General features: G+C 65.0%; 55 protein-coding genes (2 of these 55 running past the window's edge). 24 read left to right on the top strand and 31 right to left on the bottom strand.

Features of this window, described 5'->3' with window-relative positions; all coding sequences use genetic code 11:
- The 7 genes from C7402_RS26645 to C7402_RS47800 all read right to left on the bottom strand — a co-directional run.
- Positions 1 to 806, bottom strand: partial view of an ABC transporter permease subunit gene (locus C7402_RS26645; protein WP_112170829.1) — the 5' portion only. The gene continues 166 nt to the left of window position 1, outside the view; the window shows 806 of its 972 coding nt (coding positions 1–806); it begins with the start codon at positions 804 to 806; its stop codon lies beyond the left edge, outside the window.
- 12 nt (positions 807 to 818) lie between these two features.
- Positions 819 to 1,970, bottom strand: coding sequence for an ABC transporter ATP-binding protein (locus C7402_RS26640; RefSeq protein ID WP_112170830.1), 1,152 nt, complete (start codon positions 1,968 to 1,970; stop codon positions 819 to 821).
- A 262-nt stretch (positions 1,971 to 2,232) separates the two neighbouring features.
- A complete protein-coding gene (locus C7402_RS26635; protein WP_116612773.1) occupies positions 2,233 to 3,354 on the bottom strand; it encodes a polyamine ABC transporter substrate-binding protein in 1,122 nt (373 codons plus the stop codon).
- A gap of 77 nt (positions 3,355 to 3,431) precedes the next feature.
- Positions 3,432 to 4,865: an aspartate aminotransferase family protein gene (locus tag C7402_RS26630; protein ID WP_112170832.1), complete on the bottom strand. Its 1,434-nt coding sequence runs from the start codon at positions 4,863 to 4,865 to the stop codon at positions 3,432 to 3,434.
- 20 nt (positions 4,866 to 4,885) lie between these two features.
- The gene (locus C7402_RS26625; RefSeq protein WP_112170833.1) at positions 4,886 to 6,220 is read right to left on the bottom strand and encodes a glutamine synthetase family protein; all 1,335 of its coding nucleotides are present in this window, start codon (positions 6,218 to 6,220) and stop codon (positions 4,886 to 4,888) included.
- Between the two features lie 31 nt (positions 6,221 to 6,251).
- Positions 6,252 to 7,061 carry a gamma-glutamyl-gamma-aminobutyrate hydrolase family protein gene (locus tag C7402_RS26620; protein ID WP_116612772.1) on the bottom strand — a complete coding sequence of 270 codons (810 nt, stop codon included), beginning with the start codon at positions 7,059 to 7,061 and terminating at the stop codon, positions 6,252 to 6,254.
- Between the two features lie 277 nt (positions 7,062 to 7,338).
- A complete protein-coding gene (locus tag C7402_RS47800; protein ID WP_112171111.1) occupies positions 7,339 to 7,563 on the bottom strand; it encodes a hypothetical protein in 225 nt (74 codons plus the stop codon).
- Positions 7,564 to 8,006: 443 nt separating this feature from the next.
- Between C7402_RS47800 and C7402_RS26610 the strand changes: the two genes are divergently transcribed.
- The 3 genes from C7402_RS26610 (at position 8,007) to speB (ending at position 11,196) form a co-directional block, all read left to right on the top strand.
- Positions 8,007 to 8,558 carry a cupin domain-containing protein gene (locus tag C7402_RS26610; RefSeq protein ID WP_112170835.1) on the top strand — a complete coding sequence of 184 codons (552 nt, stop codon included), beginning with the start codon at positions 8,007 to 8,009 and terminating at the stop codon, positions 8,556 to 8,558.
- Positions 8,559 to 8,651: 93 nt separating this feature from the next.
- Positions 8,652 to 10,142 (top strand): aldehyde dehydrogenase, encoded by a 1,491-nt coding sequence (locus C7402_RS26605; protein WP_116612771.1) that lies wholly within the window; start codon positions 8,652 to 8,654, stop codon positions 10,140 to 10,142.
- Positions 10,143 to 10,233: 91 nt separating this feature from the next.
- The gene (speB, locus tag C7402_RS26600; protein WP_116612770.1) at positions 10,234 to 11,196 is read left to right on the top strand and encodes an agmatinase; all 963 of its coding nucleotides are present in this window, start codon (positions 10,234 to 10,236) and stop codon (positions 11,194 to 11,196) included.
- Positions 11,197 to 11,202: 6 nt separating this feature from the next.
- Here speB and C7402_RS26595 read toward each other — a convergent pair whose 3' ends face one another.
- Positions 11,203 to 11,646, bottom strand: a complete 444-nt coding sequence (locus C7402_RS26595; RefSeq protein ID WP_112170838.1) for a MarR family winged helix-turn-helix transcriptional regulator — start codon at positions 11,644 to 11,646, stop codon at positions 11,203 to 11,205.
- A 263-nt stretch (positions 11,647 to 11,909) separates the two neighbouring features.
- On the opposite strand from C7402_RS26595, the gene C7402_RS26590 reads away from it, so the two are divergent.
- From C7402_RS26590 to C7402_RS26575, 4 genes are all read left to right on the top strand, one after another.
- The gene (locus C7402_RS26590) at positions 11,910 to 13,397 is read left to right on the top strand and encodes an MDR family MFS transporter (RefSeq protein ID WP_181565535.1); all 1,488 of its coding nucleotides are present in this window, start codon (positions 11,910 to 11,912) and stop codon (positions 13,395 to 13,397) included.
- A 91-nt stretch (positions 13,398 to 13,488) separates the two neighbouring features.
- Positions 13,489 to 14,430, top strand: a complete 942-nt coding sequence (locus C7402_RS26585; RefSeq protein ID WP_116612769.1) for an AEC family transporter — start codon at positions 13,489 to 13,491, stop codon at positions 14,428 to 14,430.
- Positions 14,431 to 14,494: 64 nt separating this feature from the next.
- Positions 14,495 to 14,698: a glycine zipper 2TM domain-containing protein gene (locus C7402_RS26580; protein WP_116612768.1), complete on the top strand. Its 204-nt coding sequence runs from the start codon at positions 14,495 to 14,497 to the stop codon at positions 14,696 to 14,698.
- A 385-nt stretch (positions 14,699 to 15,083) separates the two neighbouring features.
- Positions 15,084 to 15,818 carry an acetoacetate decarboxylase gene (locus tag C7402_RS26575; protein ID WP_116612767.1) on the top strand — a complete coding sequence of 245 codons (735 nt, stop codon included), beginning with the start codon at positions 15,084 to 15,086 and terminating at the stop codon, positions 15,816 to 15,818.
- Positions 15,819 to 15,909: 91 nt separating this feature from the next.
- Here C7402_RS26575 and C7402_RS26570 read toward each other — a convergent pair whose 3' ends face one another.
- The 3 genes from C7402_RS26570 to C7402_RS26560 form a co-directional block, all read right to left on the bottom strand.
- Positions 15,910 to 16,755, bottom strand: coding sequence for a carbohydrate ABC transporter permease (locus tag C7402_RS26570; protein ID WP_112170843.1), 846 nt, complete (start codon positions 16,753 to 16,755; stop codon positions 15,910 to 15,912).
- Positions 16,752 to 17,657 carry a carbohydrate ABC transporter permease gene (locus C7402_RS26565; protein ID WP_116612766.1) on the bottom strand — a complete coding sequence of 302 codons (906 nt, stop codon included), beginning with the start codon at positions 17,655 to 17,657 and terminating at the stop codon, positions 16,752 to 16,754. Before C7402_RS26565 ends, C7402_RS26570 begins: the two co-directional genes overlap by 4 nt.
- Before the next feature lie 174 nt (positions 17,658 to 17,831).
- Positions 17,832 to 19,064 (bottom strand): ABC transporter substrate-binding protein, encoded by a 1,233-nt coding sequence (locus tag C7402_RS26560; protein ID WP_112170845.1) that lies wholly within the window; start codon positions 19,062 to 19,064, stop codon positions 17,832 to 17,834.
- A 308-nt stretch (positions 19,065 to 19,372) separates the two neighbouring features.
- On the opposite strand from C7402_RS26560, the gene C7402_RS26555 reads away from it, so the two are divergent.
- The 3 genes from C7402_RS26555 to C7402_RS26545 all read left to right on the top strand — a co-directional run bounded on the left by C7402_RS26555 (position 19,373) and on the right by C7402_RS26545 (position 22,279).
- Positions 19,373 to 20,146 carry an SDR family oxidoreductase gene (locus C7402_RS26555; RefSeq protein WP_116612765.1) on the top strand — a complete coding sequence of 258 codons (774 nt, stop codon included), beginning with the start codon at positions 19,373 to 19,375 and terminating at the stop codon, positions 20,144 to 20,146.
- A gap of 82 nt (positions 20,147 to 20,228) precedes the next feature.
- On the top strand, positions 20,229 to 21,299 hold the full coding sequence (locus C7402_RS26550) for an ABC transporter ATP-binding protein (RefSeq protein WP_116612764.1): 1,071 nt from the start codon (positions 20,229 to 20,231) through the stop codon (positions 21,297 to 21,299).
- A gap of 62 nt (positions 21,300 to 21,361) precedes the next feature.
- A complete protein-coding gene (locus C7402_RS26545) occupies positions 21,362 to 22,279 on the top strand; it encodes a MurR/RpiR family transcriptional regulator (protein WP_116612763.1) in 918 nt (305 codons plus the stop codon).
- 6 nt (positions 22,280 to 22,285) lie between these two features.
- On the opposite strand, the gene C7402_RS26540 is transcribed toward C7402_RS26545, so the two are convergent.
- Genes C7402_RS26540 through C7402_RS26530 form a run of 3 tightly spaced genes read right to left on the bottom strand, consistent with a single transcriptional unit; the run spans position 22,286 to position 25,539 of the window.
- Entirely contained in the window at positions 22,286 to 23,746 is a 1,461-nt protein-coding gene (locus C7402_RS26540) for a cytochrome P450 (protein WP_116612762.1), read from the bottom strand.
- Between the two features lie 54 nt (positions 23,747 to 23,800).
- Positions 23,801 to 24,667, bottom strand: coding sequence for an IclR family transcriptional regulator (locus C7402_RS26535; RefSeq protein WP_116612761.1), 867 nt, complete (start codon positions 24,665 to 24,667; stop codon positions 23,801 to 23,803).
- The gene (locus C7402_RS26530; protein ID WP_116612760.1) at positions 24,655 to 25,539 is read right to left on the bottom strand and encodes an IclR family transcriptional regulator; all 885 of its coding nucleotides are present in this window, start codon (positions 25,537 to 25,539) and stop codon (positions 24,655 to 24,657) included. The genes C7402_RS26535 and C7402_RS26530 overlap by 13 nt, the downstream gene beginning before the upstream one ends.
- Positions 25,540 to 25,857: 318 nt before the next feature.
- Between C7402_RS26530 and C7402_RS26525 the strand changes: the two genes are divergently transcribed.
- From C7402_RS26525 to C7402_RS26500, 6 genes are all read left to right on the top strand, one after another.
- Entirely contained in the window at positions 25,858 to 26,817 is a 960-nt protein-coding gene (locus C7402_RS26525) for an MBL fold metallo-hydrolase (protein ID WP_112170852.1), read from the top strand.
- Positions 26,818 to 26,952: 135 nt separating this feature from the next.
- The gene (locus C7402_RS26520; protein ID WP_116612759.1) at positions 26,953 to 28,665 is read left to right on the top strand and encodes an FAD-dependent oxidoreductase; all 1,713 of its coding nucleotides are present in this window, start codon (positions 26,953 to 26,955) and stop codon (positions 28,663 to 28,665) included.
- 28 nt (positions 28,666 to 28,693) lie between these two features.
- A complete protein-coding gene (locus C7402_RS26515; RefSeq protein ID WP_112170854.1) occupies positions 28,694 to 28,924 on the top strand; it encodes a DUF2783 domain-containing protein in 231 nt (76 codons plus the stop codon).
- 307 nt (positions 28,925 to 29,231) lie between these two features.
- Positions 29,232 to 30,449 carry a Crp/Fnr family transcriptional regulator gene (locus C7402_RS26510; RefSeq protein WP_112170855.1) on the top strand — a complete coding sequence of 406 codons (1,218 nt, stop codon included), beginning with the start codon at positions 29,232 to 29,234 and terminating at the stop codon, positions 30,447 to 30,449.
- Positions 30,450 to 30,478: 29 nt separating this feature from the next.
- Entirely contained in the window at positions 30,479 to 31,294 is an 816-nt protein-coding gene (locus C7402_RS26505) for a flagellar motor protein (protein ID WP_116612758.1), read from the top strand.
- Positions 31,295 to 31,321: 27 nt separating this feature from the next.
- Positions 31,322 to 31,978, top strand: a complete 657-nt coding sequence (locus tag C7402_RS26500; RefSeq protein WP_112171112.1) for an OmpA/MotB family protein — start codon at positions 31,322 to 31,324, stop codon at positions 31,976 to 31,978.
- Positions 31,979 to 32,019: 41 nt separating this feature from the next.
- Here C7402_RS26500 and C7402_RS26495 read toward each other — a convergent pair whose 3' ends face one another.
- The gene (locus C7402_RS26495) at positions 32,020 to 32,502 is read right to left on the bottom strand and encodes an Lrp/AsnC family transcriptional regulator (RefSeq protein ID WP_112170857.1); all 483 of its coding nucleotides are present in this window, start codon (positions 32,500 to 32,502) and stop codon (positions 32,020 to 32,022) included.
- 383 nt (positions 32,503 to 32,885) lie between these two features.
- Here C7402_RS26495 and C7402_RS26490 point away from each other — a divergent pair, with 383 nt between their 5' ends.
- Complete coding sequence (locus C7402_RS26490) at positions 32,886 to 33,512, top strand: LysE family translocator (RefSeq protein ID WP_112170858.1); 627 nt, start codon at positions 32,886 to 32,888, stop codon at positions 33,510 to 33,512.
- A 16-nt stretch (positions 33,513 to 33,528) separates the two neighbouring features.
- On the opposite strand, the gene C7402_RS26485 is transcribed toward C7402_RS26490, so the two are convergent.
- Positions 33,529 to 34,638 carry a DUF2242 domain-containing protein gene (locus C7402_RS26485; protein ID WP_244314946.1) on the bottom strand — a complete coding sequence of 370 codons (1,110 nt, stop codon included), beginning with the start codon at positions 34,636 to 34,638 and terminating at the stop codon, positions 33,529 to 33,531.
- Between the two features lie 373 nt (positions 34,639 to 35,011).
- Positions 35,012 to 36,169, bottom strand: a complete 1,158-nt coding sequence (locus C7402_RS26480; RefSeq protein ID WP_116612757.1) for a branched-chain amino acid ABC transporter substrate-binding protein — start codon at positions 36,167 to 36,169, stop codon at positions 35,012 to 35,014.
- Positions 36,170 to 36,555: 386 nt separating this feature from the next.
- Between C7402_RS26480 and C7402_RS26475 the strand changes: the two genes are divergently transcribed.
- Positions 36,556 to 37,227 (top strand): GntR family transcriptional regulator, encoded by a 672-nt coding sequence (locus tag C7402_RS26475; protein ID WP_112171114.1) that lies wholly within the window; start codon positions 36,556 to 36,558, stop codon positions 37,225 to 37,227.
- 112 nt (positions 37,228 to 37,339) lie between these two features.
- Here C7402_RS26475 and C7402_RS26470 read toward each other — a convergent pair whose 3' ends face one another.
- Both C7402_RS26470 and C7402_RS26465 read right to left on the bottom strand, forming a co-directional pair.
- Positions 37,340 to 38,695, bottom strand: coding sequence for an APC family permease (locus tag C7402_RS26470; RefSeq protein WP_116612756.1), 1,356 nt, complete (start codon positions 38,693 to 38,695; stop codon positions 37,340 to 37,342).
- Positions 38,696 to 38,843: 148 nt separating this feature from the next.
- A complete protein-coding gene (locus tag C7402_RS26465; RefSeq protein WP_112170861.1) occupies positions 38,844 to 39,674 on the bottom strand; it encodes a carbon-nitrogen hydrolase family protein in 831 nt (276 codons plus the stop codon).
- A 187-nt stretch (positions 39,675 to 39,861) separates the two neighbouring features.
- Between C7402_RS26465 and C7402_RS26460 the strand changes: the two genes are divergently transcribed.
- Positions 39,862 to 40,716, top strand: coding sequence for a helix-turn-helix transcriptional regulator (locus C7402_RS26460; protein ID WP_116612755.1), 855 nt, complete (start codon positions 39,862 to 39,864; stop codon positions 40,714 to 40,716).
- A gap of 47 nt (positions 40,717 to 40,763) precedes the next feature.
- Here C7402_RS26460 and C7402_RS26455 read toward each other — a convergent pair whose 3' ends face one another.
- The 5 genes from C7402_RS26455 to C7402_RS26440 all read right to left on the bottom strand — a co-directional run bounded on the left by C7402_RS26455 (position 40,764) and on the right by C7402_RS26440 (position 44,379).
- Positions 40,764 to 41,180: a rubredoxin gene (locus C7402_RS26455; protein ID WP_116612754.1), complete on the bottom strand. Its 417-nt coding sequence runs from the start codon at positions 41,178 to 41,180 to the stop codon at positions 40,764 to 40,766.
- A gap of 67 nt (positions 41,181 to 41,247) precedes the next feature.
- Complete coding sequence (locus tag C7402_RS48045) at positions 41,248 to 41,376, bottom strand: hypothetical protein (RefSeq protein WP_258396931.1); 129 nt, start codon at positions 41,374 to 41,376, stop codon at positions 41,248 to 41,250.
- A 330-nt stretch (positions 41,377 to 41,706) separates the two neighbouring features.
- Complete coding sequence (locus C7402_RS26450; RefSeq protein ID WP_112170864.1) at positions 41,707 to 42,264, bottom strand: FUSC family protein; 558 nt, start codon at positions 42,262 to 42,264, stop codon at positions 41,707 to 41,709.
- Between the two features lie 67 nt (positions 42,265 to 42,331).
- Positions 42,332 to 43,009, bottom strand: a complete 678-nt coding sequence (locus C7402_RS26445) for a GntR family transcriptional regulator (protein ID WP_116612753.1) — start codon at positions 43,007 to 43,009, stop codon at positions 42,332 to 42,334.
- On the bottom strand, positions 43,006 to 44,379 hold the full coding sequence (locus C7402_RS26440) for an aspartate aminotransferase family protein (RefSeq protein WP_116612752.1): 1,374 nt from the start codon (positions 44,377 to 44,379) through the stop codon (positions 43,006 to 43,008). Before C7402_RS26440 ends, C7402_RS26445 begins: the two co-directional genes overlap by 4 nt.
- Before the next feature lie 176 nt (positions 44,380 to 44,555).
- Between C7402_RS26440 and C7402_RS26435 the strand changes: the two genes are divergently transcribed.
- Positions 44,556 to 44,897 (top strand): hypothetical protein, encoded by a 342-nt coding sequence (locus C7402_RS26435; RefSeq protein ID WP_133254560.1) that lies wholly within the window; start codon positions 44,556 to 44,558, stop codon positions 44,895 to 44,897.
- Positions 44,898 to 44,984: 87 nt separating this feature from the next.
- On the opposite strand, the gene C7402_RS26430 is transcribed toward C7402_RS26435, so the two are convergent.
- Entirely contained in the window at positions 44,985 to 45,398 is a 414-nt protein-coding gene (locus tag C7402_RS26430; RefSeq protein ID WP_116612750.1) for a DoxX family protein, read from the bottom strand.
- A 120-nt stretch (positions 45,399 to 45,518) separates the two neighbouring features.
- Positions 45,519 to 46,244 carry a pirin family protein gene (locus tag C7402_RS26425; RefSeq protein ID WP_112170869.1) on the bottom strand — a complete coding sequence of 242 codons (726 nt, stop codon included), beginning with the start codon at positions 46,242 to 46,244 and terminating at the stop codon, positions 45,519 to 45,521.
- Between the two features lie 126 nt (positions 46,245 to 46,370).
- Between C7402_RS26425 and C7402_RS26420 the strand changes: the two genes are divergently transcribed.
- The 3 genes from C7402_RS26420 to ahpF all read left to right on the top strand — a co-directional run bounded on the left by C7402_RS26420 (position 46,371) and on the right by ahpF (position 49,991).
- Entirely contained in the window at positions 46,371 to 47,279 is a 909-nt protein-coding gene (locus C7402_RS26420; protein WP_116612749.1) for a LysR family transcriptional regulator, read from the top strand.
- A 358-nt stretch (positions 47,280 to 47,637) separates the two neighbouring features.
- Positions 47,638 to 48,201 carry an alkyl hydroperoxide reductase subunit C gene (ahpC, locus tag C7402_RS26415; protein WP_112170871.1) on the top strand — a complete coding sequence of 188 codons (564 nt, stop codon included), beginning with the start codon at positions 47,638 to 47,640 and terminating at the stop codon, positions 48,199 to 48,201.
- Between the two features lie 188 nt (positions 48,202 to 48,389).
- On the top strand, positions 48,390 to 49,991 hold the full coding sequence (gene ahpF / locus C7402_RS26410) for an alkyl hydroperoxide reductase subunit F (RefSeq protein ID WP_112170872.1): 1,602 nt from the start codon (positions 48,390 to 48,392) through the stop codon (positions 49,989 to 49,991).
- 69 nt (positions 49,992 to 50,060) lie between these two features.
- On the opposite strand, the gene oxlT is transcribed toward ahpF, so the two are convergent.
- On the bottom strand, positions 50,061 to 51,404 hold the full coding sequence (gene oxlT / locus C7402_RS26405) for an oxalate/formate MFS antiporter (protein WP_116612748.1): 1,344 nt from the start codon (positions 51,402 to 51,404) through the stop codon (positions 50,061 to 50,063).
- 504 nt (positions 51,405 to 51,908) lie between these two features.
- Between oxlT and C7402_RS26400 the strand changes: the two genes are divergently transcribed.
- Positions 51,909 to 52,172: a cupin domain-containing protein gene (locus C7402_RS26400; RefSeq protein ID WP_112170874.1), complete on the top strand. Its 264-nt coding sequence runs from the start codon at positions 51,909 to 51,911 to the stop codon at positions 52,170 to 52,172.
- 13 nt (positions 52,173 to 52,185) lie between these two features.
- Here the strand turns inward: C7402_RS26400 and C7402_RS26395 are convergent, their stop codons facing one another.
- The 4 genes from C7402_RS26395 to mprF all read right to left on the bottom strand — a co-directional run.
- A complete protein-coding gene (locus C7402_RS26395) occupies positions 52,186 to 52,470 on the bottom strand; it encodes a HigA family addiction module antitoxin (RefSeq protein WP_112170875.1) in 285 nt (94 codons plus the stop codon).
- 10 nt (positions 52,471 to 52,480) lie between these two features.
- Entirely contained in the window at positions 52,481 to 52,765 is a 285-nt protein-coding gene (locus C7402_RS26390; RefSeq protein WP_116612823.1) for a type II toxin-antitoxin system RelE/ParE family toxin, read from the bottom strand.
- 96 nt (positions 52,766 to 52,861) lie between these two features.
- A complete protein-coding gene (locus C7402_RS26385) occupies positions 52,862 to 54,163 on the bottom strand; it encodes a virulence factor family protein (protein ID WP_116612822.1) in 1,302 nt (433 codons plus the stop codon).
- Between the two features lie 92 nt (positions 54,164 to 54,255).
- Positions 54,256 to 54,853, bottom strand: the 3' end of a protein-coding gene (gene mprF / locus C7402_RS26380; protein WP_112170877.1) for a bifunctional lysylphosphatidylglycerol flippase/synthetase MprF. It continues 2,012 nt past the right edge of the window; the window shows 598 of its 2,610 coding nt (coding positions 2,013–2,610); its start codon lies off the right edge, out of view — the gene reads right to left on this strand; it ends in the stop codon at positions 54,256 to 54,258.

Raw genomic sequence — 54,853 nt, 5'->3', positions numbered from 1 at the left:
CCGAGCAGTTCGGGGATCACGTACTCGCCAACCGCGGGAATGAACACGAGCAGACTGCCCGCGATGATTCCGTTCTTCGCGAGCGGCAGCGTGATGCGCGTGAACGCCACCCAGGGCTTTGCGCCCAGGTCGTAGGCGGCTTCGAGCAGCGTGAGGTCCATCTTCACGAGGTGCGCGTAGAGCGGCATCACCATGAAGGGCAGGTACGAATAGACCATGCCGATATAGACGCCCGCGTCGCTGTGATAGAGGCGCAGCGGCGAATGAATCAGTCCGATGGCGATGAGCGTGTGATTGAGCAGGCCGTCGTCCTTGAGAATGCCGATCCACGCATAGACGCGGATCAGGAACGACGTCCAGAACGGCAACATGACGCCCATCATGAGCAGGTTGCGCGTGGCCGGGTTCGAGCGCGCGATGTAGTAGGCAATGGGAAAGCCGATCAGCAGGCAGAAGAATGTGGACACGGCCGCCATCTTCAGCGAGCTGATATAGGTGGCGATGTAGAGGCTGTCCTGGAGCAAGAACGCGTAGTGGCTCAGTTGCAGCGCGAAGTGCACCATGCCGTCCTTCATCTCGACCAGGTTCGAGTAGGGCGGAATGCCCATCACCTGGTCGGCGAAGCTGATCTTGAGCACGAGCACGAAGGGCAGCGCGAAGAAGAGCGTGAGCCACACGAACGGCACGCCGATCACGGCGGAGCGGCCCGAGGGCACGAAACGCGAGAGCAAACGCACGATTGCCGGGCGGCGCGCATGGCCGCTTGCGGACGTTGCCCCCGACGAAGCGGGAAGAGAGGTACTCATGTTCCGTTCTCCTTACTGCGTGAGCACGACGCCACTGGCGGGCGACCACGAGACATAGACGTCGTCGTTCCAGGCGGGCGCGCCGTCGTTCATGAGGTGCGAGCTGGAGAGGTTCGAGACGACCACCTTGCCGCCGGGCAGGCGCACGTGATAAAGCGAGTAGCTGCCCATGTAGGCGACATCGGTCACGACGCCGCGCGCCCAGTTGTGCGGCGTGCCCGGCCTTTCGCGCGTCACGCGCACGCGTTCGGGGCGCACCGAAATGCCCACGGGCATGCCGAGCGGGCCGGTCACGCCGTGGCTCACATACATGCGCGCTTCGAGGTCCTCGCTTTCCACGTAGATGTGGTCGGGCTCGTCCTCGACGACCTTGCCTTCGAACAGGTTGGTCGAGCCGATGAACTCGGCGGAGAAGCGGCTGTTGGGGAATTCGTAGACTTCGCTCGGCGAGCCGATCTGCACGATACGGCCTTCGCTCATCACGGCGAGCCGGTTGGCCATGGTCATCGCTTCTTCCTGGTCGTGCGTGACCATCACACAGGTGACATCAACTTTCTCGATGATGTTCACGAGTTCGAGCTGCGTTTTCTGGCGGATCTTTTTGTCGAGCGCGGACATGGGCTCGTCGAGCAACAGGAGCTTGGGGCGCTTGACGAGCGAGCGCGCGAGCGCCACGCGCTGCTGCTGGCCGCCGGAAAGCTGGTGCGGTTTGCGCTTGGCATAGCGGCCCATCTGCACGAGGTTCAGCGCGTCGGCCACGCGCTCGCGAATCTCGTTCTTGGGCACGCCTTCCTGCTTGAGGCCGAACGCGACGTTCGACTCCACGCTCATGTGCGGAAAGAGCGCGTACGACTGGAACATCATGTTGACGGGGCGGCGGTACGGGGGCAGCGTCGCGAGGTCTTCGCCGTCGACGAAGATGCGGCCCGACGTGGCCGTTTCGAGGCCTGCGAGCATGCGCAGCAGGGTGGACTTGCCGCAGCCCGAGCTGCCCAGCAGGGCAAAGAGCTCGTTCTTGGCAATGTTCAGGCTTACGTTGTCCACGGCGGTGCTTTCGCCGAACTTCTTGACGACGTTTTCGATACGCACGAACGCGTCGTTCTTTGCCGGGGTCGCGCTCACGCGCACAGCTTCTGGGGCGTTGACTTTGGACGTCGGATTCATGATGTGACCTTGGTTCCTTTCTGGTCGCAGTACGCGGTTTTCAGGCGCGAGCCGGCCCGCACGGGGCGCTGGCGCGACTCGCGAACTTAAGTACTGCGAACGGAGCTCGGTAAAGGCTCGCGCGCGTCGTCAGAAAAGGGGGGCGGCGCTGCGCGGCCGGACTTCGGAATTGCGCACTTCAGGCGGAGAGGGGTCGAGCGATCCCTCTTCCGCGCGTTGTCTCCTTCTGCTCCTTCTTGATTCCTTCAGGGAAATCAGGGTGTCAGTGGCCGGTCTTCAACTGCGCCCACAGACGGTTTTCGAGCCGCAGAATCTCAGCCGGCATCGGCTTCATCAGCGTCATCTTCTTGAGCACGTCTTCCGGCGGGTAGACCGTGGTGTCCTGCGCAACCGCCGGGGTGACGAACTGGCGCGCGGCCTTGTTCGCGGTCGGGTAGAACACTTCGTTGGTGATCTGTGCGTTGACCTTCGGGTCCGAAATGTAGTTGATCCACTTCATCGCGTTCTCGGGGTGCGGGGCGTCCTTCGGCACGACCATCACATCGAACCACAGCAGGCCGCCTTCCTTGACGTTCGAGAACTTGATCTCGTACGAGCGCTTGGCTTCCTCGGCGCGGCGATGCGCGATGCCCACGTCGCCCGACCACGCCACCGCCACGCAAACGTCGTTGTTCACGAGGTCGTTGATATAGCCCGACGAGTTGAACTGGGTGATATACGGGCGGACTTTCTTCAGCACTTCAAAGGCCGCCTGGTAGTCGCCGGGGTTCGTGCTGTTGGGGTCCTTGTGCATGTATTGCAGCGTTGCCGCGAACACGTCCACGGCCTGGTCGAGGAACGAGACGCCGCAGCCCTTGAGTTTCGAAAGGTATTGCGGGTCGAACACGAGCGCCCAGCTGTCCACCGGCGCGCTGGTCCCGAGCGCCTTTTCGACGGCCTGCTTGTTGTAGCCGATGCCGTCGGTGCCGAACGCCCAGGGCACGCCGTACTGGTTGCCCGGATCGGCGTCGGCGATCATGTGCATGAGCACCGGATCGAGATTCGCGAGGTTGGGGATCTTCGACTTGTCGAGCTTCTGGTACACGCCGGCCTGGATCTGCTTGGCCATGTAGTTCGATGTCGGCACAACGATGTCGTAGCCCGAGCTGCCTGCGAGCAGCTTGGCTTGCAGCGTGTCGTCGCTATCGTAGTTGTCGTATTTGACCTTGATGCCCGACTCTTTTTCGAAGTTGGGGATCGTGTCCTTCGCAATGTAGTCGGACCAGTTATAGACGTTCAGATCGCCGTCGGCCGCCCGCGCGGGCGCGCTCGAAGTGGCCGTGAGGCCCGCGCACGCAGCGAGGGCCGCGATCGCGACCGCATGACGAAGATGACTAACACTCATGTTGTTTACCCCTGAAGGTGAAGATCGGCGGGCGGCTTGACACCCCGTTGTGTACCGCCCGCCGTGGACAAGTCGCGTTATGAAAGACCCAGTTGTTGCGCCGTTGCGTCGACGGCCTTCTTCGCCTTCGACACGATTTCGTCGATCTCACCTCGTGTGACGACGAGCGGCGGCGAGAGCAGCATGCGGTCGCCCGTGGCGCGCATAATGAGGTTGCCGTTGAAGCAGAAGTCGCGGCACATCGTGCCCACGTCGCCGCCGTTCGCGAAGCGCTTGCGCGCCTTCGGATCCTCGGCGAGTTGCAGGCCCGCCACGAGACCCGCGCCCGAAATGTCGCCGATGATCGGATGGTTGGCGAACGTTTCGCGCAGGCGCTGCTGGAAGTACGGGCCCGTATCGTTCTTCACGCTCGCGACGATGCCCTCGTCGCGTAGCAGCTTGAGGTTCGCCACCGCCACCGCCGCGGCAACCGGGTGCCCCGAATACGTGAGCCCGTGATTGAACTCGCCGTGCTCGATAAGCGCCTTCGCGATGCGGTCGTGGATGCCCACCGCGCCCATCGGCACGTAGCCGCTCGTGAGGCCCTTGGCCATGGTGATGAGGTCGGGCTCGAAGCCGAAGTGCTGGTGCGCGAACCATTCGCCCGTGCGGCCGAAGCCGCCGATCACTTCGTCGGCGCACAGCAGGATGTCGTACTTGCGGCAAATGCGCTGGATTTCCGGCCAGTACGTCGAAGGCGGGAAGATCACGCCGCCCGCGCCCTGGAACGGCTCGCCGATGAAGGCGGCCACGTTCTCGGCGCCCAGTTCGAGAATCTTCGCTTCGAGCTGTTGGGCGCGCGCGAGGCCGAATTCCTCGGGCGTCATGTTGCCTTGCGCTTCGCCGTAGAAGTACGGCTGGTCGATGTGCACGATGTTCTCGACCTTCGAGGGCATCTGCTCGTGCATGTAGCCCATGCCGCCGAGCGTGCCGCCCGCGATGGTCGAACCGTGATACGCGTTCCTGCGCGAAATGACGACTTTCTTCGAGGGCTTGCCTTGCGTGAGCCAGAACTGATGCACGATGCGCAGCACCGTGTCGTTGCCTTCGGAGCCGCTGTTGCAATAGAAGAAGTGGTTGAACGGCTCGGGCGAAAGTTGCGCGAGCAGCGCCGACAATTCAATGACGGGCGGGTGCGTGGTCTTGAAGAACGTGTTGTAGAAGGGCAGTTCCTGCATTTGCCGGTAGGCGGCGTCGGCCAGTTCCTTGCGGCCGTAGCCCACGTTCACGCACCAGAGTCCGGCCATGCCGTCGATGATCTGGTTGCCTTCCGAGTCCCACAGGTACACGCCTTTCGCCTTCACGATCACGCGGCTGCCCGCCTTGTTGAGCGAGCCCATGTCCGAGAACGGGTGAATGTGGTGCGCGGCGTCCAGCGCGCGGTACTCGCTCGTCGTGCGTGCGGTCTGCGCGCGCAGCGTCGTGGGAACTTCCTGCATCGCGCTCGCGGGGGCGTCGATCCGATAGCTCATTTTCCAATCCTCCTGGTCTGTTACACGTGCAGCAGCAGGTGTTTGCGTTCCCACGAACTGATCACGCGGAAATACGCTTCGTATTCGGTTTCCTTGAGCGCGAGGTAGGCGCGCACGAACTTCTCGCCGAGAATGCCGTTGAGCGGCTCGCACGCGCTCATCAGCGTGAGGCCCTCTTCGAGATTGCGCGGTAGCTGGTACGGCAGCGAATAGCCGTCGCTCACGAGTGGTTCGGTGGGCTTGAGATGCTGCGTCATGCCGAGATAACCGGCCGCGAGCGTCGCGGCGATGGCGAGATACGGGTTCGTGTCCACGCCGGGAATGCGGTTTTCCACGCGGCGCGCGGCAGGCGACGAGTACGGCACGCGGAAGCCCACCGTGCGGTTGTCGTAACCCCAGGCCACGTTGATCGGCGCGGCCATGAAACGCGAAAGACGGCGGTACGAGTTGATGTACGGCGCGAAGATCGGCATGAGCGCGGGCGTGTACTTTTGCAGGCCGGCGATATACGCGTAGAACATGTCGGTGGGCTTGCCGTCCGAACCCGTGAAGAGATTCTGGCCGCTTTCCGCCGAAACGAGGCTCTGGTGCACATGCATGGCCGAGCCCGGTTCGTTCTCCATGGGCTTCGCCATGAACGTGGCGTACATGTGGTGGCGCAGCGCCGCTTCACGCACCGTGCGCTTGAAGAGGAACACGCGGTCGGCGAGGTTGAGCGGGTCGCCATGCATGAAGTTGATCTCCATCTGCGCCGCGCCCACTTCGTGAATCAGCGTATCGACTTCGAGTCCCTGAATATCGCAGTACTCGTAAATGTCTTCGAAGAGCGGGTCGAACTCGTTCACCGCTTCGATCGAATACGCCTGGCGGCCCGTTTCGGGGCGGCCCGTGCGGCCCACGGGCGGCGTGAGCGGAATGTCCGGGTCCTTGTTCATGTCGACGAGATAGAACTCGAGCTCCGGCGCGATCACGGGCTTCCAGCCCTTCGCTTCGTACAGTTCGAGCACACGGCGCAGCACACGGCGCGGTGAAATCTCGACAGGCGTGCCGTCGAAGTGCACGCAGTCGTGAATCACCTGCGCGGTGGGGTCGACGGCCCACGGAATGATGCGAATCGTCGAGGGGTCGGGCATGCACACCATGTCGGGGTCGGTGACGCCCGTGAGGCTGCCGTCTTCGGGATAGTCGCCGGTCACGGTCTGGATCATCACGGCTTGCGGCAAGCGCATGGCCTCGCCCGATTCGAACTTGCTGCGCGGAATGATCTTGCCGCGCGCGATGCCCGCCATGTCGGGGATGATCGCTTCGATTTCGGTGATGTGGTGCTTTTTCAGGAATTCGTCGATTTCATGCATGATCTTTCTCTCTGTTCTGTTTGGGCCGGTGTCAGGCGTGGGCGGTGCGCGGCGCATGCGCCACGTCGTGTCCGGCCCCGCCCGGTATTCGCGCCAGCATGCAGTTGCGGCAGGCTTCGCCAAATGCGCGGAAGATGGCGGTTGAGAGCGCGTCGTCGGCGTGCTTCCACTCGGGGTGCCACTGCACGCCAAGGGCAAAGCTGCGGGCGTTCGCCACACTCACGGCTTCGATGAGGCCGTCGGGTGCGAATGCCTCGGCCACGAGGCCCGCACCCAGCTTCTCGATGCCCTGGCCGTGCAGCGAGTTCACGCGCGCTTCGCGTGCGCCGCCTGCCAGTCGCTGCATCACACCGCCTTCCACGAGCTTCAACGCGTGCGCCGGACCATATTGCGTGTCGAGCGGATCGTCCTTGTTCTCGCGATGGTCGTCATAGCGTGCGACGGCATGCACTTGCTGATGCAGCGTGCCGCCGAATACGACGTTCATTTCCTGGAAGCCGCGGCAGATGGCGAGCACCGGCACGCCCGCCTCGATCGCGGCGCGCATGAGCGGCAATGTGGTGGCGTCGCGTGCGGGGTCGTGCAGCGTGCCGGTTTCGCTCGCTGGGCCGCCATAACGATGCGGCTCGACGTTCGAATAGCTGCCCGTGAAAAGCAGGCCGTCCACGGCTTCGACGATGTCCGCCGCCGCCTGGCGCTCGCCGAGCGCGGGCAGCACGAGCGCAAGCGCGTGCGCACCGTCCACCACGGCGGCAAGGTACTTCTCGCCGGCGACGTGCGAAGCGTGCGGTCCCATCATCGTGCGGTCGGCAGTGACGCCAACTAATGGTCTGGTTCGCATGACTAATGATTCACTTCCTTGCCCGCGCGGTTTGAAACGATGCGACGGGCGTGACATGACCTTGCAGTCTTGCTGGACGCAAAACTGCAACCCTGTGTGCTCCGGGCAGCGACGCTAACGAATGGCGCTGCGCGTGGAGATCATGTAAGCGGTTCGTTTTCTGCCGTTATGCGGCGCGACGGTATTCAGGCGCGCACAGCCACATCGTTCAGGCGCGACGAGACACCTCGCGGACGAACGACGGCGAAGAAAACGAACGGCGCAGGAAGGAGAGGCGCTAGGGCAGAAGCGACGCGACTTCGTCCGTGTGGACGGCAATGAAGGCGCGTGCGGAAACGGAGTTATGACGCCGCACGGAGCGACGCGAAAGGATCGTGAAGACGGACAGGAACAGGCGAGAGGCAAGCCTGCCGCTACTGCCGTCGGCGAGGGCGGCGCAGTCACTGCGAAGACACCTCGCATGACTACGATCCCACCTCACCAGAGGGCCACGGACTCTCACAATAACACTCGACTGGTTACGTTGAAGGATGTCGGGTTCAAGCATTCGAGGTCGTCAATTTCATTGCGGCTTTACACATTGAACGACATCGATGTATCGCTTTCCAGACCCGGCCGACTTGCTATGTTTCTCGCATAAAACGCGCTTTTTGCGTTGCAACGCGACAGAAACGATGCAATCTTCGACCTGTGTTTCAGCATATACGAGCCAAAAAGGGCGTCAATTATTTTTTCAACTTTTTGATGTCAGCACTTTCCCCGAGAGCCTTGTGAAATAGAACGCTCTGCGAAATATCGGCATCTGCTCTTATATTTCGAATAACTTACAGGGGTTTGTACTGACGCAAAATAAAGCAAACTGATTAGAATATTCAACACGTCCACCGCGCCGTGCACGCGCGTCTTCCTAGCCAACGGTTCTTCATCGTGTCCGAGTCTTCCTCTGTGTCGTCCGAAGTCGCCACGCGACTGCGTTATGTTCGCAAACGCTACGGTTTGTCGCAGCGCGAGCTCGCCAAGCGTGCGGGCGTGACCAACGGCGCGATCTCGCTGATCGAGCAAAGTCGTGTCAGTCCCTCGGTCGGCTCGCTCAAGAAGCTGCTCGAATGCATTCCTATGAGCCTTGCCGAATTTTTCACGTTCGACCTGCGCGAAGGCTCGGACGTCGTGTCGCGGCGCGGCGAAATGCCGAATCTCGGCAATGAGTCCATCGAGTTCTATCTGGCCGGCGCCAACATCAAAGACCGCAACATGGGCATCATGCGCGAGGTCTATCAGCCGCTTGCCGATACGGGCCCGGAAATGCTGACGCATGCGGGGCACGAGGGCGGCGTGGTGGTCGCGGGGCAGCTTGAGCTGACCGTGGACGGCACGACGTGGCTGCTCGACCCCGGCGACAGTTACTACTTCGAAAGCCGTTTTCCGCACCGGTTTCGCAATCCCAGCGCGAACGAAGTCTGCGAAGTGGTGTCGGCGAACTCGCCGCCCACCTTCTGACCCTCCGGGTCGCGCGTACCCGGTTCGCCTTTTGCCACATGCTTTGCTGCAATGCGGCAGGCAAGGCGAATCGCAAATCATTGAGGCATCCTGATGGAAAAGAAAACTCTCGCTTATTGGCAGGACAAGGCCGCGACGCTCTCGATCGAAGGCCGCGCATTCATCGACGGCGCGTATCGCAACGCCTATTCCGGCCGCACGTTCGACTGCGTGAGCCCCATTGACGGGCGCGTGCTGGCAAGCGTGGCCGACTGCGGCGCGGCGGATGTCGACGCCGCTGTGGGCGCGGCGCGCCGCGCGTTCGAAAAAGGCGTGTGGGCGGGGCTGAATCCGCGCGGACGCAAGGCGATCCTGTTGCGCTGGGCCGCGCTCATGCGCGAGCACCTGGAAGAACTCGCGCTGCTCGAAACGCTCGACGCGGGCAAGCCCATTGGCGACACCACGAGCGTGGACGTGCCGGGTGCCGCTTACTGCGTGGAATGGTATGCGGAAGCCATCGACAAGGTGGGCGGCGAAGTCGTGCCCGCCGACCCGCATCTCGTGGGCCTCGTCACGCGCGAACCCATTGGCGTGGTGGCCGCCGTCGTGCCGTGGAATTTCCCGATCCTGATGGCCGCGTGGAAATTCGGCCCGGCGCTCGCCGCGGGCAACAGCGTCGTGCTCAAGCCTTCGGAAAAGTCGCCGCTCACCGCCATTCGCGTGGCGCAACTCGCGCACGAAGCCGGCATTCCAGCGGGCGTGTTCAACGTGTTGCCGGGCGGCGGCGAGCCTGGCAAACTGCTCGGCCTGCATCGCGACGTGGACTGCATTGCCTTCACGGGTTCGACCAACGTGGGCAAGCAGATCATGCAGTACGCGGGCCAGTCGAATCTCAAGCGCGTGTGGCTCGAACTCGGCGGCAAGTCGCCCAACATCGTGCTGCCCGATTGTCCGGATCTGGACCGCGCGGCGAACGCGGCGGCGGGCGCGATCTTCTACAACATGGGCGAGATGTGCACGGCGGGTTCGCGCCTGCTCGTGCATCGTGACATCAAGGACGAGTTCCTCGCGAAACTCGTGGAAGCCGCGAAGGCATATAAGCCTGGGAATCCTCTCGATCCGAAAGTGTCGATGGGTGCCATCGTCGACAAGATCCAGCTGGAGCGCGTGCTGAGCTATATCGAAGCGGGCCGCAAGGACTCGAAGCTCTTGACCGGCGGCGAGCGCGTGAACGTGGAGAGCGGCGGCTTCTACGTGGAGCCCACGGTGTTCGACACGCACCATGACGCGAAGATCGCGCGCGAGGAAATCTTCGGGCCGGTGCTCTCGGTCATCACCTTCAGCACGATCGACGAGGCCGTGCGCATTGCCAACGACAGCGACTACGGGCTTGCAGCGGCCGTATGGACCGCGAATCTCACGCACGCGCACGAGATCGCGCGCCGCCTGCGCGCGGGCACCGTGTGGGTGAACTGCTACGACGAAGGCGGCGACATGAATTTCCCGTTCGGCGGCTTCAAGGAGTCGGGCAACGGTCGCGACAAGTCGTTGCACGCACTCGAAAAGTATACGGAGCTCAAGTCCACGCTCGTGCGTCTGCGCTGAGGCAGCGTTCGGCACACGCGGCGGCGTGCCCCTCGGGGCCGCCGCCGCGCTTTTCTGCACGGCTTCACGCAATGCTTACCGGGGTTCCTGCATGACTGACACGCTTCATGGCGACGGCGCGTTCCGCCGCCCCTCGCTTCACGGCTCGTCGATCGAAAACACCTATGCGGGCGCGCTGTCGTTCATGCGCCGCAACTACACGCGTGAACTGAACGGCGTGGACGTCGCGATTTCAGGCGTGCCGCTCGATCTCGCCACGACGTTTCGCTCCGGCGCGCGCCTCGGTCCCTCGGCCGTCCGCGCGGCGAGCGTGCAGCTTGCCGAACTGCATCCCTACCCGTGGGGCTTCGATCCGTTCGAGACGCTCGCTGTGACCGACTATGGCGACTGCTGGTTCGACGCGCACAATCCGTTGACGATCAAGCCCGCGATCGTCGACCATGCGCGCACGATCCTGCGCTCGAACGCGAAGATGCTGACCTTCGGCGGCGATCATTTCATCACGTACCCGCTGCTCATCGCTCACGCGGAAAAATATGGGCGGCCGCTCTCGCTGATCCACTTCGACGCGCATTGCGACACCTGGCCCGACGACGCGCCCGAGAGCCTCAATCATGGCACGATGTTCTACAAGGCCGTGAAAGAAGGGCTGATCGATCCGGATACCTCGGTGCAGGTCGGCATCCGCACGTGGAACGACGACTTCCTCGGCATGCATGTTCTCGACGCCGCATGGGTGCACGAGCACGGCCCGCGCGCGGCGCGTGAGCGCATTCTGTCGATCGTGGACGAGCGGCCCGCGTACCTCACGTTCGACATCGACTGTCTGGACCCGGCCTTCGCACCCGGAACGGGCACGCCGGTGGCGGGCGGCCTTTCGTCGGCGCAGGCGCTGGCCATCGTGCGGGGGCTCGAAGCGGTGAACCTGATTGGCGCGGACGTCGTGGAAGTGGCGCCCGCCTACGACCAGAGCGAGATCACGGCGCTCGCGGCCGCGCACCTCGCGTGCGACTTGCTGTGCCTGTGGCGGCAACGCAAAGCCGCCGGCAAGTAAGCTTCTCTAACGCTCCACGAGCGCACCGAGATTGGTGCGCACGCGCTGGAGCATGGCGCTGAACTGCTCCGCCTCTTCGGGCGTGAAGCCGGCCAGGGCTTCCGCCTGCACCTCGTCGCCCACGCGCCGCGCGCCCGAGAGCACGCCTTCGGCCCTGGGCGTGAGGCTCACCTGCAATTCACGGCGATCTTCCGGGTTGGGCGTGCGCACGACCCAGCCCCCTTCTTCCATGCGCTCCAGCAGCCGCCCGGCGGAAATCGGGGCGACTTCGAGCAGTTCGGCGAGGCGCGCCTGGTTCATGTCGCCGTAGTGCGCGAGGTAGGCGATCATGCGGCACTGCGCGCGCGTGAGTTCGAGCGACGACTTCGCCAGCTCGTCGTAGCGTTTGCCGAAAAGACGGCCCACGTCGACAACCAGGAAGCCAAAGCGCTTTTCGAGGTCGGTAGTCATCGCGCGATTATACGAGGGAGCGTCCCGCCGCGAATGCGCGGGCGCACGTCTTGACGCCCGCAGCGGCACGGCAACAACACCGCATCGATACCGATTGCGTCCAAAGGCGCGAGTCGTATAATAAGCAGGCTTATTATTTCCACGCGCTCCGCCCCCAATCCCGACAACCGCACGACCATTGCACGATGACCGCAGTCATGCAGGACGGCGCCGCCGCGCAGCATCGGGCGGAGCCACGCAAGGAAGCTCCGCTCAACCGCGGCATGATCACGCTCTCGATCATGCTCGCCACACTGATGCAGACGCTGGACAGCACGATCGCCAACGTCGCGCTGCCGCACATGCAGGGCGCGTTGTCGGCCTCGCAGGACGAGATCACGTGGGTGCTCACCTCGTATATCGTTGCGGCCGCAATCGCTACGCCGCTCACGGGCTGGCTGGCCGACCGCTATGGCGTGAAGCGCTTGCTCGGCGTGGCCATTGGGGGATTCACGGTGGCTTCGGCGCTGTGCGGGCTTTCGGAAACGCTCGGCGAAATCGTCGCCTCGCGGCTGCTCCAGGGCGTGTTCGGCGCTTCGCTCGTGCCGCTTTCGCAGTCCATTCTTCTCGACATCAACCCGCGCGAGCGCCAGGGGCAGGCCATGGCGGTCTGGGGCATGGGCGTGATGGTCGGGCCCGTGCTCGGGCCCACGCTCGGCGGCTGGCTCACCGACAGCTACAACTGGCGCTGGGTGTTCTTCATCAACGTGCCCGTGGGCTTGTTCGCGTTCTTCGGCGTTTCGACGTTTCTGCCCGCGCGCGAGCCGCTGCGCCAGCAGCGCTTCGACATGTTCGGATTTGCAAGCCTCGCGCTTGCCATCGGCGCGTTGCAGGCCCTGCTCGACCGCGGCGAGCAGCTCGACTGGTTCGGCTCGCTCGAAATCCGCGTGGAAGCCATCATGGCGGCCATCGCTTTCGCATTTTTTATCGCGCACACCGCGACTTCCGGGCCCGGCACGTTCTTTCGCTATCAGTTGCTCAAGGACCGCAACTTCGCAACGGGCACCTTCTTCATCTTCGTGATCGGCGCCGTGCTCTACGCCACGCGCGCGCTGCTGCCGCCCATGCTGCAAAACCTCATGGGCTATCCCGTCGCCACCACGGGGCTCGTGACCGCGCCGAGCGGCGCGGGCACCATGGTCGCCATGCTCATAGCGGGGCGCATGTTGAAGCACGTGGACGCGCGCGCCATGCTGCTGTTCGGCTTCGTGGTCTCCGCGTACGCGCTGTGGCAGATGATGCAGTACACGCTCGTGCTGTCGACTTCGGATATCGTGTGGCCGGGCGTGGTGCAGGGCTTTGGTCTCGGCTTCGTGTTCGTGCCGCTTTCCGCGCTCACTTTCTCGACGCTTACACCGCAATTGCGCGCGGACGGCACGGCCACTTATAGCCTGATGCGCAATATCGGCAGCAGTATCGGCATTTCGATCGTGCAGACCTTCGTCACGCGCGGCACGCAGATCGCGCACTCGGACCTCGCCGCGAACATCACGCCTTTCAACCCTGCGATCCAGCCGATGCTCGAAAGCGGATCGCGGTACGATCTTGCCGTGCTCAACCAGTCGATCACGCAGCAGGCGCAGATGATCGCGTATCTGAACGACTTCAAGATGATGTTCGTGGCCACGCTGCTCGTGATTCCGCTGCTCCTCGTGATCCGGCCCAGTTCGAGCGCCGCTTCCGTCGATACGAGCCACGCGGCGATGGATTAGGGCCTGCTAGCGGGAACCGGCCCGAAGCCTTCGCCTTTCGTTTCACTCCTGGCGCGCGGCAGGTCCGCGCGCTTTGCATTCACGAACCTCGATGCTCTCCGCCGTTTCCATCCTCCTGCCCGTTTTCGGCCTCATCTTCGCGGGCTTCGCGTGCCGCCGCACGAACGTGCTCGGTCCCGCCGCCGCTTCCGAACTCAACCGCTTCGTCGTCTGGCTCGCGCTGCCCGCGTTGCTATTCGATATCCTTGCGCACGCAACGTGGCACGAGCTATATCAGCCGGGCTTTCTTGCGGCGTTCGGCCTGGCGGGTCTCGTCGTATTCATCGCCGTGGTGGGCGCGCGCGTGTTTCTCGGCCGTCCGCTCGCGGACGCGAGCATCGACGGCCTCGCCGCTGCGTATCCGAATACGGGCTACGTGGGCTTTCCGCTGTGCATGATCGCGTTCGGGCCGGCCAGCCTCACGCCCACGACCATCGCGACGATACTCGTGGTCTGCGTGCTGTTCGCCATCGCCATCGTGCTGATCGAAACGGGCTTGCAGAGCGAGCGGCGGCCGCACCGCCTCGCCATCAAGGTGGTGCGCTCGCTCCTGCGCAATCCGCTGCTGGTCGCGCCCGCGCTGGGTGCGATCGTCTCGGCGGCGCACGTCACGCTGCCCGCGAGCGCGGAAACGTTCCTCAAGCTGCTGGGCGGCGCGGCCAGCCCGTGCGCGCTCGTGAGCCTCGGTCTTTTCCTCGCCGAGCGCCGCGCGAGTTCGGACGCGCCGCGCGAATCTTCGTGGTGGCTCACGCTTTCGAAGCTCGTTGCGCAGCCCGCGCTCACCTGGTGGCTGGCCGATCGCGTGTTCGCGTTGCCGCCCCAACTCGTGGAAATCGCGGTGCTGCTCGCGGCGCTGCCCACGGGCACGGGGCCGTTCATGCTCGCCGAGTATTACCGGCGTGAAGCGCACGTCACGTCGCGCACCATCCTGCACTCCACGCTCGGGTCGCTTGTCACGCTCACGCTGATCCTGCTGCACCTGCATCACGGTTGAGCGACGGGCGCGGCACGATGCTTGCTGCGTAGAACGCCACCACCATCGATCAGGAGATACGGCGATGAACTGGCTTCGACGCATCGGCGCGGCACGCGCTTCTCTCGTCGTCACCGTCATCCTCACCGCACTGGGCGCGAGCGCCTGCACGCTGGGCGGCGCCGCGGCCGGCGGCTATGTCGGCAACCGGGCGACCAACGGCAGCGCGGTCGGCACCGTGGGCGGCGCAGTGGCGGGCGGGGTGATCGGGCACGAACTGGGCAAATAAGCTGACGTTTGCGTAGCAATGGCCCCTGCAATTGCAAGCGTACGCAAAGGCGTTTGTAATGCTTCGCCCGCGCGATTCGCTGCGCGGCGCCTGATGCCGGGCGACTTTCGACCAGGTCTTTAACCGTCCTCAAATCGTCACTGATTGACGACAGACTGTCGGATGGTCGGTTCCTATACTCGCGAGCGGGTTCCCGCCGCAATTTCAGCGGGCGCAACACCCTCACGCCCGGCGCTTTCCTTCGTATGAGTGATACAACTGGTATCTGGCCGGTGCGTGTCGCCGTGGGTGCGCCGGTCTGTTCATCGGAACCGGCTGCCGGCAGTCAACGTCGAGTATCGCGTTTGAACGCAGTCGCTCGTTCGCACCTATCGTGAGACCGCTCATGCAAAACATCCCGTCCAAAGCTTTCGCGATGCCGTTCACGAACCCCGCCTTTCCGCCGGGTCCGTACAAGTTCGTCAATCGCGAGTTCCTCATCATCACCTATCGCACCGACATGGACCGCTTGCGCAAGGTCGTGCCGGCGCCGCTCGAAGTGGTCGAGCCGCTCGTGAGCTACGAGTTCATCCGCATGCCGGACTCAACGGGCTTCGGCGACTACACGGAAAGCGGCCAGGTGATTCCGGTGATGTATGACGGCAAGCCGGGCAGCTACACGCATTCGATGTATCTCGACGACCATCCGCCGATCGCCGGCGGCCGCGAGCTTTGGGGATTCCCCAAGAAGCTGGCGACGCCCACGCTCGCTCCGCACTCCGACACCCTGGTCGGCACGCTCGATTACGGCCCGGTGCGCATTGCGATCGGCACGATGGGCTACAAGCATCGCGAGCTCGATCTGGCGGAACAGGGCGCACGCCTCGCGGGGCCGAACTATCTGCTCAAGATCGTGCCGCATGTGGACGGCTCGGCGCGCGTGTGCGAACTCGTGCGCTATCACTTGCAGGACATCCGCATGAAGGGCGCCTGGACGGGCCCGGCCGCGCTGCATCTCGTGCCTCACGCGCTCGCGCCCGTCGCCGACCTGCCGGTGCTGGAGATCGTCGAGGCGCGGCACCTGATCGCGGACCTCACGCTGGGTCTCGGTGAAGTGGTGCACGACTATCTTGCGCGCTGATTTGCGCGATCACTCCGCCATTTAGCGTCGCCATCAAACAAACGACGGGCTTGCGCCCGTCGTTTTCGTTTCGATTCGCAGCGGAGCGTTTTTACTTGACCGCGCCAAGCGCCAGCCCTTTCACCATATAGCGCTGAAGCCAGGCGAACACCACCGAAACCGGCAGCGTGGCCGCGAGCGTCGCCGCCATCACGAGTTGCCATTCCACGGTGTACTTGCCGGCCACCATGTCGGTCACCTGCACCGTGAGCGTCTTGTTCTCGGGCGAACGGATCAGTGTGTAGACCACGGCGAACTCGTTCCACGCGCTGATGAACGTGAAGATCGCCGTCACCACCACGGCCGGCACCGCGAGCGGCAGGAACACGCGGAACACGGCACCCGTGCGGCTGCATCCTTCCAGCCATGCGGACTCTTCGAGATCGCGCGGCACGGTCTGGAAATACGACGAGAGCATCCACACGGCAAACGCGATATTGAACGCCGCGTACGAGACGATCACGCCGATCTTCGAATCGACGAGATTGCCGTCGCCATACGGAATCATCGCGGCGAGGCGGAACAGGCCCACCACCAGCAGGATGGGGGAGAGCATCTGCGTGACGAGCAGGAACTGGCGGTAGAGCCCGCGCCCGCGAAACCGGAAGCGTGCGAGCGCATAGGCGGCGGGCAGGCTCACCGCGAGCGCGAGCGCCGTGGAAAGACAGCTCACCACGATGCTGTTGCGCAGCGCGACGCCGAAGTTCGCGGCCTGCCACATGTCGGCATAGTTCTGCCAGCGCCATTGCATGGGCAGCCAGCGCGCCGGATAAACGAATACTTCCGAAGCGGGCTTGAACGAGGTGAAGAACATCACCGCGAACGGAAACAGCACGGCCACGACCAGCGGCGAGAGCGCAAGCCAGCACCAGAACGAGCGTTTGAGCTTGCGGTTCATGCGAGGTCTCCTTCGGCGTCGCCACGCCTGGCCTGCAAGCGCAGATAAACCACCGAGAACGCGAACAGGATCACGAGCATGATGAGCGAGACGGCGGCCGCTTCGCCTGGTCGTCCTAACCGGAAGCCGAGTTCGTAGAGGTAGGTCACGAGAATATGCGTGCTGTCGTCGGGGCCGCCTTGCGTCATCACCCAGATGATCGGGAACGAGTTGAACACGTAGATCACGTTCAGCAGGATCGCCATGTTGATGAACGGCTTGAGCAGCGGCAGCGTGAGCTGGCGGAACTGCTGCCAGGCGCTCGCGCCGTCGATGCGCGCGGCTTCGTAGATGTCGCCCGGCACCGAGGAAAGGCCGCCGAGCAGGATCGTGGTGGTAAACGGTATCGAAACCAGGATGCCCACGCAGATCTCGACAGGAAACGCATACTCGGGCGTGGCGAGCCAGTGGATCGGCCCGCTCGTGAGACCGAGGCGTTGCAGCGTGACGTTGACCATGCCGTAGTCGTCGTTGAACGCCCAGCGCCACACCACGGCGGTCATGGTGAGCGAGACGGACCACGGCAGCATGACGATCGTGCGCGCAATGCCGCGGCCGTAAAAGTCCTGGTTGAGCACGAGCGCGACGGGCACGGAAATCAGCACGGTGCCCACCACGACAAAAAATGTCCAGATCAGCGTGTTCTTCAGGGCGCTCATGAACACCCGGTCGTCGAACACGTTATAGAAGTTTTGCAGGCCGGTGAAGTCGCGAATCTGCCCGAAGCGCGAGACATCGTGCAGCGACTGGTACACGATGTTGAAGATCGGATAGCTGATGATGAAGAGCGCGAGCACGAGACTCGGCACGATCAGGAGCCAGGGTGCGCGGGGCGCGGCAACGGCGCGGGGTAGTCGGCTCATGCGGGTTCGTGCGCGTGTTCGGTCGGGGGCTTCGCTCGCAGCCGCAGCGGCGGGCGAGGGCTTCAGGGGACCCGTAGTCATGTCGAATCGTCAGGGCTTCGAAACGTCGGTTCTCAGGCGTTGCGGCGCGCGCCGGGAACTGCGGGCGCGCGCCGGGTTTGCCGTCAGGAAGGCTTACTTGCCGAGCGACTTGTTCGCTTCGGTGGCTGCCTGGTTCAGCGCGTCAGCTGGCTTGGCCTTGCCGAGGTAGATCGACTGCATCGCGTTGGTCACGGCCTTCGCGGTGTCTTCCCAGCCCGTCACGGTCGGCGCGAATTTCGCGTGCGGCAGCAGCGCGATGAACGCCTTCGTGTCCGGGTCCTGGAACACCGGGTCGGTTGCCTCGGCCTTCGTGGTCGGCAGGAAACCTTCCGTGCTCGTGAACTGCACGCGCGGCTCCTTCGTGAACAGGTAGTCCAGGAACTTCCAGGCGCTCTTCTTCACCTTCGAGTTCTTGAACATCATGATCGAGTCGGTCACGGCATAGGTTGCGGGCGTCGTGGCGACCGGGATCGGGTCGATGCCGTACTTGATGTTCGGGGCTTCCTTCTTGAGCTGCTTGGCGAGGAACGGCGCCGAGATCATCATCGCCACGCGGCCCTGCTTGAAGAGGTTCTGCACGTCTTCGCGGCTGTAGCCCGTCACGCCCGGCTGCGTGAGACCTTCGTCGATCATGGTCTTGTAGAGCGTGGCGGCCTTCACGCCGGCGGGCGAGTTGAACGCCGCCTTGCCGTCCTTGCCCACCACTTCGCCGCCGTGGGTCCACAGCGCGTAGTAGTAGTACACGTCGGTTTCGATTTCCTTGCCTTGCAGACCGAAGCCCGCAATGCCCTTCGCCTTGAGCTTCTTCGAGGCGTCGATCACGTCGTTCCAGGTCTTCGGGCCGTCCGGATAACCCACCGAAGCGAGCATGTCCTTGTTGTAGTAGAGCGCGCGGGCCGAAGCGGCGATCGGCAGGCCGTAGGTCTTGCCGTTGATCTGACCCGGAGCGAGGAAGGGGCCGATGAAGCGGCCCTTGAAATTCGCGTCCATGTACGGGTCGAGCGGCTCGGCAATGTCGTCCTTCACGAAGTCGAGCAGCCAGCGTGTGCCGATGATCGCCAGGTCGGCGTTGGCGCCGCCGGAGATGTCCGTTTGCAGCTTCTGCTGCAACGAGTCCCAGTTCACGTCTTCGATCTTGATCGTGATGCCGGGGTTGGCGGCCTCGAACTGCTTGGCCATTTTCTCGAAGTACGGGGCGGTGGCGTCGCTGTAGTGCGCGACGGTCACGCGGACCGTATCGGCGTGCGCCGCGGCGGTGATGCCCGCGAACGCGAGCGCGACGGTGAGCTTGCCGAGCATGCTGGTTGCACGTGCCTGAAACGACATTCTGTCTCTCCTTGGTGGTTTTTCCTGCCTTGTACTTGCCGTGGCCGCCGCCGCCGCCGTTTTCCCGGCCGCTGGGTTGCGTTGTTTGAAAAAATCCTACAGGATGAAAAAAGCGTTGTCACCTGGTAATCTCGATATTGTTTCGACCGTCGAAGTTTGCATAACATGCTGTAAAACAGGGGAAATTCATGCGATGCAGCAGCGCCGTGCAGTCGGTATAAACCCGAACTCGAACCGCCGCGCGTCACTGGTATGTAGGAAATTTTCAGGTTTGCCGGCATGACCGGCGGGCCGCACGGAGAGTCGACATGAGCCGGGTGGTGCTGGTGACGGGCGCGAGCGGCGGCATAGGCCGCGCGCTGTGCAAGCGGTTTCTGGAGGCGGGCGACACGGTGCTGGCGCTCGATCGCGACGAGGCGGGCGTGCAGCAGCTTGCGAGCGAATTCGGCGCCGCGCGGCTGGAGCCGTTGGCCGCCGACGTGAGCGACGAGGCCGCCGTGGCCGGCGCGGTGGCGCGTGGCGTGGCCGCGCGCGGCCCGGTGGACGTGGCGGTGGCGAACGCGGGCGGCGCGTTCGGCACGACGCTCGCGCACACCGACGCCGCGAGCTGGCGGCGCGACATCGACCTGAACCTGAACGGGGCCTACTACACGGTCGAAGCCGTGCGCGCCTCGATGATCGAGCGCGGGCGCGGCGCGCTCGTGTTGATCGGCTCAGTGAACGGCCTCACCTCGCTCGGCCATCCCGCGTACAGCGCGGCGAAGGCGGGGCTCGTGAGCTACACGAAGGCGCTCGCCATGGAACTGGGGCCGCACGGCATCCGCGCGAATATCGTCTGCCCCGGCACGGTGAAGACGCCCGCGTGGCGCGCGCGTGTGGAACAGCATCCGAAGATATTCGAAGAACTAAGCAAATGGTATCCGCTCGGCGACGTGGCCACGCCCGAGGACATTGCCGACGCCGTGCAGTTTCTCGCCTCGCCGCAGGCGCGTGTGATCACAGGCGTGGCGCTGCCCGTGGACGCGGGCCTCATGGCGGGTAACCGGCAGATGGCGAACGAGCTGACGCTCGATCCGTACTGAGCTGCGCACGCGCCGCTTTGACCTGGCAAGACCTGGTAAGGCCTGGCAAGACCTGAAAAGACTTCACGCACACGAGGACAGCATGGCAGCGGTACAACTGAACGGCATTTACAAGCGCTACGGCGAAACCCAGGTCGTGCATGGCGTCGATCTCGACATCGAAGACGGTGAGTTCGTCGTGCTGGTCGGCCCCTCGGGCTGCGGCAAGACCACGTTGATGCGCATGATCGCCGGTCTCGAAGACATCACGGGCGGCGACCTCACCATCGGCGGCACGCGCGCGAATGCGCTGCCGCCACAGCAGCGCAACATCTCGATGGTGTTTCAGAGCTATGCGCTCTACCCGCATCTTTCGGTGTACGACAACATCGCGTTCGGCCCGCGCATTCGCAAGGAGCGTGAAGGCACGTTCAAGCCGCGCATCGAAGCCGCCGCGAAAATGCTCAATCTCTCCAGTTATCTGGAGCGCTTGCCGCGCGCGCTTTCGGGCGGCCAGCGTCAACGGGTGGCCATGGGGCGCGCCGTGGTGCGCGAGCCCTCGCTCTTTCTCTTCGACGAACCGCTCTCCAATCTCGACGCCAAGCTGCGCGTGCAGATGCGCACCGAAATCAAGGCGCTGCACCAGCGCCTGCGCAATACGGTGGTGTACGTCACGCACGACCAGATCGAGGCGATGACGATGGCCGACCGCATCGTCGTGATGAACGCGGGGCGCATCGAGCAGATCGGCCGTCCGCTCGACCTTTACGACAAGCCGGCCAACCTGTTCGTGGCGAGCTTCCTCGGTTCGCCTTCGATGAACTTTGCCGAGGGCGCGTTGATGAGCGACGCGCGCGGCACGGCGCTCGTGCTCGACGACGGCGTGCGCATCACGCTGCCGGAAGCCATATTGGGCAAGACGCAGACGGGCGCGCGCGTGACGCTCGGCGTGCGCCCCGAGCACATCGAAGCGGGCGGGGACGTGCCGTTCAACGTGGAAGTGATCGAGCCGACTGGCGCGGAGACCCACTTGTACGGGAAAATAGGCGGCACGACATGGTGCGTCACCACGCGCGCGCGTCCGGATGTCACGCCGGGCCAGCGCATGACGCTAGGGTTGCCTTTGGCGCACCTGCATCTGTTCGATACTGAAAGCGGCAAGCGGCTCGATTGAAGCGGAAGCTCGCATCGTAATCTGGATAGCGGGCGCCTCGTACCTTCCACGGGAATAACAGCTTGCCGGTCTCCAACCTGATCCATCACATCCGCAATGTCGCGGAGTCGCTACGTCCCGCCGAGCGCAAGGTCGCGGAGATGGTGCTAGCCGACATCGACTTCGCCATGCGCGCGAGCATCACCGAACTCGCGTTGCGCGCGGACGTGTCCGAGCCTTCCGTCACGCGCTTTTGCCGCGCGGTGGGCGCGCACGGCCTGCGCGACTTCAAGATGCGGCTCGCGCAGAGCGCGGCGGGCAATGTGCCCTTCGCACTCGCCACGGAGATGACGGGCGGCGAGGCCGGCGGCGCGCCATGGGCCGGCGAAGTCGGCGCGCTGCTCGACAAGGTGACGGAGTCGGTCGTGCAGGGCGTGACGCATGCGCGCGCCTCGCTCGATACGGCCGTGTTCGAAGCGGCCGTGGCGGCGCTCGGCAGCGCGCGGCGTGTGTATTTCTTCGGCGTGGGCGCGGGCTCGGGGCTGGTTGCGCAGGACGCGGCGCTGCGCATGCTGCGCCTGGACATTGCCGCGAGCGCGTTTACGGACGCGCACTTGCAGCGCCTTTACGCCGCGCTGCTCGAACCGGGCGACGTCGCGTTTGCGATCTCGCAGTCGGGGCGTAGCGTGGAGGTGAACGAGAGCATTCAGATCGCGAAGGAGCGCGGCGCCACGACCATCGCGCTCACGAGCGCGGGCTCGCGCCTCGCGTGGGTGGTGGATATTCCGCTCTTGCTGCGCGTGCCCGCCGCGAGTGATGCACATGCACCCGCCGTGGTGCGCATCGCGCATCTCGCGGTGCTCGATGCGCTCGCGCTCGGGGTGTCGCTCGGGCTCGGGCCGAAGGTGATGGAAAAGGTGCGTGATGCGCAGGCGCGTAGCGATGGCGTGCCCGATGATGCTTCGGCCATTGGTGCGCCCGGTGCGCCCGAAGACGGGTGATGGAAATCAGCCGCCGCTGTTAGGGCTTTCGCGCCGCTTGAGCCTCACCGGCATCGTATCCGGCACCATCGTAAACGCCTGCACTTCCTGAATCTTCGCCGGATCGATCGCCAGTTCGATCGTGAACGACTTCATCAGCATGGAGAGCGCGAGGCGCATTTCCACCGTCGCGAGATGGCGGCCCGGACACACGCGCGGCCCCGCGCCGAATTGCAGATACGCGCGCACGTCATGGGCTTTCTCGTCGGCGGCTTCGCGCGCTTCACGCTCATTGCGTTTCATCCAGCGCCACGGGTCGTAACGTTGCGGATCGGCAAAGTGCTTCGCATCGAGCATGGCCGGGCGCGCCACGAAGAACATGCGCGTGCCCTTGGGCAGCGCCACGTTGTCGACCACCACATCTTCCAGCGGCTCGAACGAATGCACCGAAGCCACCGGGCGCAAGCGAGTGGCCTCGATGCAGATCGCTTCGAAAATATCGAGGTCTTTCAACGCCGCGTAATCGGGGCACACCGTCGAATCGCCGAGCACCTTTGACGCTTCTTCGCCGAGATGCTGCTGCAAGGCCGTGTCGGCGGCGAGATAGGGCAGCGTCCAGGCGATCGAATCGGCGGTGGTGTCCTCGCCGGCTATCAAAAGCGTGAGCACATTCGCGCGGATCTGTGCGTCGCTGATGGACGTATCGCCTTGCGTCTGCTGCTGCGAAAGCATCGCTTCGAGCAGATTGCGCGGCGTTTCCGACGGCTCGTCGCGCATGCGCTCGCGGGCGCGCGCCATCATCGCGTTCACATAGCGGTGCACTTCGGCGAGCGACTGGTCGAGCTTGCGGTCCGCAGGCAGCCTGAAATATCGCCAGTACGGAAAGAGCGCGTTGGTGCGCCTCATCACGCCCGGCAGAATGCGCTCCAGGTGCTCCTGGATCACGCCGTGGTCGCGCTCCAGCGTGCGCGGGTCTTCGCCGAATGCAAGGGCGCTCGTCACGTCCACCGTGTAGCGCTTGAGGTCGTCGGTCATCTCGACGGTCTCGCCGGTTTCGGCTGCGCGCTGCCAGCGGGCGTACAGACGCTGCGTGATGTCGGCCAGCGTGGGGTAGAACGCCTTGATGTTGGGAATGGAGAGCGCCTGCATCACGAGCTTGCGTTGCGGCTCCCACGCCACGCCTTCGGCGGAGAAGAGGCCGTTGAAGCCCATCTCCTCGAACACCGCTTCGATCGGCTGATAGCGCCGGAAGCGATGCGGTCGCTCGCGCATGATCTGCTGGATGAGTTCGGTATCGGTCCAGATCGTGATGGGGATGCTGCCCACCTGGAAGCGGTATGGCGCGCCGAGTTCGGCGGCCCATTGCTCCAGGATCAGATGCAGGCGCGGCGGCGAAAGCTGGAGCAGATTGCCGAGCAGCGGCAGCCCGCGCGGGCAGGGTAGGTCGGCGATCCGGCGCAAGGCCGGTCGGGGCGATGCCGTGCTCATGGGCAGGTTCTCATCAGGTGGGCGTGCGGTTTTGGTATGACGCGAGGAGGGCGCTCATAGCGGCGCGGCCGCCGCGCCTTCCATATAGCCGAAACGCCGCGAGAGGCGTTCGGCGGCGGCGATCAGCAATTGCGCCGCCGTGCCTTCACGCGCGATGTCGAGGCTGCCCGAAGGCCCCATCACCGCGAGCACGAGGCACACGCTGCCGGTGTGATCGAACACGGGGGCGGTCACGGTGCTGATGCCGGGGATGGGCTTGTCGAGCGCCGTATCCACGCCTTGTGCGCGGATCGCGGCAAGCCGTGCGAGATAGTCGCGCGTCGTGCCTTCGCGCGGGTTGGCGCCCGCGAGCCGCAGTTCGTCCTGCGCGAGCAGCGCCGCGCGCACGTCGTCGTCGACCCATGCGGCGAACACGCGCCCGATCGCCGTGTTCACGAGCGACATCACCGTGCCGGGGCGCAGGCTCACGTGCAGCGGCAGCGCCGATTCTTCCAGACGCACGACCGTCGGGCCGAGCGGCCCCGGCACCGCGAGCGCGACGCTCATGGCCGTGGCGGCGGCGAGGCCGACCAGTTCGGCATCGGCTTCGCGCACGGGGGAAAGGCGCGCAAGGCCGATCAGGCCGAGTTCGAGACTGAGCGGGCCCGCCTCGTAGCGGCCCGCCGCATCGCGTGCGAGCAAACCGATTTTTTGCAGGCTCACCAGGTGCGGGAACGCCTTGGCGGGCGCCATGCCGGCGGCCGCGGCCAGGTCGCGCAGCGGCAAGGGCGTGCCTGCCGCGATGAGCGCGGCGAGCAGGTCGCCCGTGACGTCGAGCGACTGGATGCCGCGCTGCGGTTTGTCGGCGGCTTCGGTGGCGGCGCCTTCACCGGCAGTCGGCGATGCGTCGGGGGGCGGGGGGGAGGCGCTTACTCGGGGCATGTCGGAGTCGTGTGAAAAGCGGCCGCGGCGATTTCGGCGGCGGCGTCGCGCAGCGCACGCACGACCGCGCCGTTCGGGCGCACGTCGAGCGCGCCGCTCGCGCCGATGGCGGTGAGCGAAAGGCCCAGTTCGCGTTGCGGGCCGAGCACGGGCACGCAGACGCTGCTCACGCCGGGGCTGGGGGCGTCGATGCCGAGTTCGTAGCCGCGCGTGCGGATCGCTTCGAGCGTTTCGAGGAAGGCGGCGTCGGGCGCGGGCGGGGCCGGGTTTTCCGGCGGCGCGGCGCTTGCGCCCGCCGCGCCGCGGGTGCCGCGCCATACCGGCTGCGCGGTTTGCCGTGCGAGGATGTCGTCGAGCGCGTCGGGCGCGAGATGCGCGCAGAACACGCGCCCCGTGGACGTGGCCCGCAGCGACATCACCGTGCCCACGTGCAGGTTCACATGCAACGGCAGGCTCGCGTGCTCGTAGCGCACGATGGTCGGGCCCTGCGGGCCGGCAATGCACAGCGCGACGCTGCAATTGAGCGAGTGCGCGAGCGCGGCCGCGCGTGGCACGGCCTCGCGCAGCGCGGGTTGCTGCGCGAGATGCAGCAGGCCCAGGCGCAGCGCGAGCGGGCCGGGCTCGTAGCGCCCCGAGAGCGCGTCGCGCTTGATGAGCCCGAGGCGCGTGAGGCTCACGAGATAGGCATGCGCCTGGCTCGACGGGATGTCGCCGCTCGCCGCGAGGTCGGTGGCGCCCAGCGGCGCGCGTGCGTCGGCGAGCGCGCGCAGCAGGCGGCCGCCCACCTCCACGCTCTGGATGCCGCGCTGCGTGCGGCCCGGTGGCGCGCCATGCTCCGGCGCGGCCGTGGCGCTATCGTTGCGACGTCTCATTGGCGCTTTTCTCTGGCTGAAAAAGGGTCCATGTTAACTGAATGGCGACGCACGATGGCGGCGGCCGCAATGCCGTCATGGCGCCTTCGCGCTTAGCTTCGTGCCATGTAGCGTAGCGCGCCGAGAAATTAGCGTATAACGATAGAATTCGCTATTGACAAATAAAAGCGGGAGGACCATGATGGCTCCACCCCGGCACAACAGCGGTCAGTTCAATTTAAAACGGGGCGAGACAACGAGGCTGGCGCTTCATGCGCCCGGCCCCTGCGCGCTTCGCCCCGCCCTGGCTTCAAGAGCCCCTCAATACGGAGACTCAACATGGCAAAGGCGTTCGCATCCCAGGCCGACCTCGAAGAAAAGAAGGTCACCTTCACGCAGCTCTCGGAAAACGCATACGCGTACACCACCGAAGGCGACCCGAACTCGGGCGTCATCATCGGCGACGACGGCGTGCTGATCGTCGACACCACGGCCACGCCCGCCATGGCGGAGGATCTCATCGCGAAGATCCGCTCGGTGACCGACAAGCCCATCAAGTATGTCGTGCTCTCGCACTATCACGCGGTGCGCGTGCTGGGCGCATCGGCGTACTTCAAGGAAGGCGCGCAGCAGATCATCGCGAGCCGCGGCACGTACGAGATGATTGTCGAGCGCGGCGAAGCCGACATGAAGTCGGAAATCGAGCGCTTCCCGCGCCTTTTCGCCGGCGTCGAAACGGTGCCGGGCCTCACGTGGCCCACGCTCGTGTTCGAGAAGGAAATCACGCTGTACCTCGGCAAGCTCGAAGTGAAGATCGCGCATCTGGGCTCGGGCCACACGAAGGGCGACACCGTGGTGTGGCTGCCGCAGCAGAAGGTGCTGTACTCGGGCGACCTCGTCGAGTTCGACGCGGCCTGCTACTGCGGCGACGCCCAGCTCGCCGAATGGCCCGCCACGCTCGAAGCGCTGCGCTCGCTCAACGCCGAAAAGCTCGTGCCGGGCCGTGGCCCCGCGCTGCTGAACCCCGCGGAAGTGAACAAGGGCCTCGACTACACGAAGGACTTCGTGACCACGCTGCTCGCGCAAGGCCGCGCCGCCGTGGAAAAGAAGCTCGACCTGAAGGGCGCGATGGCGCTCACGCGCGAGGCGATGGACCCGAAGTTCGGCCACGTGTTCATCTACGAGCATTGCCTGCCTTTCGACGTGACGCGCGCCTATGACGAAGCGAGCGGCATCACGCATCCGCGCATCTGGACGGCGCAGCGCGACAAGGAAATGTGGGACGCGTTGCAGGATTGATGTAACGGTTGACAGGCTGGAGACGCAGCCTTGCCTGGGATCGCAGTCAGCGCTGGAGCGCGGGCGGCGATCGGCAGCGGCAGGGGACCGGAGTGAGCACTCGTGCGCTCATTCCGGCCGACAGGAGACAAAACGATGATCGACTATCAAACGCTGACCTTCGACTACGCGCGATGCAGCGAACAAACCCCGGACGCCGCCACGCAGGTGCGTCCGGTCGTGGTGGTCGGCGCGGGCCCGGTGGGCCTCGCGACGGCCATCGACCTCGCGCAGCAAGGTGTGCAGGTGGTGCTCGTGGACGACGACTGCACGCTTTCCACCGGCTCGCGCGCCATCTGCTTTTCCAAGCGCTCACTCGACATTTTCGACCGCCTCGGCTGCGGCGAGCGCATGGTCGAAAAGGGCGTGAGCTGGAACGTGGGCAAGGTGTTCCGCAAGGACGAGCTCGTCTACACGTTCAATCTGTTACCTGAAAGCGGTCATCATCGTCCTGCTTTCGTGAATCTTCAGCAGTACTACGTGGAAGGCTTTCTGCTCGAACGCGCGCAGGAACTGCCCAACCTCGAAATCCGCTGGAAAAACAAGGTGACGGGCGTCGCGCAGCACGGCACGCCGGGTTCGAACGACGCGCATGTCGCGCTCGAAATCGAAACGCCCGACGGGCCCTATACGCTGCTCGCGCGCTACGCGGTGGCCGCCGACGGTTCGCGCAGCCCGCTGCGCAAGATGCTCGGCCTCGACAGCCACGGCCGCACCTTCAAGGACCGCTTCCTGATCGCCGACGTGAAGATGGAAGCCGAATTCCCCACTGAGCGCTGGTTCTGGTTCGATCCGCCGTTCCACCCCAACCAGTCGGTGCTGCTGCATCGCCAGCCCGACAACGTCTGGCGCATCGACTTCCAGCTTGGCTGGGACGCCGACCCGGTGCTCGAAAAAACGCCCGAGCGCGTGATTCCGCGCGTGCGTGCGCTGCTCGGTCCCGACGTCAAGTTCGAGCTGGAGTGGGTGAGCATCTACACGTTCTCGTGCCTGCGCATGGACAGTTTCCGCCAGGGCAACGTGCTGTTCGCGGGCGACTCGGCGCACCTCGTTTCGCCGTTCGGTGCGCGCGGCGCGAACAGCGGCTTCCAGGACAGCGAAAACCTTGCATGGAAGCTCGCGATGGTGCTGGAGAACCACGCACCCGACGCGCTGCTCAATAGCTACGCCAGCGAGCGCGAATACGCGGCCGATGAGAATATCCGCAACTCCACGCGCTCGACCGACTTCATCACGCCCAAGAGCGCGGTGAGCCGCGTGTTCCGCGACGCCGTGCTCACGCTTGCCCGCGAGCATGCGTTTGCGCGGCAACTGGTGAACAGCGGCCGGCTTTCCGTGCCGGCGGTGCTGCGTGAATCGACCTTGAACACGCCCGACGAGGACACGTTCAGCGGCCAGATGGAACCGGGCGCTTCGTGTGCGGACGCGCCGGTGCTCGATGCGGCAGGCCAGGAGACCTGGCTGCTCCCGCACCTGGGCGACCGGTTCGGGGGGCTCCTGTTCAGCCGCACGGGTTCGGCCATCGACACCGCGACGCTCGACACGTTGCAAGCGCTCTCGCGCGCTCCGGTGCCGCTCAAGTTCATCGTGATGCTCGACGGCGATGCCGCGGTGCCCGCGGGGCTGCCCGCCTCCACCGTGGTGCTGCGCGACGCGCAAGGGCTCGCGGCGCAACGTTATGGCGCGCAGGACGGCGCGTTCTATCTGATCCGTCCGGACCAGCACGTGTGCGCACGCTGGCGGCGCGCCGACGCCGCTCGTGTGGAGCGCGCGCTCAAGCGGACGCTGTGCGTGCAGGGCACGGCATAGCGCCTATAGAAGATCGAAGGAGACAACCATGCTCAACACTCAACCCAATCTGGCGCGGCCCGACGACTTTTATGAAGCGCTGATCGACATGCATCGCGACCTCGACGAAGCGCAGAGCCAGTCGGCCAACGCGCAGTTGATCCTGCTGCTCGCGAATCACGTGGGCGAGCACGAAACGCTGATGCAAGCGCTTCGCTTTGCGCGCGCGGGCGTGAGTGCGCCCGTGAGCAACGGCGCAACAGGAAAGCTTGCGGCGTGAAAGCGCGGTGACGCGGCGGCGGGCGCAATGCTCGCCGCCGCAATGTGCCGCATGTTGTGCAGTAAAGGTCGCTTTTACAGCGCTTCGCGAACACGCAAGCGTTTGCGCGTGCAAAACGCGCGATACATCCCGGAGTGCGCACTCGCCGCATCCGCTTTCGGCAGGCTTTCCACGCATGCCGTCTATGCAAACCGATTCAAGAACCCAGCGGAAAAAGCCGTAAACGCGGCACATAGGACTCACTTCGCTGACGCATGGGCAAACAGGACTCTTGCGCGCGATGAATACGTTTTTCCGGGGATAGAACTTGAATCGCAGTCAAACATGGTCGCGTACAGCGGCGCCTGGCGAGATCATTTATTCGGAAGGCTTTGCCGGCGAGCGGCTGATCTTCGTGATCGCCGACGGCAAGGTCGAAATTTCCACACGCTGCGACGACAAGAAAGTCGTGATGGCCACGCTGGGTCGTGGCGAGTTTTTCGGCGAGACCGCGTTGCTCGGCGCCGAGCCGCGACCGAACACGGCCAAGGCGCTCAGCTTCTGCCAGTTGACGGTCGTGCCCGCGAGCATCATCGAAGACGAGCTCGAACGCGTTTCGCCGCTGCTGCGCCATGTCGTGCGCACGCTCACGCGGCGCGTCAAGGCGAAGGACGATCTGCTCGCCACGTATACCCATGCCGACTTCATGCCGGGCGTGCTTTCGTACGCGCACGTGCTCGCGTTGATCGCGGGCGCGAATGATCGCGCCGATCGCGCCGACGGCGACACGTGGTCGCGACAAGGCGCCGCGGCCGCGGAGGTGAGCGTGCCGCTTGCCGACGTGGTCCACAAGTGCCGCGCGGTGGCGGGCCATTCGCGCCCGCACGTGATGGCGATGCTGCGCCGCATGGAGAAGCTCAATCTCATCGCCGTGCAAAGCGGGCAGGCCACGCATCTGGGCAGCGGCACGGCAGCCGCCGAGGGCGCATTGAGCCGTCAGGTGGTGACGTTCGACCCCGTGCGCATCGTGGAGCGCGCGGCGCAGGTGGCCGACGCCGATCTCGACGTGTCGATCAACAGCGAACTCGAACTGATCGAGCTGGCCGATCTGGAAACGCTGATCGGTGTGGAGCGCAAGGTCATTCTCAACAAGCTCTCGCACGCCGAGATCGCCGATGAGGTGTTCGCGTTCCGCAAATCGAAGGTGCTCAATTTCGTCGAGCAAAAGGGCGTGGCGTATTTCTCGAAGCGCACGAACCGCGGCACGGGCGAAATCAAGGCGCTCGACGACCTGCTGTTCGTCGATCAACGCACGCTGTTCGACGCCGTGAGCACGCTCGATACCTACGATCTCGCGAAACTGCTCGCCTCGATCGAGGACCAGGCGGTGTCCGAGCGCCTGCTTTCGGTGATGGCCGACGCGCGCAAGAACGAGGTGTCGTGGGTCATGCGCCGCGACATCAAGATCGACCCCGTGGAGGTCGAGGACATCGAGCAGCGCCTGCTCGAAGCCGTGCGTTCGCTCAAGTCGCCCGGCGCGCGTTAAGCCCCTCGATTCCTCATCCGGAGCAACACATGGATTTGCTTACCCTGATCGGCATCGCAGTCGGGGCGTTGGCGCTCGTGGCCGGTTTTTCGCTCGAAGGCGGCCACTTCGTCACGCTGCTTCAGCCCGAGGCGCTCGCCATTGTGCTGGGCGGCACGCTCGGCGCCGTGATGATCCAGAACACCTGGGCGCGCTTTTTCGACGCCATCAAGCATTTGCGCACGGCCTTCGTGAAAGCGCCGCGCGTGGATGAGGCGAGCCTCGCCGCCGTGCTGGAGTGGGGCGATCAGGCCAAGCTCAACGGCCTGCTTGCGTTCGAGTCGATGGACCTGCAAGGCATTCATCCGTTCGCGCGGCGCGGGCTGGAACTGCTGGCGAGCGGCGTGTCGACGGCCGTGCTCGAAGACGCGCTCAATCGCGAACTCGAAGCCTGCGGGCGCACGCACATGGCGGCGGCGCGCGTGTGGCAGCAGGCAGGCGGCTATTCGCCCACGTTCGGCATTCTCGGCTCGGTGCTCGGCCTCATTCAGGTCACGGGGCATTTGATCGAGCCCGCGCAACTCGGGCCCGGCATTGCGGTGGCGTTCGTCGCCACGCTGTACGGCCTGGCTTTCGCGAACCTCGTTTTTCTGCCGCTTTACGGCAAGATGCGCGCACACATCGAAAGCGAATTGCGCTTGCGCAAGCTCTATCTGGACGGCCTGCTCGCCATTTCCCGCAAGGAGTCGCCGCACACGATCGCCACGCGTCTTGCCGGCGAGGTGGGCGGCAATGCGAGCGGTGTCGCTGGCGGGCTGCACGCCGAAACCGGCGCATGGGCGCTGGATAAAACGCACGCGGCCTGACCCGCACGCCGGCCACTCAGCATGCACATGCCTTCCGATAAAGACCTGCCGCTCACGGCCCGCCTCGATCACGGCGAGGACGAAGGCGGCGAAGCGCACTCCGGCCGCTGGCTCATTTCCTATGCGGACCTCATCACCACCTTGATGGTGCTGTTCCTCGCGCTCTACGCCATGCAGCTCGCGAAGAATAAGGAATCCGAAATTCGATCGGCGACGCAGGGTGCGCCTGCGGCAGCGGTGAAGCCGCCCGCCACCGATCAGGCCTTGCTCGCCTCGCTCGAAGCGCTGCGCCAACGCGGCGAGATCACGATCGTGCCGGTGGCGCACGGCGTGGAGATCGGCATCAACGCGAAGATTCTCTTCAACGCGGGCGACGCCGCGCTGCTGCCGGAATCGCTCGGCGTGCTGGGCCGGATCGCCGACGTGCTGCGCGCGGTGCCCGCGGGCAACATTCTCGTGGAAGGACATACCGACAGCACGCCCATCTCGAACGCGAAATATGCGTCGAACTGGGAGCTTTCCTCGGCGCGCGCGGGCGCGGTGGTGCGCTACCTCGTCGAGCGGGGCATCGAGCCACACCGCCTGGCCGCCATCGGCCGCGCCGACAACTATCCGCTCGTGGCCGGCAACGACCCCGCGAGCCGCGCGATGAACCGCCGCGTGACGCTGATCGTGCAGCGTTGAGCGTCACGCAATCAATCCGGACGCCGAAGTAACGGCGTTCGTCACACCTGCATCGAAGGCACGTCTTTCATGCAGCGCAACGCGAACATCGACCGGCTGTGACGAATGCTCGAAATGCGATAGAGCTTTTCACGCAGGAAGCGCTCGTAGCCCGCCGTGCCGTCCACGGCCACCTTGATCCAGTAGTCGTACTCGCCGGAGACCAGATAGGCTTCCAGCACTTCGGGCAGCGCCGCGAGCTCCGCGCCGAAGCGCGCGAGCGCGTCGTCTTCATGGCGGTCGAGCGTGACTTCCAGAATCACGATGTCGGCGTAGCCCAGTTTGCGCTGGTTCACGAGCGCGACATAGCCTTCGATATAGCCGTCGGCTTCGAGCTGGCGCGTGCGGTTCCAGCACGCCGTGGTCGACATGCCCACCTGCTCGGCGAGTTCGGCGTTGGAAAGGCGCGCGTTTTCCTGGAGCGCGCGCAGGATCTTGCGATCCTGGTTGTCGAGCGTTTTGGCAGGGCGTTCACGAGGGCTCATGGTGGAAAAGAATCCTGTACAGGGAAATGCTATTTTAGCGGAACAAGCTTCCGTAAAACGACGCTATTGACCCGAAAACAGGAAGCCTATACAGGCTGTTCCCCGGTATATTTTCCACATGCCTTCTTGCCTGGCACGACCCACGCGGCCACCTCCCCGCAGTGGGGAGCGCCGCCGCAGCCACAAGCCGCGGTGGTCCGTCAGGGCCGATTTTCCGTTGCACCCTGCGGCGGCTACCGGGCGTTGCGCGCGTTTATCACGTCGTCAGCAGCGTCCGGTCGGGCAAAAGGCATTTGAAAACCGCGCTTTGGCGCGGTTTTTTGTTGCCCGTTTGCGATTCTCCGAGCGCCGTTCGTCACCCGTTTTCGCCAGAACTATCCGAAATGTCGATCCAGCTGTATCTGTCTTTTCTCGCCGCCGCGCTCGTTCTCGTCTATACCCCCGGTCCCGTCAACGTGCTCACGATGAGCCAGGCGCTCCACGCCGGCTGGCGCGGTGCGCTGCCTTGCGTCTGGGGCGGCACGCTTGCCGTCCTGCTTCAACTCGTGCTGACTGCGTTGTGCCTCAATTCGCTGCTGCTCATTAGTGAGCATTCACTTACGGTTTTGCGATGGCTGGGCGCGGCCTATCTCGTCTGGCTCGGCTGCAAGCAATGGCGCAGCCGCTCGCTCGCGGGCGCGGAAGCTCCGCCGGAGGCGGACGGCGCGACGGGCCGCGCCTTGTTCTGGCGCGGCTTTGCGACCTCGGGGCTCAATCCGAAGACCTTGCTGTTCTTTCCGTCGTTTTTTCCGCAGTTCATGAGCGCCGACGCGCCGTGGAGCGCCAACCGTCAGTACCTGCTGCTGGCGGCGACGTTCGCCGTGCTGTTCGCGGGCGGCGTGGCGTCGATGGCGCTGTTCTCGCACCGGCTGCGCCACGTGTTGCAGCGGCCCCGGCGCATGCGCGCCGTGAATCGGCTGATGGGCAGCCTGCTTGTGGGAATGGGCGCGATGATGGCCGGTTTGCGCTAGGCGCCGGCCGTGCGGGTCAGGGCGTAGTAGCGGTCGTGCCGGTGGCCGGTGCGGCGCTCGCGCCCGCCGTGCCCGAAGGGCTGGCCGTTGCCGTGGTTTCGGCGTGATTTCCGGCGGCAGCCGAAGCGAGGGTTTGCGCGGCCGTAGTGGCGCTTGCCGGCGTCGCAACCGGTGCGGAGGCAGCCGTGGGCGCCGCCGCATTGTGAGTGCTCACACTCGTTGCAGACGCCGCTGGCTGGGCGCTTGCCGGCGTCACCGGCACGCCCATGATGGCGGCGGCGGCCGCCGTGGCGTGGTCGGCGGGCGCCGCGGCCGATGTGGCCGGCGCGGGTGCGGGCGTCGCAGTGACCGGCGCGGGCGCAGCCGCCGAAGCCGCCGGATGCGCCGTTACCACGGGCGTGGCGGGCAACGCCGCGTTGTGCAGCACGGCCGCACCCGTGGCAGCGGCCGCCGCAGCGGCGGCCGGCGCGGCCGAGCCGACCGTGATCGCGGCGGGCGCGGCGCTGGCCGTTGCCGTGACCGGCTCGGCGGGCGGCGGCAGCGGCGTGATCTTGATCGCGCCGCTGCCCGGCACGGGCTCGCTGCGCGCGGCGGTACTCAGATAGCGCCCCACCAGATCGAAGAAGCGCGAGTAAAACGGCCCCGACTGGATCGTCTCGCTCGAAATCTTCACCATCTCGTCGCTGTTCGAGCGGATAGGCAGCGAAACCGACCCCAGAATCGAGAGCCCCACGCTCGCCGAGGTATCGCTCTTCTTGAGCGCATAGCCGTTCTGCACGGCGTTCACGTACACCATGCTGGTATTGCTCGCGTCCCCCGGCGTGCAAACCACGTGCACCTCCACGACGATGTGCTGATCCATCGTCGGCTGGAAGTTCTTGGTGGCGTCGACGGTGTCGTTGCGCGACATCGTCGTCATATAGCCCTGGCTCAGCAGCGCGCGGCGCGACGCCTCGCAGGCGTCGGTGCTCGCGTAGTTGAAGCTGCGCGAGAACTGGCTCGGCGCGTTGCTCAGCAGCTGGTCGTCCTGAAAGCTGTTGGGCTTGGCCGAGGAGCAGGCGCCAAGCGCGGCGGTCAGCGCGAGCGCGACTGCGGCAAGGGCGGCTTTACCGGGCGGGACGGGCAATAGAGAGACGGTTCTGGAAAAACGGGACATGTTCGGGGCAAACAGGGCGGCAATGCGGCATTGCATCGGACGGCAAGCATTGTAGTTCGGTTCCCTGGGGCACGACCGAATGCTCGTTTTTTTCGGAGATTTCGAAAGGCGCCCGAAGGCGGATCGACGGGCGCGCGCCGCGCCGCGACCAAAAAAAACGGGCTTTCGCCCAACGCGAAAGCCCGTGTCAACCCGGCGCACGGGGCAGCGAGCGGAGAAGATGACTCGCTGGCGTGCGCCGCAGCCGGGTACCGCCGGCTGTTCCTGTGCGCGATGCGCTAAATCGATGCGTCCACACGGCGCCGCGCCCGCAACGCGGCGGCGGGATGGACGCCGGGTCGGCTTACTTCGTACCGACCGTCGTGAGCGGCTGCCACTTGCCGTTCACGACCTTGTAGACCGTCACGCCGCCGTACTTGAGGTCGCCATACTGGTCATAGGCCAGCTCGTTCGTGGTCACGCCCTTCATGTTGGTCGCCTTGAGCGAGGCGAGATAGATGTGCGGATCGGTCGAGTTCGCCTTCTTCATCGCGGCGATCACGGCGCGCGTGCCGTCATACGCGTACGGCGAGTACAGCTCGACCGGCTTGTTGAAGCGCTTGGTGTATCGCTCGACATAGCTCTTGCCGCCCGGCATCTGTTCGAGCGGGCTGCCGCCCGACGAAGCCAGCGCGCCATCGGCCGCCGGACCGGCGATCTTGATGAGCTCGTCCGAATGCATCATGTCGGGGCCGATCAGCGTGGCCTTGATCGCGAGCGTCTTCATCTGCTTGAGCATCGGCGCGGCCTGGGTGTCGGCGCCGCCGTAGAAGATCGCGTCGGCGTCGGCCGCCTTGATGTGCGTGAGGATCGAGCGGAAGTCCACGGCCTTGTCGTTCGTGAACTCCTGCGCGACCACCGTGCCGCCTGCCGCCTTCACGGCCTTGGCGAACTCCTCGGCCACACCCTGGCCGTAGGCCGTGCGGTCGTCGATCACGGCAAAACGCTTGAGCTTCAGGTCACGCACGACGTACTCGCCGAGCACGCTGCCTTGCTGCGCGTCGGAGGTGACGAGGCGGAACGTGGTGGGCAGGCCCTGGCGCGTGTAGGTGGGCGCCGTGGCCGTGGCAATTTCAGGAATGCCGGCCTTCGCGTAGATCGGCGCGGCCGGAATGCTGGTGCCCGAGTTGAAGTGGCCGATCACGGCCGAAACACCGTCGTCCACGAGCTTCTGCGCGACGGTCGTGCCGGTGCGCGGGTCGGCCTGGTCGTCGTAGGCGTCGATCACGAAGTGCACCGGCTTGCCGCCGATGGTCGGGTTCGTGGCGTTCTCGTCGTCGATCGCCATCTGCACGCCGCTGCGGAAGTCCGCGCCGTAGTGGGCTTGGCCGCCCGTGAGCGGGGCGGCGAAGCCGATCTTCACGTCGGTGGCCTGGGCGAGCGCGCCGGCGCTCCACAGGGCCGCGACGGCGGCAAGGACAGCGGGGGCGCGCAGGCGCAGGGGGTGTTTGCTCGGGTTCATCCTGGGTCTCTCCTCAACGTTCTACGTTTTTCATGGGCGCAGCCGGGCCCGCACCGCGTTGGGAACGCGCGGCGTGCCTTGTTGCGCAGGGGGTGAAGCAAAACAGTCCGGCCGCCGGGCGGCGGTTCGCCCCCCGATACCGTTGCGCACGCAACAGCCTCGGGACGGCCCGGTGGATACGTTAAAATTGCTTGGTTTTCAGTTGCTTACAGCAACCTATACAGTCTCCAGACGAGGACACGGCACAGTGGGAAGGGCTGGCGGATCCGTCCGACCAGTCTAAATATCCAGAACTTGGTGGATTGTATCCAATTCTGGCAGGCAAAAATATTGACGACAATACTTTTTCGTCGGTCGGCGTTCGTCCGCCCGGCGCCCGCAAATTCATGACGACAGTGCAGGCCAAGGAAGACCAGCGATCGCTGCCTCAGACGATCCGCGACCAGTTGCGTGACGAGATCCTGCGCGGCGTGCTGCCGCCCGGCGCGCAACTGCGCCAGGAGAGCCTCGCGGAGCGCTTCGGCGCGAGCCGTATTCCCGTGCGCGAGGCGCTGCGCCAGCTCGAGGCCGAAGGGCTCGTGAGCTACCAGCTCAATCGCGGCGCGGTGGTGATCGCCATGTCCACGCAGGAGATCTGCGAGCTGCTCGACATTCGCGCGGCGCTGGAGACTTATGCGGCGAAGCTCGCGGTGCCGAACATGGTGGCCGGCGACATCGACGTGATGAAGCGCATTCTCGCGGCGTACGACGCCGCTACCTCGCCCGCCGAATGGGCCGAGTGCAACCGCCAGTTCCACCTCGCGCTGTGCGCGCCCGCGAACAACTCGCGGCTGCGCAAGATGATCGAGGAGTATTGCCTCAGTACGACGAACCGGTATCCGCATCTGCGCATGTCGCTCGATACGGAGAAGAACGAGGTGCAAAGCGACCACTACGCGATCGTCGATGCCTGCAAGCGGCGCGATGTGGAGGAAGTGGTGGCGCTGATCGAGCGGCATATTCTCGATACCAAGCGCGAAGTGATGGCCGCGGCGCGGCTGGCGGGCCTGGATAGCTGAGCGCCGGAGGGCGCGCGTTGCGCTCCGTGCGCCGGACCCAATGAAAAACGGCGGGCGCCCCGTGAGGGACGCCCGCCGTTTTGCATGCAGCGGGACGGATGCGGCGTTTCGCTTACACGGCCATTTCCGGCGGGGCCTGGCGGAAGCAGCGCGTGATCCAGCCGAGGTAGGCGAGGCCGAGCACGAACCAGATCACGCCGAGCACGATGGCGGTCTTTTCCAGACTGCACAGCAGCCAGATATCGGTCACGGCGCCGATCAGCGGGAACACGAGGCCGCCGAGGAAACCGAAGCCACGCGTGCCGGCCGCGCCGCCGAAATACTGGCGAATCACGCACAGGTTCACCGAAGTGAACGCGAGGAACGCGCCGAAGTTGATGAACGAGGTGGAGGTGGCCACATCGAGCTTCAGGGCGATCAAACCGATCACGCCGGCAATCGCGATGTTGAGCGCGGGCGTGCGAAAACGCGGGTGAATGTAGCCGAAGATCGACTTGGGCAGCACTTCGTCGCGGCCCATGGCGTAGAGCAGACGGCCCACGCTCGCCTGCGCCGAGATGCCCGAGGCGAACTGCGCGAGGATCAGGCCTGCGAGGAAGATCGTCACGAAGATGTCGCCGCCCACCTTGCGCGCGATTTCGAACGCGGCCGAGTCCGGGTCCTTGAACACGGCGCCCGGATGCGCGAGTTGCAGCGTGTACGCGGCGATCACGAAGATCGCGCCGCCCACCAGCGCGATCAGCACGATGGCGCGCGGAATGGTCTTCTCCGGCTCGATGGTTTCTTCGGTGAGCGTGGAAACGGCGTCGAAGCCGAGGTACGAGTACGCGGCGATCGCAGCGCCCGCCATCGTGGCCGAAAGCGGCACGTGCGGCTGGAAGAACGGCTGCGCCGTGATGAGACCGCCGGGACCCGCCGCCGCGGAGGCGTAGTGCAAACACAGGACTACGAACATGGCGGCGATGCCGAGCTGCACGATCATCAGCACGATGTTGAAACGCGCGGCGAGTTCGATGCCGATGATGTTCAGGCCGCTCGTGAGCACGATGAACGCGACGATCCAGATCCACGTGGGCACGCTCGGGAATGCGGCGCCGAGATAAGCCGCGCCGATCAGCCAGATCACCATCGGCAGGAAGAAGTAGTCGAGCAGCGTGGCCCAGCCGATCATGAAGCCCAGATGCGAATTGAAGCTCTTGCGCGTGTACGTGTAGGCCGAACCTGCCACCGGGAAGAGGCGCGCGAGCTTGCCGTAGCTGAACGCCGTGAACACGATCGCGACGAGCGCGATGAGGTAGGCGAGGGCGGCAGTGTCCTGGCTCGCGCCGGCGAGCACGCCATAGGTGCCGTAGACGATCAGCGGCGCCATGTAGGCGAGGCCGAACAGGAGCACGGAGGGCAGGCCGAGCGTGCGCTTCAGGTGAGGGACGTGAGCGCCGCGTTCATGCGACGGCGAGGCTGGCTTCATGGTGCAGGTGTCTCCAGGGTGCTGCGGATAGGGCGTGCGCGGGCCGGCATGGCCACGCCGTGAGGCGAAGCCATGTCATCCCATGCGGATGCTTGTCGTGCGCGCCTTTAGGGCAAGACGCCGGCCTAAGACGGGCAAAAACGCGGACTTAACGCGCGCGCGGGCGAATATTGAGCGAGCGGCGGCCTTGTGCGTCGTTCTCGTCCGCGAGATTCAGCGCAACGCGTGCGTCATGCAGATAGCTGTAGTGCTCGCGGCTTTGCGCGAGCAGCGCGCGGTCCACCTTCGCATGCAGCACCGCGTCTTCGTTTTTCAATTCGCAGATCACGTCGCCGAACGGGCTCACGAGCGCCGTTTCGCCGGGGAACGTGAGGTTGTCGTCGCCGTCGCCGGTGCGGTTCACGAGCGCCGCGAACATCTGGTTCTCCATCGCGCGCGCGACAATGGCGCGTCGATGCACCGGGCCGAACGGGTCCATGTTGCCGTTCGTCACGACCAGCATTTCCGCGCCGAGCGAGGCCACGGCGCGCGCCGTTTCGGGAAACTCGATGTCGTAGCAGATCAGCAGACCCACGGTCGTGCCCTTGAATTCGCACACTTCGAAGCGATCGCCCGGCGTGAACACGCCCACGTCCGTGGCCCACAGATGCGTTTTGCGGTAGCGCAGCGCGATTTCGCCGCGCTCGTCGATCAGCACGGTCGTGTTGTAGAAGCGTTCGCCTTCGCGTTCGGCAAGACCGACCGCCACGCCGATGTTCGCGGCGCGCGCGGCGTCGCGCACGCGGCTGAGCGAGGGGCCGTCGAGCGTTTCGGCCACGTCGCGCACGTTTTCGCGCGTGGGAAAGCCGGTGAGCGTGGCTTCGGGAAAGACGATGAGATCGCTGCCTTCGCGGCGCGCGGCCACGGCGTCGAGAACGCGGGCCAGATTGGGAGCGACTGCGCCATCCACGAGCGGGATCTGCGCGAGTTCGAGTTGCATGCTTGTCTCCAGTGTTGCCTGCGATGTCGCCAGCGAAGTTGCCAAAATCGTCGGGCCCGCGCGGCCTGGTTTGTGAGTCAGGCTTATGTAGTACGTAAAGCGCCGCGCGAGCGTCAGGAGCGGCTATTATCTCCACGTTATTTTTGTCCAGGAATTACCCACCAGGGGTACCCTGATCGGAGGACTCATGGAAAGCGACTGGCAGGACCGCGCGTTCCATCACCATATCGCCACGCTGATCGACGCCCTCGACGGCCCCGATTTCTGGACCCGCATGACGCGTGTGATCGAGCGCTTCGTCGCGTTCGACAACTGGTGTGCGCTCCTCTTCACGCGCGAGCGCGCGCCGCTCGTCTGCGCGGAGTCGCCGATGCCCGACGGCACCGTGGATCTCTTGTTCCGCGCGTATCTGGAGGCGATGTACCAGCTCGATCCCTTCTACATCAACGCCTGCGAAAAGCCGCGCGCGGGGCTCGTCACGCTCGCCGAAGTCGCGCCCGATAACTTCCGCATGACGGACTATTACCAGCGCTATTTCAAGAGCAACATCATCGGCGACGAGGTGCAGTTCAACCTGCCCGTCGACAACGAGCGCACGGTGATCTTCTCACTGGGCGCAAAGCACCATTACACGGAGCGCGATATTGCGCAGTTCGCGATGTTCGCGCCGTGGGTGGTCGCGCTCATGAAGCAGCGGCTCGCGTACGAGCATTTTGCGCAAGGGGCGGCGGAGGTCGCTGCGGCGGACCGGGTCGAGGTGCAAAGCGCGGCGTCGCACGGCCAGCTCAGCGAGGCGGGTTTCGCAAGCCGCATCGAGGCGGTCACGCAGCAAAGCGGGCGCGTGGCGCTCACCGCGCGCGAGATCGAAGTGGTGCGCCTGAGCCTGAGCGGCTTTTCCACGCGCGCGATTGCGGAGCGGCTCGACATTTCGTTCGAGACCGTGCGGGCTCACAAGAAGCACATCTATGCGAAGCTCGGCGTGAGCTCGCAGTCGGAACTGTTCGCGCTGTTCTACGAGCCGCTTGGGCGCGCGGGCGCGTAAGCGCCGCGCGTGCATCACGCGTTCATCGCGTTCATTCTGTGCGCGCCTCAGAAGTCGACGAGCGCGAAGTCTTCCTTGCCCACGTCGCACAGCGGGCAGCGCCAGTCATCGGGCACGTCGGCCCAGCGGGTGCCGGGCGCGAGGCCGTCGTCGGGGGCGCCTGCCGCCTCGTCGTAGACCCAGCCGCAGATCACGCAGACCCATTGCTTGAAGCCGTCGTCGGCTGCGGCCGCGGCCGCAGCGCCGTTGGCCGGGGTTTCCTGCGCCGCGTTTTCGCGCGGCGTGTCGAGCGTGACGACGAGCGGCGCGGCAGTGCTCTCGCGCGCGGCGAGTTTCGCGTGCAGCGTTTCGAGCAGCGCGGTGGCTTCTTCAGCGGTGAGGTCGATCCAGTACGGATCGCCCGCGCCGTCGTTCAGACGTTCGGGCGAGAACTGGATTTCGAGGGCGACGCCTTTCTTGTACATAAGCGAAAACGATGTGCGTAACGGTCTAAACGCGCGGTTCGAACGCGCGGTCCCGGACGCGCTGCGTTCAGAGGAAGTAGCGGAACAGCAGCGAGGCCGCGATGCCGGCGGCGCCAATCAGCGCGAGCAACTGCAAGAGCGTGATGGACTTGCTGGACTTGGCGTTCGGTGCGGCGGGACGGGTGGTGGTGTTCATGGTGTGAAGTCGCGGCGACGTGAGTTGTGTTCTCGATTGCGCCCCGCATTGCCGGGAATTCACCTGGCGGCGGCGGAGCGCGGCGGGGGAGTTTCGCACGATTTGACACGCGCGGGGGCATTTTGGCGGCGCCTGCGCGCACGCGCCGCAGGATTCGCCCTGCATGCGCCTTTGCGTGTTCGTGCCCTTGTGCCCCAGGCCCACGGCAACCTGCGTCGCACTGCGGACCTGATTATCGCCGCTAATCGGCTCCCGATTCCTGAGCGCGCGGAGATGGATTATTTCGCGTGAGTTGAGAGAAGAACGGCGCAAAACGAAGCGCGCGAGCCCTCAGGTATGCAGCCAGCGCCGCTCGACATACGAGAACAGCCAGCAGATCGGCACCGCGCACGCCATGCCGATGGCGACCTCGGCTACGCGAAAGAGCGCGACGTCCCACACGGGCCCGTTCATGGGCACGAGCAGCACGATGGTCGTGGTGATCGCGCCCAGGCGCGCGGCGGTGCTCACGCGCAGGCACCAGCAACCGATGATCACCACGCTCACGGCCACGAGGTAGGCCGTGAGATTGCCCGGGCCGAGCGCGGCCGTGGCGAGTCCCACCACGCCGCCCGCGATGGCGCCGATGAACTGGTCGCGGGACTGCGCGACGGTATCGGCGTAATCGTGCTGGGTGACCGCAATGGCCGTGATCGCGGCCCAGAACGCCTGTTCCGTATGGAGTGCGCGGCCAATGCTGTACGCGAGGCCCGCGCCGCACACGGCGCGCAGCGCCATTAACGCACCCTGCGCGGCCCGGCTCTTGAGCGGCAGGCGTTTGAGCGCGCCCAGCGCCGATTGCTGGAGCGACGTGAGATAGGCGTAAAGGTTGTCTTGCGGGTCGTGCATTGCGCGGCGTGGGTCGTAAGGAGAACGTGAGGAGTGGCTGGAGCGGGCCGGAGCGCCGCCAAGCATATCAAGCCGGATCGACTGTGTGCGAGTCGTCGGGCAGGCAATGCGCGCGCAACCGCTTCCCCGCGTGTCCCAGGTCGCGCTCGATCGCGCGGCGCGCGCCTGCGGCATCGTGACGCTTGAGCCGCCGCACGAGGCTCGCGTGCGCGTCGTTGAGCGTGTGCGCGAATTCGGCGTCTTCGAACAGCAGGTTCGAGATCGGCCCGACCTGGAGCCACACCGTTTCGATCAGATCGACGAGCAGCGGCGAACCGCCCGCGCGATAGAGCGTGAGATGGAAGTCCTCGTTCGCGTCCAGATAGCGGGCGCGCTTGTGTTGCGCGAGCGCTTCGGCCATCTGCATGCACAGGGAGTCGAGCTGCCCGATCTCGCTCGCGGTGAGCCGCGTGGCGGCGAGAAACGCGGCTTCTCCTTCCAGCATCACGCGCACGTTGAGCACGTCGTCGAACCGCGCGTGCGTGAGTTGCGGAACCATCACGCCGCGATTGGGCAGGTTCACCAGCGCCGACTCGCCGGCAAGGCGCACGAGCGCCGCGCGCACCGGCATCTCGCCCACGCCCAGTTGGTCGGCCAGCACGTGGATGCGCAGGCGCTCGCCCGGCACGAAGCGCCCGAGGCTCAGCCAGCGCCGCAGCGTGGCGTAAGTCTCGTCCTGGAGCGATTGGTGCGCTCGCGTCTTCATTGCGCGTCGGGCGCGGTGAGTTCGCTCACACAGGCGTCGAAGGCAGCGAGCAGGCGGTCCACATCGGCCTCGGTCGTCTCCGGGCACGCGAGCATCATGTTGTGGAACGGCGTGATGAGCACGCCGCGATTGAGCAGATACAGATGCAGGAGCGGTTCGAGTTCGTCGTCCATGGCCGCGCGCGCTTCGCTGCCGTTGCGCGGCGGCGTGGCGCAGAACTGGAACTCCGTGCGCGCGCCCACGCGCGTCACGCACCACGGCAAGGCATGGCGCGCGATCGTTGCGGCGAGGCCCTTGGCGAGGCGCTCGGCCATCGCGACCATGTGTGCGTAGGCGGCTTCGGTCATCACCTCGTCGAGCGTCGCGCGCATCGCGCTCATGGAAAGCGCGTTGGCCGTGAGCGTCGTGCCGATGCCCGAATGGCCCGGCGGCGCGTCGTGCTTCGCCTGCTGCGCGCGCGCCGCGAATTCGGCCGAGAAGCCGTAGACCGCGCAGGGCACGCCGCCGCCCACCGGCTTGCCGAGCACGAAGAGATCGGGCTCGATACCGTGCTCGCGCGCATAGCCGCGCGGGCCGCTGCTGATGGTGTGCGTTTCGTCGATCAACAGCAGCGTGCCGTGGCGTTTCATGAGCGCCTGGGCTGCGCGCCAGAAGCCGGGATCGGGCAGCACCATGCCGACGTTGGTCATCGCGGGCTCGGCGAGCACGCATGCGACGTCGTTGCCGGCGAGCGCTCGGGCGAGCGCTTCGAGATCGTTGAATTCCACCACGCGCGTGGTCGGCAACAGGTCGTGCACCTGGCCCAGCAGGCTCGCGCGCTGCGTTGGCCGGCCGTCGACGAGATCGACGAACACGTCGTCCACCGTGCCGTGGTAGCAGCCGTTGAACACGAGTATCGTGCGCCGCCCCGTGGCCGCGCGCGCCCAGCGCACGGCGAAGCGGTTCGCGTCGCTCGCGGTCATCGCGAATTGCCAGAAGGGCAGGCCGAAGCGCTGTGCGAGCGCTTCGCCCACGGCCACGGCGTCCTCGCCCGGCAGCATGGTCGTGAAGCCGCGTTGCGCCTGGGCCGCGAGCGCACGCGCCACGGGTTGCGGCGCATGGCCGAACATCGCGCCCGTGTCGCCGAGGCAGAAGTCGGCGTAGCGGTGGCCGTCCGCGTCGGTGAAGCTCGCGCCGCGCGCGGCGTCCACGTACAGCGAGAAAGGCGTGGGCCAGTCGTTCATCCAGTGCAGCGGCACGCCGAACAGCAGATGTTGCGCGGCTTGCGCGGACAGCGCCTGCGACTTCGGGCGCGCGGCGACGAAGGCTTCGCGCTCGCGTGCGAGAACGTGCTGCGCGTGATTCCCATTCACGCCTTGCCGGCTTTGCATGCGGGTCTCCTTGAGATTTGATCAAATCTTCGCATGTGAGAATTTGAAAGTAAATTTGATCCAATTGTCAGGGATGCCATTACGGTGCGCTATTCGCAAGCTCTTGCTGGGCGGAAATGGAGCGCATGGATGTTTGCCCTTCCCGCGCAAATTTACGACGGTGATAGATTCGGCGGTTGCTGGCGCAACTCTCTTTCAATGTCCTTAATCCTATGCAACAAAGTTCTGAAACGGTCACCGCGGACTTGCCTGACGGGTGCCGTGAGCTACTCCGTGAACAGTTCGTCATGCTGAACGAACTGGTATCGGGCGGCGGCCGAAATGCATTCCTTACCTTGAGCAGCAATACGCGCGCGGAAATCGAATCGCTCTATCTGAAACTGGCCAACGGTCTCGTCGCACGCAATTGCGAAGAAGTGCAGAAAAAATCGATCTGCGCCTCACCGATCATCGCGCGTTGCTCATGCGGGCGTGACGGCGCGGCGCCCGGCCTTTGCACTGAGCCGGTTGCACCGTAAGGCGCGACAAAAAAAAGCGCGATGCCTCGAGGCATCGCGCTTCGTTCCGGTTTGCGATACGGCCGGTACCGGCAACCGGCCACCGCCTTACTTCCTGTCGATCGAAATCCGTCCCGGTCCGGTCACGGCGAGCGCGAGCAGACCGCCTGCAATGCTCACGTTCTTGTAGAAGTTGATCATGTTGGCCATCTGGTCGGCGCCGGTCATGGTCCAGAAGTGATGGCCGATGAACGCCGTGGCAACGGTGTAGATCGCGAGCAGCACGGCGAGCGGCCGCGTGAAGAACCCCACCAGAAGCAGAATGCCGACCGCGAACTCCATGATCACGGCAATGGCGGCCGAGAGCATCGGCACGGGCGCGCCCACGTGCGCCATGTAGTCGACGGTGCCGGAAAAGCCGGTGATCTTGGACCAGCCGAACAGGATGAACAGGGAAGTCAGCAGAATGCGCGAGACCAGCAGCACGACGTCGTTGCCGGGTCCGAAGAGGTTGTATCGCATGGTTCACTCCGAAAAATTTTTAAGTCGTTCACTACGAACGGATTCGCGCTCGCCGGGCGGCGGCCCGCTTTCCAGCGGCGGGCCGCCGCGCTCAGGTCCGCGCCTGGCAGGTGTCAGGCGTCAGGCCCAGAGTTCCGACACTTCGATATTACGCAGATCGAACACAAGTACCTCGGCATCGTGTCCGTCCGTGAAGGTCAGCTCGCGCTCGGAGCGAATGCGCGCGCCATCGCCTTCGCCAAGCTCCACGCCGTTGAGCTTCACACTGCCGCGCGCCACGTGAACATAAGCATGGCGCTCCGCGCCGATCTCGACCTTCGCCGTTTCCGCGCCGTCGAGCTTGCCGGCATACACGCGGGCGTCCTGACGCAGCAGCAGTGAGTCTTGCGCGCCGTCCGGCGAGAGGATCAGGCGGAACTTGCCGCGCTTTTCGGCATCGGCAATGTTCTTCTGCTGGTAGCGCGGCTGCGCACCCTTCTCGTTCGGGGCAATCCAGATTTGCAGGAAGTGCACCCCTTCGTCGGCCGAGTGGTTGAACTCGCTGTGCGCCACGCCCGTGCCGGCGCTCATCAGCTGCACGTCGCCGGGGACGATCACCGAGCCCGTACCCATCGAGTCCTTGTGCTCCAGCGCGCCTTCCAGCACGTACGAGAAGATTTCCATGTCGCGGTGCGGATGCTTGCCGAAGCCACGCGCCGGCGCCACACGGTCGTCGTTGATCACGAGCAGGTCCGAGAAGCCGATCTGCTTCGGATCATAGTAGTTTGCGAACGAAAACGTGTGACGCGAGCTGAGCCAGCCATGTTCGCCGCGGCCGCGTTCGTCTGCTTTGCGAAGTTCGATCATTTTCGTTTCTCCGTGTGAATCTTTCGATTCGGTGTCTGGTTGCGATGGAATGAAGTTTAGGTCAATCCAGATGACGTGAATCGCCGTAAAATACGACTCACTGTCACATTGAAGTGGACAATTCGAATGCAACTCGACGACATGCGGATCTTCGTGAACACCGTGGATGCGGGCAATTTCACGGCGGCGGGCCACCGGCTGCGGCTTTCCAAGCAGTTCGTGAGCCGGCGCGTGGCGGCGCTGGAGGCCGATCTGGGCGCGCGGCTGCTCGTGCGCAACACGCGCAAGCTGGCGGTGACCGACCTGGGGCAGGACTTCTACGAGCGCGCCAAACGCATTCTCGCGGACGTGGCCGAAGCCGAGCAGGCCATGTCGGACCGGCGCAGCGAGCCGCGCGGCCTGCTGAAAGTGAGCGCGCCGATGTCGTTCGGCATGGCGCATCTCTCGCCGCTCGTGGCCGAATTTCTGCGCGAGCATCCGGACGTCCGCTTCGACATGGATCTGAGCGACCGCACCGTCGATGTGATCGGCGAGGGTTTCGACATGGCGCTGCGCATCGGCCGCCTTGCCGATTCCACGCTGGTCGCGCAAAAGCTCATCGACGTGCGCATGATCGCGTGTTGCAGCCCCGGCTACCGGCGCCGCCGCCGCGAACCGCAAACGCCCGCAGAGCTCGCGCAGCACGACTGCCTGCCTTACGGCCAGCAGGGTCGCGCGCCGTGGGAATTCATCGTCGACGGCGTGCGCACGCCGTTCGAGGTGCACGGGCCGCTGCGCGCCAACAACGGCGAGGTAATTCGCGACGCGGCCATTGCCGGGCTCGGCATCTGTTATCTGCCGGACTTCATCGTGGGCGGGTCGGTGGACGCGGGACTGCTCGTCGAAGTGCTGGAGCCGTTCATGCCGCCGTCCAATGCGCTGCACGCGCTGTATCCGCAGCATCGTGAAGCTTCCGTGACGATTCGCGCATTCACGCAATACTTGCGCGAGCGGCTTATCGCGCGTGCGGCAACTGCGCGCGGCGGGGCGCTTTGACGCAGCAAGCCCGCAGCTCTTGCAGAACGGCCGTTGCGCCTGCATCTAACACGAGGAACCTGGTGCGGGCTGGAGCGATCACAGCCGATGCCGAGGCCTTCGGGCAGCTCGGATGCACCATGAAAGGGCGGCCAGGTGAGGCGCAATGTCGCAGTTTCGTTGTATGCTCACCGCCCCGGGGGTTGCTCCGGGGGCGTGAAGCAGGCGCGCAACCCCGTGCCGGCGGGCTTCGAGGCAGACTATCGGGGCCGATAGGCAGGGTTAATACCAGCGATCAAAGCAACCAATTTTTCAAACGGGCGCGGTTCCCGTAACCTTCGTCCATACCTTTTCCCAACCCAGACCGAGGAAACAACGCATGTCTCTCATCAACACGCAAGTCAAGCCGTTCAAGGCAACCGCATACCACAACGGTAAGTTCGTTCCGGTCTCTGAAGAAAACCTCAAGGGCAAGTGGTCGGTTGTCGTGTTCTACCCGGCCGACTTCACTTTCGTGTGCCCGACGGAACTCGGCGACCTGGCTGACCAGTACGCTGAATTCCAGAAGCTGGGCGTCGAAGTCTACGGCGTGTCGACCGACACGCACTTCACGCACAAGGCATGGCACGACACGTCGGACACGATCGCCAAGATCCAGTACCCGCTGGTTGGCGACCCGACGGGCGCAATCACGCGCAACTTCGACGTCATGATCGAAGAAGAAGGCCTGGCCCTGCGCGGCACGTTCGTGATCAACCCGGAAGGCGAGATCAAGCTGTGCGAAATCCACGACAACGGCATCGGCCGTGACGCCAAGGAACTGCTGCGCAAGGTGCAAGCCGCTCAGTACGTGGCATCGCACCCGGGTGAAGTGTGCCCCGCCAAGTGGACGCCGGGCGCAGAAACGCTCAAGCCGTCGCTCGACCTGGTCGGCAAGATCTAAGCGTCGCAGTTCCAATGCGATCGCCTTGATCGCATGACGCCCAAGTCTCACTAGCTGTATCCCCGGGCCGCGCCCACGCGGCTGAGGCCCGGGAACCCTGTTCGCCGCGTTACGCCAAAAGCGGAACGGCGAAATTGCCAGGCAATACTTAGAATTCCCCCGCTTCTTCTTTAGCCGGAAAAAACGCCATGCTCGACGCCAACCTCAAAGATCAACTCAAAAGCTACCTCGAAAAAGTCACGCAGTCGATCGAGATCGTTGCGTACCTGAATGACGGCGAGAAGTCGCAAGAACTGCAACAACTGTTGCAGGACATCGCATCGCTCTCGGGCCGCATCTCCTACGAAGAACGCCGTGGCGCCGCTGCCGGCGACGCGCGTACCCCTTCGTTCGAGATCAAGCGCGCGAACTCCGACGTGAAGGTGACGTTCGCGGGCATTCCGATGGGCCACGAATTCACGTCGCTCGTGCTGGCATTGCTCCAGGTGGGCGGCCACCCGGTCAAGCTCGAGAACGAAACCATCGAACAGGTGAAGGCGCTCGACGGCGTGTTCTCGTTCGAAGTCTATATGTCGCTGTCGTGCCAGAACTGCCCGGAAGTCGTGCAGTCGATCAACGCGATGGCGTCGCTCAACCCGAATGTGCAGATCGTCACGGTTGACGGCGCGCTGTTCCAGGACGAAGTCGAGAAGCGCCAGATCATGGCTGTGCCGACCATCTACCTGAACGGCGAAGTGTTCGGCCAGGGCCGCATGGGTGTGGAAGAGATTCTCGCGAAGCTCGACACCGGCGCATCGGCGCGTGCCGCCGAGAAGCTGAACCAGAAGGACATTTTCGACATGCTCATCGTCGGCGGCGGCCCCGCCGGCGCGGCTGCGGCGATTTACGCGGCGCGCAAGGGCATTCGCACCGGCGTGCTCGCCGAGCGTTTCGGCGGCCAGGTGCTCGACACGATGTCGATCGAGAACTTCGTGTCGGTCACAGAAACGGAAGGGCCGAAGTTCGCGGCGGCGCTTGAGCAACACGTGCGCGCCTATGACGTCGACATCATGAACCTGCAACGCGCCGAAGCGCTCGTGCCCACCGGCAAGGGCTTCGAAGTGCGTACGCAGAGCGGCGCGACGCTGCGCGCGAAGAGCGTTGTGCTCGCAACGGGTGCGCGCTGGCGCAATGTCGATGTGCCGGGCGAGCAGCAGTACAAGAACAAGGGCGTGGCCTACTGCCCGCACTGCGACGGTCCGCTCTTCAAGGGCAAGCGCGTGGCGGTGATCGGCGGCGGCAACTCGGGCGTGGAAGCGGCGATCGACCTGGCCGGTATCGTGAGCCACGTCACGCTGCTCGAATTCGGCGCGCAACTGCGTGCGGACGAAGTGCTGCAACGCAAGCTGCGCAGCCTGCCGAACGTCACGGTGCACGTGAACGCGCAAACCACGGAAATCTCCGGCGACGGCCAGAAGGTCACAGGTCTTGCGTTCCTCGAGCGCACGTCGGGCGACAAGCATCATCTCGAACTCGAAGGCGTGTTCGTGCAGATCGGCCTCGTGCCGAACACTGAGTTCATCAAGGGCACGGTGGCGCTCTCGAAGCACGGCGAGATCGAAGTGGATGCGAAGGGCCAGACGTCGGTGCCGGGCGTGTTCGCCGCCGGTGACGTGACGACCGTGCCGTTCAAGCAGATCGTGATCGCCGTGGGCGAAGGCGCGAAGGCCTCGCTGGCCGCATTCGATTACCTGATCCGCTCGTCGGTGGAGCAGGAAGAGGATGCGAAGGCGGCGGCAGCGCTCGCCTGAACAAAGGTTTAGGGTAGTCTCTCTTTACGCCGGCTCACGCCGGCGTTTTTTATTGCTGCGCGAGAACGCTCAATCCTGCACGAGCGGGCTGCCGTACGGGAAGTCGGCGGCCGGCTCCGCATGCTTCTGGCGATGCGCGTTGCGCAGCGGCTTGAGCACGAAAACGGCCAGTAGCGCGGAGATCGCGGCCATGCCCGAAGCGAGCATGAACACCGCGTGCCAGCTTCCGGTTGCCGCCGTGATCACGCTCGTGAACGGCACGAGCAGCGCGGCCGTGCCCTTCGCGGTGTAGAGCAACCCGGCGTTGGTCGCGGCGAACTTCGGGCCGAACGTGTCGCCGCAGGTGGCGGGAAAGAGGCTGTAGATCTCGCCCCACGCGAAGAACACGATGCCGGTGAGCACGACGAAGGCCGTGGGGCTGTGGCCGTATTGCGAGAGCAGCACGATGCCGACCGCCTCGATGGCGAACGCGACGAACATCGTGTTCTCCCGGCCGATGCGGTCCGACACCCAGCCGAAGAACGGCCGCGTGAGCCCATTGAGCACGCGGTCGATGGTGAGCGCGAACGTGAGCGCGGGCAGCGTGAGGCCGAGCAGCGAAACGGGCGAGTCGTGCAGGCCGAAGTCCTTCGCGATCGGGCCGAGCTGCGCGGTCGCCATCAGGCCGCCGGCGGCCATCATCACGAACATCGCGTACATCACCCAGAAGATGGGCGAGCTGACCACCTCGCGCGGGCCTGCGTTGTAGACGGCGCTGGCGTTTTGCGCGACCTGTTTTGCCGCGTGTCCCAGTTGACCGATCGCGCGTTTGGCCGCGGCAACGCCGTGCGAAGCGGGCGCGCTGAGCGCGAAGCCGAGCACGAGCACGACGATCCCTTGCCCCAGGCCGAACCAGAGAAAGGTGGACTCGTAGCCGCTGTTCTTGATCATGTTGGCGATGGGCACGACGGTCGCCGCCGACCCCGCGCCGAAGCCCGCCGCCGTGATCCCGGCCGCGAGGCCGCGGCGGTTCGGAAACCACTTGAGCGCGTTGCCGACGCAGGTGCCGTACACGGCCCCCGCGCCCAGGCCGCCGACGGCCGCCGCGATATAGAGCACCGGCAGCGACGCGGCGACGGAGTTGAGCACCCACGCGAGCGCGCACAACAGCCCGCCGCTCACCACGACGGGACGCGGCCCGTACTTGTCGACGAGCCAGCCCTCCACGGGCACGAGCCAGGTTTCGGTGACGACGAAAATCGTGAACGCGACCTGGATCGCAGGGCGCCCCCAGTGGTACTTCTCGTTGATCGGATTGACGAACAGCGTCCAGCCGTACTGCATGTTGGCGATCATCGCCATGCAGATCACGCCGAACACGAGCTGCACCCACGGCGACGCGAATCGCGACGCCCCTCCTTGCCGATGCTCCATGTGTGTCTCCGGTTTTTTCGAATGAATGGCCTTCTGCGAGGGGCGTTTTGCCCGAAGGTTTTTGCCCGACTCGCGGTCCGCAAATCCTGTCGTTTAGCTGACAGTCGTTTACACAATATGTGATATATCAAGGGAGTCAAGTCAAAGCCACCTCAGTGTTTCCACTAGGGCGATGCATTGATGAGTATGGCTTTTGAAAGCTTCATGTCGATGCTGCGCGCACCCGAAAAAAAAACCCGCCGGTCAGACCTGGCGGGTGGAGGCATGCGCGAGATAGCGGAAATCGCGGCATGTGATGCCGTTATAGATGAAAGCTTTTGGTAATGTAAGGGGAAATTTTTCGAAAGCCTTTCATTTTTGTTTTTATGAAAGGTTGACGGGGATCTTTACTGGCCGGGCGGCGGGCGGGCACGAAACGAGGTCATGCAGCGCTCCCGCGCGCGTGCCAAACTGGCTGCCGGTGGACGACCGGTGGCTCGACGCCGTCGAGCGAGGAGACGCATCATGCAGCGCGACGCATTCATCCGCAGCCTGGCCGACGAAGGCTTTCCCGAACCCGTGGTCGTGACGCGGGAAGCCGGCGTCATGGAAGTTCATACGCATCCGTTCGAAGCGAAGGCGCTGATCGTCGAGGGCGAAATGCACATACGCGTGGGCGACGAAGAACGGCGCTACGAGGCCGGCGACGTGTTTCATCTTGCCGCCAACCTGCCGCACGCCGAGCGCTACGGGCCGCAGGGCGTGCAGTATCTCGTGGGGAGGAAGTGAACTCGCGCAGCGCCTATGCCGCCAGGGGGCGCAGATCCGATAGATCGGTGTTGCGCGCGGCTTCCTCGAGATCGTAGTCGCTCTGGAGTGTCATCCAGAACTGCGGCGTGGTGCCGAACACGATCGACAAACGCAGTGCGGAGTCCGCTGTCACGCTGCGCGCGCCATGGACGATTTCGTTGATGCGCCGCGGAGGCACTTTCATCGCGCGGGCGAGTGCGTTCTGGCTCATCTCCATGGGCGTGAGGAATTCCTCTTGTAGCACTTCGCCGGGATGGACGTTTCGGAGTTTTTTCATAGTCCGCACCTCAGTGGTAGTCGACGATTTCCACGTCATGGGCGTGGCCGCCGTGCCACTCGAAACATATCCGCCACTGGTCGTTAATACGGATACTGTGTTGGCCGGCGCGCTCGCCCCTTAGCGCTTCGAGCCGGTTGGCCGGCGGAATGCGCAAGTCCGCGAGATCTTGCGCAGCGTTCAGCATGCGCAGCTTACGGCGCGCCACCTGCTGAATTTCCGCCGGCAACCGGCGCGACCGCGCACCGGACCAGATCAGTGCCGTTTCCCTGTCGTAGAAGTTCTGGATCGCCATGCCAAAGCATAACGCCATGCGTCATATGACGCATGGCGTTATAGTGGGCGATACACTGCCCGCCGTCAAGCCAACGACGAATAACGACCCGCGTCCTCATCCCCGCGACGCGATCTCCTTCTTCCAGCCCGCGATGATCTTTCCGGCCAGCGCGTTGTAGTCGCCGTCGAAGTGGTGGTCGCCGCTCGTCTTGACGACGTCGATGCCGGTGTTCGCGAGCGCCGGGCACAGCGTGTCCTTTTCGCCCGAACCGTACACGCATTGCACGATCGAAGGCGGCACCTTCGCGAGTTCCGGGCGCACCTGCAACGCCTTGTCGCTGGCGGGCATGCCGAGCCAGCCGGTCACGCGAATCTGGAAGTCGGCGTCCGGTGCGAAGCCGAGCAGCGACATGTACGACACCTTCGCGCGCAGCGCGTCGGGCAGCCGGTTGTAGGCGAACGGCATCACGTCCGCGCCGAACGAGTAACCCACGAGCGCAATGTGCTGCGCATGCCAGCGCGAGCCGTAGGTCTTGAGCACGCGCGCGAGGTCGTGGCTCGTTTGCGCGGGCGTCTTTTCGCTCCAGAAGTAGCGCAGCGCATCCCAGCCGATCACCGAAACGCCCTGTTTTTGCAGCGCTTCCGCGATCGTCTTGTCGAGATCGCGCCAGCCGCCGTCGCCGGAGATCACCACCGCGAGCATGTCGGTGGGGTGTGCCGCGGGCAGTTCGACGAGCGGCAGGTCCGACACGTCCTCTTCGCTTTCGGTCGCGACGCGCAGATGACTCGATGCGAGCGCAACGATCTTGTCGGCATCGGCGGTCGTCGGGGCGAACGTGTGCAAGGCGGCAGTGCTTGCGTTTGCCGCGTTGGTTGTGTTGGTTGCGCGCACATCTTTCGCCGTCACGCCTTGCTCCAGGAAGCCGGGCAGGCCCTTGCCGCGCGAAAGCGTGGGGTCGCCGGGGCACGGGGCGAAGCGCGCGTCGAGCGTGGCGGCCGGATCGAGCGATACGGCGCCCGCCATCGTGTTCGCGGGCGCCTGCGAGAGCATGCGCTGGGCGATGAGCGCGCCTTCGCCGCTGCCGATGGCGATCGGCGCGTAATACTCGCTTGACCCCAGTTGGCGTTCGAGCTGATGGCTCAGCGCTTCAGCGTCGCTGTAGAGCTTGTGGCAGGTTTCGTTCTTCACCGCTGCGAGGTTCGTCGCGTAGCGCTCCCTATCCACACCCACGACGAGCGCGCCATGTTGCGCGAGCGCGTCGGCGCGCGTCTGGTCGGCGGCGCTCCAGTGCTTGTCCGCGGAGAACAGCACGGTGAAACCGCGCATCGCGCCGCTCGGTTTCGTCACCGCGACTTCGCCGTAACGGCCGCCGGGAACGTGCATCGTCGCGCCGGAAGGCGGCGTCGAGGCGGGCATGGAAGCCGCGTTGGCGTGAGCCGCGCAAAACGCGAGCGCAACGGCGCCCGCTGCCGTGCCTGCAATGCGCGGCAGCCTGGGAATACGGAATGTCATGAGCGCCAGCCTCCTGCCAGCAGCGATAGATCGGCGAGGGTGATGAACACGCTGATCGAGCCCGAAGCGGCCAGATAGCGCGGTTCCCAGCGCGGAGCGAACTTGTTCTTGAAGCCGCGCAGGCCCCGGAAATTGTAGAAGCGGCCGCCGAAGCGCCAGATGAAGCCCGCGAGCCGGTGCCACGACGAAGCGAGCGGCGACGGTCCCATGCCCGAGAGCGGCGCCATGCCGAGCGAGAGCGACTGGTAGCCCGCGTCCTTCAGATGCAGCGCGAGCTGCGTGAACAGATACTCCATCGCATAGGGCGAGGCGCCCGGCAGATGGCGCATCACGCCCACTGTCGCGTCGGTGTTCAGATCCGTTGTCATGAAGGTGACGAAGGCGAGCGGTTCGCCGTTCTGGCGGATGAGCAGCACCGACTGCGCGGCGAGATAGTCGTCGTCGAACGCGGCCACCGAGAAGCTCTTTTCGCGCGCTTCGCGGTCTTCGAGCCAGGCGTCGGAGATGGCGCGCAGCACCGGCAGGCTCGCGCTCATTTGCGCGGGCTCGATATGCTCGATCGAAAAGCCGTCGCGCTCGCCGCGCTTGAGCGCG

This window comes from Paraburkholderia unamae (assembly GCF_003096875.1).
GTDB classification, from domain to species: domain Bacteria; phylum Pseudomonadota; class Gammaproteobacteria; order Burkholderiales; family Burkholderiaceae; genus Paraburkholderia; species Paraburkholderia unamae.
Note: the sequence above shows the minus strand (reverse complement) of the source record. Positions and strands in the feature narration are given on the sequence as shown.

Excerpts from the sequence above, each read along its gene's own strand:
- C7402_RS26540 (WP_116612762.1), bottom strand. The coding sequence starts at position 23,746 with ATGAGCACGGCATCGCCCCGACCGGCCTTGCGCCGGATCGCCGACCTA.
- C7402_RS26465 (WP_112170861.1), bottom strand. The coding sequence starts at position 39,674 with ATGCAACTCGAACTCGCGCAGATCCCGCTCGTGGATGGCGCAGTCGCT.
- C7402_RS26470 (WP_116612756.1), bottom strand. The coding sequence starts at position 38,695 with ATGAAGCCAGCCTCGCCGTCGCATGAACGCGGCGCTCACGTCCCTCAC.
- C7402_RS26500 (WP_112171112.1), top strand. The coding sequence starts at position 31,322 with ATGCCTTCCGATAAAGACCTGCCGCTCACGGCCCGCCTCGATCACGGC.
- C7402_RS26390 (WP_116612823.1), bottom strand. The coding sequence starts at position 52,765 with ATGGCGATCCAGAACTTCTACGACAGGGAAACGGCACTGATCTGGTCC.
- C7402_RS26450 (WP_112170864.1), bottom strand. The coding sequence starts at position 42,264 with ATGCACGACCCGCAAGACAACCTTTACGCCTATCTCACGTCGCTCCAG.
- C7402_RS26620 (WP_116612772.1), bottom strand. The coding sequence starts at position 7,061 with ATGCGAACCAGACCATTAGTTGGCGTCACTGCCGACCGCACGATGATG.
- C7402_RS26560 (WP_112170845.1), bottom strand. The coding sequence starts at position 19,064 with ATGTCGTTTCAGGCACGTGCAACCAGCATGCTCGGCAAGCTCACCGTC.
- C7402_RS26580 (WP_116612768.1), top strand. The coding sequence starts at position 14,495 with ATGAACTGGCTTCGACGCATCGGCGCGGCACGCGCTTCTCTCGTCGTC.
- C7402_RS26525 (WP_112170852.1), top strand. The coding sequence starts at position 25,858 with ATGGCAAAGGCGTTCGCATCCCAGGCCGACCTCGAAGAAAAGAAGGTC.
- C7402_RS26490 (WP_112170858.1), top strand. The coding sequence starts at position 32,886 with ATGTCGATCCAGCTGTATCTGTCTTTTCTCGCCGCCGCGCTCGTTCTC.
- C7402_RS26575 (WP_116612767.1), top strand. The coding sequence starts at position 15,084 with ATGCAAAACATCCCGTCCAAAGCTTTCGCGATGCCGTTCACGAACCCC.
- C7402_RS26495 (WP_112170857.1), bottom strand. The coding sequence starts at position 32,502 with ATGAGCCCTCGTGAACGCCCTGCCAAAACGCTCGACAACCAGGATCGC.
- C7402_RS48045 (WP_258396931.1), bottom strand. The coding sequence starts at position 41,376 with ATGAACACCACCACCCGTCCCGCCGCACCGAACGCCAAGTCCAGCAAG.
- C7402_RS26445 (WP_116612753.1), bottom strand. The coding sequence starts at position 43,009 with ATGAAGACGCGAGCGCACCAATCGCTCCAGGACGAGACTTACGCCACG.
- C7402_RS26590 (WP_181565535.1), top strand. The coding sequence starts at position 11,910 with ATGATCACGCTCTCGATCATGCTCGCCACACTGATGCAGACGCTGGAC.
- C7402_RS26455 (WP_116612754.1), bottom strand. The coding sequence starts at position 41,180 with ATGTACAAGAAAGGCGTCGCCCTCGAAATCCAGTTCTCGCCCGAACGT.
- C7402_RS26480 (WP_116612757.1), bottom strand. The coding sequence starts at position 36,169 with ATGAACCCGAGCAAACACCCCCTGCGCCTGCGCGCCCCCGCTGTCCTT.
- C7402_RS26535 (WP_116612761.1), bottom strand. The coding sequence starts at position 24,667 with ATGCCCCGAGTAAGCGCCTCCCCCCCGCCCCCCGACGCATCGCCGACT.
- oxlT (WP_116612748.1), bottom strand. The coding sequence starts at position 51,404 with ATGGAGCATCGGCAAGGAGGGGCGTCGCGATTCGCGTCGCCGTGGGTG.
- C7402_RS26430 (WP_116612750.1), bottom strand. The coding sequence starts at position 45,398 with ATGCGATACAACCTCTTCGGACCCGGCAACGACGTCGTGCTGCTGGTC.
- C7402_RS26555 (WP_116612765.1), top strand. The coding sequence starts at position 19,373 with ATGAGCCGGGTGGTGCTGGTGACGGGCGCGAGCGGCGGCATAGGCCGC.
- C7402_RS26635 (WP_116612773.1), bottom strand. The coding sequence starts at position 3,354 with ATGAGTGTTAGTCATCTTCGTCATGCGGTCGCGATCGCGGCCCTCGCT.
- C7402_RS26630 (WP_112170832.1), bottom strand. The coding sequence starts at position 4,865 with ATGAGCTATCGGATCGACGCCCCCGCGAGCGCGATGCAGGAAGTTCCC.
- C7402_RS26570 (WP_112170843.1), bottom strand. The coding sequence starts at position 16,755 with ATGAACCGCAAGCTCAAACGCTCGTTCTGGTGCTGGCTTGCGCTCTCG.
- C7402_RS26565 (WP_116612766.1), bottom strand. The coding sequence starts at position 17,657 with ATGAGCCGACTACCCCGCGCCGTTGCCGCGCCCCGCGCACCCTGGCTC.
- C7402_RS26460 (WP_116612755.1), top strand. The coding sequence starts at position 39,862 with ATGGAAAGCGACTGGCAGGACCGCGCGTTCCATCACCATATCGCCACG.
- C7402_RS26425 (WP_112170869.1), bottom strand. The coding sequence starts at position 46,244 with ATGATCGAACTTCGCAAAGCAGACGAACGCGGCCGCGGCGAACATGGC.
- C7402_RS26625 (WP_112170833.1), bottom strand. The coding sequence starts at position 6,220 with ATGCATGAAATCGACGAATTCCTGAAAAAGCACCACATCACCGAAATC.
- C7402_RS26440 (WP_116612752.1), bottom strand. The coding sequence starts at position 44,379 with ATGCAAAGCCGGCAAGGCGTGAATGGGAATCACGCGCAGCACGTTCTC.
- C7402_RS26605 (WP_116612771.1), top strand. The coding sequence starts at position 8,652 with ATGGAAAAGAAAACTCTCGCTTATTGGCAGGACAAGGCCGCGACGCTC.
- C7402_RS26475 (WP_112171114.1), top strand. The coding sequence starts at position 36,556 with ATGACGACAGTGCAGGCCAAGGAAGACCAGCGATCGCTGCCTCAGACG.
- C7402_RS26640 (WP_112170830.1), bottom strand. The coding sequence starts at position 1,970 with ATGAATCCGACGTCCAAAGTCAACGCCCCAGAAGCTGTGCGCGTGAGC.
- C7402_RS26505 (WP_116612758.1), top strand. The coding sequence starts at position 30,479 with ATGGATTTGCTTACCCTGATCGGCATCGCAGTCGGGGCGTTGGCGCTC.
- C7402_RS26385 (WP_116612822.1), bottom strand. The coding sequence starts at position 54,163 with ATGCCCGCCTCGACGCCGCCTTCCGGCGCGACGATGCACGTTCCCGGC.
- C7402_RS26530 (WP_116612760.1), bottom strand. The coding sequence starts at position 25,539 with ATGAGACGTCGCAACGATAGCGCCACGGCCGCGCCGGAGCATGGCGCG.
- C7402_RS26395 (WP_112170875.1), bottom strand. The coding sequence starts at position 52,470 with ATGAAAAAACTCCGAAACGTCCATCCCGGCGAAGTGCTACAAGAGGAA.
- C7402_RS26520 (WP_116612759.1), top strand. The coding sequence starts at position 26,953 with ATGATCGACTATCAAACGCTGACCTTCGACTACGCGCGATGCAGCGAA.
- speB (WP_116612770.1), top strand. The coding sequence starts at position 10,234 with ATGACTGACACGCTTCATGGCGACGGCGCGTTCCGCCGCCCCTCGCTT.
- C7402_RS26515 (WP_112170854.1), top strand. The coding sequence starts at position 28,694 with ATGCTCAACACTCAACCCAATCTGGCGCGGCCCGACGACTTTTATGAA.
- C7402_RS26595 (WP_112170838.1), bottom strand. The coding sequence starts at position 11,646 with ATGACTACCGACCTCGAAAAGCGCTTTGGCTTCCTGGTTGTCGACGTG.
- C7402_RS26550 (WP_116612764.1), top strand. The coding sequence starts at position 20,229 with ATGGCAGCGGTACAACTGAACGGCATTTACAAGCGCTACGGCGAAACC.
- C7402_RS26420 (WP_116612749.1), top strand. The coding sequence starts at position 46,371 with ATGCAACTCGACGACATGCGGATCTTCGTGAACACCGTGGATGCGGGC.
- C7402_RS26585 (WP_116612769.1), top strand. The coding sequence starts at position 13,489 with ATGCTCTCCGCCGTTTCCATCCTCCTGCCCGTTTTCGGCCTCATCTTC.
- C7402_RS26400 (WP_112170874.1), top strand. The coding sequence starts at position 51,909 with ATGCAGCGCGACGCATTCATCCGCAGCCTGGCCGACGAAGGCTTTCCC.
- ahpC (WP_112170871.1), top strand. The coding sequence starts at position 47,638 with ATGTCTCTCATCAACACGCAAGTCAAGCCGTTCAAGGCAACCGCATAC.
- ahpF (WP_112170872.1), top strand. The coding sequence starts at position 48,390 with ATGCTCGACGCCAACCTCAAAGATCAACTCAAAAGCTACCTCGAAAAA.